The organism is Demequina gelatinilytica (genome assembly GCF_000971115.1).
Classification (GTDB): domain Bacteria; phylum Actinomycetota; class Actinomycetes; order Actinomycetales; family Demequinaceae; genus Demequina; species Demequina gelatinilytica.
The window spans coordinates 1-57,031 of sequence record NZ_BBLV01000018.1 but is presented as its reverse complement, the minus strand read 5'-3'; the positions used below and the strand labels follow the sequence as shown (position 1 = coordinate 57,031).

At 72.4% G+C, this 57,031-nt stretch carries 48 protein-coding genes and 1 tRNA gene (1 of these 49 cut by a window edge); 34 read left to right on the top strand and 15 right to left on the bottom strand.

Annotated elements, in window-relative coordinates; translation table 11 throughout:
* Positions 1-514 carry the 5' portion of a CPBP family intramembrane glutamic endopeptidase gene (locus AOM00_RS13405; protein ID WP_082097078.1) on the bottom strand. The gene continues 323 nt to the left of window position 1, outside the view, so 514 of the gene's 837 nt are visible here — the first part of the coding sequence; its start codon is at positions 512-514; its stop codon lies beyond the left edge, outside the window.
* 47 nt (positions 515-561) lie between these two features.
* On the opposite strand from AOM00_RS13405, the gene AOM00_RS13400 reads away from it, so the two are divergent.
* On the top strand, positions 562-1,251 hold the full coding sequence (locus tag AOM00_RS13400; protein WP_062518270.1) for an MOSC domain-containing protein: 690 nt from the start codon (positions 562-564) through the stop codon (positions 1,249-1,251).
* Between the two features lie 173 nt (positions 1,252-1,424).
* Here the strand turns inward: AOM00_RS13400 and purB are convergent, their stop codons facing one another.
* Entirely contained in the window at positions 1,425-2,843 is a 1,419-nt protein-coding gene (purB, locus tag AOM00_RS13395; protein ID WP_062518269.1) for an adenylosuccinate lyase, read from the bottom strand.
* Positions 2,844-2,968: 125 nt separating this feature from the next.
* Here purB and AOM00_RS13390 point away from each other — a divergent pair, with 125 nt between their 5' ends.
* Together AOM00_RS13390 and AOM00_RS13385 are read left to right on the top strand one after the other, a co-directional pair.
* Complete coding sequence (locus AOM00_RS13390) at positions 2,969-3,172, top strand: hypothetical protein (protein WP_062518268.1); 204 nt, start codon at positions 2,969-2,971, stop codon at positions 3,170-3,172.
* Positions 3,169-4,458 (top strand): PGAP1-like alpha/beta domain-containing protein, encoded by a 1,290-nt coding sequence (locus AOM00_RS13385; protein ID WP_062518267.1) that lies wholly within the window; start codon positions 3,169-3,171, stop codon positions 4,456-4,458. The genes AOM00_RS13390 and AOM00_RS13385 overlap by 4 nt, the downstream gene beginning before the upstream one ends.
* A 9-nt stretch (positions 4,459-4,467) precedes the next feature.
* Here the strand turns inward: AOM00_RS13385 and AOM00_RS13380 are convergent, their stop codons facing one another.
* Positions 4,468-4,854: a phage holin family protein gene (locus AOM00_RS13380; RefSeq protein WP_062518289.1), complete on the bottom strand. Its 387-nt coding sequence runs from the start codon at positions 4,852-4,854 to the stop codon at positions 4,468-4,470.
* A 38-nt stretch (positions 4,855-4,892) separates the two neighbouring features.
* On the opposite strand from AOM00_RS13380, the gene hisC reads away from it, so the two are divergent.
* Positions 4,893-5,990, top strand: coding sequence for a histidinol-phosphate transaminase (gene hisC / locus AOM00_RS13375; RefSeq protein WP_062518266.1), 1,098 nt, complete (start codon positions 4,893-4,895; stop codon positions 5,988-5,990).
* A complete protein-coding gene (locus AOM00_RS13370) occupies positions 5,987-8,068 on the top strand; it encodes an acyltransferase family protein (RefSeq protein WP_062518265.1) in 2,082 nt (693 codons plus the stop codon). Before hisC ends, AOM00_RS13370 begins: the two co-directional genes overlap by 4 nt.
* On the opposite strand, the gene AOM00_RS13365 is transcribed toward AOM00_RS13370, so the two are convergent.
* On the bottom strand, positions 8,065-10,041 hold the full coding sequence (locus AOM00_RS13365) for a glycosyltransferase family protein (protein ID WP_062518264.1): 1,977 nt from the start codon (positions 10,039-10,041) through the stop codon (positions 8,065-8,067). The two genes, AOM00_RS13370 and AOM00_RS13365, sit on opposite strands and share 4 nt — an antisense overlap.
* Before the next feature lie 183 nt (positions 10,042-10,224).
* On the opposite strand from AOM00_RS13365, the gene AOM00_RS13360 reads away from it, so the two are divergent.
* The 12 genes from AOM00_RS13360 (at position 10,225) to AOM00_RS13305 (ending at position 24,257) form a co-directional block, all read left to right on the top strand.
* Complete coding sequence (locus tag AOM00_RS13360; protein ID WP_062518263.1) at positions 10,225-11,415, top strand: hypothetical protein; 1,191 nt, start codon at positions 10,225-10,227, stop codon at positions 11,413-11,415.
* Complete coding sequence (locus AOM00_RS13355) at positions 11,412-12,062, top strand: hypothetical protein (protein ID WP_062518262.1); 651 nt, start codon at positions 11,412-11,414, stop codon at positions 12,060-12,062. The genes AOM00_RS13360 and AOM00_RS13355 overlap by 4 nt, the downstream gene beginning before the upstream one ends.
* Positions 12,059-13,084 (top strand): glycosyltransferase family 2 protein, encoded by a 1,026-nt coding sequence (locus tag AOM00_RS13350; RefSeq protein WP_228373509.1) that lies wholly within the window; start codon positions 12,059-12,061, stop codon positions 13,082-13,084. The genes AOM00_RS13355 and AOM00_RS13350 overlap by 4 nt, the downstream gene beginning before the upstream one ends.
* A gap of 22 nt (positions 13,085-13,106) precedes the next feature.
* Positions 13,107-13,970: an ABC transporter permease gene (locus AOM00_RS13345; RefSeq protein ID WP_062518261.1), complete on the top strand. Its 864-nt coding sequence runs from the start codon at positions 13,107-13,109 to the stop codon at positions 13,968-13,970.
* Complete coding sequence (locus AOM00_RS13340) at positions 13,963-14,697, top strand: ABC transporter ATP-binding protein (RefSeq protein WP_062518260.1); 735 nt, start codon at positions 13,963-13,965, stop codon at positions 14,695-14,697. The genes AOM00_RS13345 and AOM00_RS13340 overlap by 8 nt, the downstream gene beginning before the upstream one ends.
* A complete protein-coding gene (locus AOM00_RS13335) occupies positions 14,694-15,662 on the top strand; it encodes a hypothetical protein (protein WP_062518259.1) in 969 nt (322 codons plus the stop codon). The genes AOM00_RS13340 and AOM00_RS13335 overlap by 4 nt, the downstream gene beginning before the upstream one ends.
* 1 nt (position 15,663) lies before the next feature.
* Positions 15,664-16,830: an acylneuraminate cytidylyltransferase gene (locus AOM00_RS13330; RefSeq protein ID WP_062518258.1), complete on the top strand. Its 1,167-nt coding sequence runs from the start codon at positions 15,664-15,666 to the stop codon at positions 16,828-16,830.
* A complete protein-coding gene (locus AOM00_RS13325; protein ID WP_062518257.1) occupies positions 16,827-18,041 on the top strand; it encodes a DUF6716 putative glycosyltransferase in 1,215 nt (404 codons plus the stop codon). The genes AOM00_RS13330 and AOM00_RS13325 overlap by 4 nt, the downstream gene beginning before the upstream one ends.
* 5 nt (positions 18,042-18,046) lie before the next feature.
* Positions 18,047-20,203 (top strand): hypothetical protein, encoded by a 2,157-nt coding sequence (locus tag AOM00_RS13320; RefSeq protein ID WP_062518256.1) that lies wholly within the window; start codon positions 18,047-18,049, stop codon positions 20,201-20,203.
* Positions 20,204-20,373: 170 nt separating this feature from the next.
* Positions 20,374-21,249 carry an N-acetylneuraminate synthase family protein gene (locus AOM00_RS13315; RefSeq protein WP_062518255.1) on the top strand — a complete coding sequence of 292 codons (876 nt, stop codon included), beginning with the start codon at positions 20,374-20,376 and terminating at the stop codon, positions 21,247-21,249.
* Between the two features lie 156 nt (positions 21,250-21,405).
* Positions 21,406-21,981, top strand: coding sequence for a hypothetical protein (locus tag AOM00_RS13310; RefSeq protein ID WP_062518254.1), 576 nt, complete (start codon positions 21,406-21,408; stop codon positions 21,979-21,981).
* Positions 21,978-24,257 (top strand): hypothetical protein, encoded by a 2,280-nt coding sequence (locus AOM00_RS13305; protein ID WP_062518253.1) that lies wholly within the window; start codon positions 21,978-21,980, stop codon positions 24,255-24,257. The genes AOM00_RS13310 and AOM00_RS13305 overlap by 4 nt, the downstream gene beginning before the upstream one ends.
* 59 nt (positions 24,258-24,316) lie before the next feature.
* On the opposite strand, the gene AOM00_RS13300 is transcribed toward AOM00_RS13305, so the two are convergent.
* Genes AOM00_RS13300 through AOM00_RS13290 form a run of 3 tightly spaced genes read right to left on the bottom strand, consistent with a single transcriptional unit; the run spans position 24,317 to position 28,679 of the window.
* Positions 24,317-26,338 (bottom strand): hypothetical protein, encoded by a 2,022-nt coding sequence (locus tag AOM00_RS13300; protein WP_062518252.1) that lies wholly within the window; start codon positions 26,336-26,338, stop codon positions 24,317-24,319.
* Positions 26,335-27,684, bottom strand: coding sequence for a polysialyltransferase family glycosyltransferase (locus tag AOM00_RS13295; protein WP_062518251.1), 1,350 nt, complete (start codon positions 27,682-27,684; stop codon positions 26,335-26,337). The genes AOM00_RS13300 and AOM00_RS13295 overlap by 4 nt, the downstream gene beginning before the upstream one ends.
* Positions 27,681-28,679 carry a glycosyltransferase family 2 protein gene (locus tag AOM00_RS13290; RefSeq protein WP_062518250.1) on the bottom strand — a complete coding sequence of 333 codons (999 nt, stop codon included), beginning with the start codon at positions 28,677-28,679 and terminating at the stop codon, positions 27,681-27,683. The genes AOM00_RS13295 and AOM00_RS13290 overlap by 4 nt, the downstream gene beginning before the upstream one ends.
* Positions 28,680-28,863: 184 nt before the next feature.
* On the opposite strand from AOM00_RS13290, the gene AOM00_RS13285 reads away from it, so the two are divergent.
* Positions 28,864-31,005, top strand: a complete 2,142-nt coding sequence (locus AOM00_RS13285; RefSeq protein ID WP_062518249.1) for an acyltransferase family protein — start codon at positions 28,864-28,866, stop codon at positions 31,003-31,005.
* Between the two features lie 20 nt (positions 31,006-31,025).
* Here AOM00_RS13285 and cysC read toward each other — a convergent pair whose 3' ends face one another.
* Genes cysC through AOM00_RS13260 form a run of 5 tightly spaced genes read right to left on the bottom strand, consistent with a single transcriptional unit; the run spans position 31,026 to position 36,027 of the window.
* Positions 31,026-32,135, bottom strand: a complete 1,110-nt coding sequence (cysC, locus tag AOM00_RS13280; protein WP_062518248.1) for an adenylyl-sulfate kinase — start codon at positions 32,133-32,135, stop codon at positions 31,026-31,028.
* Between the two features lies 1 nt (position 32,136).
* The gene (locus AOM00_RS13275; RefSeq protein WP_082097069.1) at positions 32,137-33,117 is read right to left on the bottom strand and encodes a sulfite exporter TauE/SafE family protein; all 981 of its coding nucleotides are present in this window, start codon (positions 33,115-33,117) and stop codon (positions 32,137-32,139) included.
* Positions 33,117-34,364: a sulfate adenylyltransferase subunit 1 gene (locus AOM00_RS13270; protein WP_062518247.1), complete on the bottom strand. Its 1,248-nt coding sequence runs from the start codon at positions 34,362-34,364 to the stop codon at positions 33,117-33,119. The genes AOM00_RS13275 and AOM00_RS13270 overlap by 1 nt, the downstream gene beginning before the upstream one ends.
* A complete protein-coding gene (cysD, locus tag AOM00_RS13265) occupies positions 34,364-35,266 on the bottom strand; it encodes a sulfate adenylyltransferase subunit CysD (RefSeq protein ID WP_062518246.1) in 903 nt (300 codons plus the stop codon). The genes AOM00_RS13270 and cysD overlap by 1 nt, the downstream gene beginning before the upstream one ends.
* Positions 35,266-36,027 carry a 3'(2'),5'-bisphosphate nucleotidase CysQ gene (locus AOM00_RS13260; protein ID WP_062518245.1) on the bottom strand — a complete coding sequence of 254 codons (762 nt, stop codon included), beginning with the start codon at positions 36,025-36,027 and terminating at the stop codon, positions 35,266-35,268. The genes cysD and AOM00_RS13260 overlap by 1 nt, the downstream gene beginning before the upstream one ends.
* A gap of 180 nt (positions 36,028-36,207) precedes the next feature.
* Between AOM00_RS13260 and pdhA the strand changes: the two genes are divergently transcribed.
* From pdhA to AOM00_RS13240, 4 genes are all read left to right on the top strand, one after another.
* The gene (gene pdhA, locus AOM00_RS13255) at positions 36,208-37,335 is read left to right on the top strand and encodes a pyruvate dehydrogenase (acetyl-transferring) E1 component subunit alpha (RefSeq protein ID WP_062518244.1); all 1,128 of its coding nucleotides are present in this window, start codon (positions 36,208-36,210) and stop codon (positions 37,333-37,335) included.
* The gene (locus tag AOM00_RS13250; protein ID WP_082097068.1) at positions 37,332-38,345 is read left to right on the top strand and encodes an alpha-ketoacid dehydrogenase subunit beta; all 1,014 of its coding nucleotides are present in this window, start codon (positions 37,332-37,334) and stop codon (positions 38,343-38,345) included. The genes pdhA and AOM00_RS13250 overlap by 4 nt, the downstream gene beginning before the upstream one ends.
* A gap of 10 nt (positions 38,346-38,355) precedes the next feature.
* The gene (locus AOM00_RS13245) at positions 38,356-39,735 is read left to right on the top strand and encodes a dihydrolipoamide acetyltransferase family protein (protein WP_062518243.1); all 1,380 of its coding nucleotides are present in this window, start codon (positions 38,356-38,358) and stop codon (positions 39,733-39,735) included.
* Positions 39,736-39,800: 65 nt separating this feature from the next.
* The gene (locus tag AOM00_RS13240; protein ID WP_062518242.1) at positions 39,801-40,904 is read left to right on the top strand and encodes a hypothetical protein; all 1,104 of its coding nucleotides are present in this window, start codon (positions 39,801-39,803) and stop codon (positions 40,902-40,904) included.
* Between the two features lie 6 nt (positions 40,905-40,910).
* Here the strand turns inward: AOM00_RS13240 and AOM00_RS13235 are convergent, their stop codons facing one another.
* Positions 40,911-42,026 (bottom strand): winged helix DNA-binding domain-containing protein, encoded by a 1,116-nt coding sequence (locus AOM00_RS13235; protein ID WP_062518241.1) that lies wholly within the window; start codon positions 42,024-42,026, stop codon positions 40,911-40,913.
* Positions 42,027-42,098: 72 nt separating this feature from the next.
* Between AOM00_RS13235 and AOM00_RS13230 the strand changes: the two genes are divergently transcribed.
* From AOM00_RS13230 to AOM00_RS13220, 3 genes are all read left to right on the top strand, one after another.
* Complete coding sequence (locus AOM00_RS13230; protein ID WP_062518240.1) at positions 42,099-43,121, top strand: DUF2332 domain-containing protein; 1,023 nt, start codon at positions 42,099-42,101, stop codon at positions 43,119-43,121.
* Between the two features lie 76 nt (positions 43,122-43,197).
* Positions 43,198-43,710 carry a hypothetical protein gene (locus AOM00_RS13225; RefSeq protein WP_062518239.1) on the top strand — a complete coding sequence of 171 codons (513 nt, stop codon included), beginning with the start codon at positions 43,198-43,200 and terminating at the stop codon, positions 43,708-43,710.
* Between the two features lie 48 nt (positions 43,711-43,758).
* A complete protein-coding gene (locus AOM00_RS13220; RefSeq protein ID WP_062518238.1) occupies positions 43,759-45,609 on the top strand; it encodes a bifunctional copper resistance protein CopD/cytochrome c oxidase assembly protein in 1,851 nt (616 codons plus the stop codon).
* Between the two features lie 9 nt (positions 45,610-45,618).
* On the opposite strand, the gene AOM00_RS13215 is transcribed toward AOM00_RS13220, so the two are convergent.
* The gene (locus tag AOM00_RS13215; RefSeq protein ID WP_062518237.1) at positions 45,619-47,004 is read right to left on the bottom strand and encodes a UTP--glucose-1-phosphate uridylyltransferase; all 1,386 of its coding nucleotides are present in this window, start codon (positions 47,002-47,004) and stop codon (positions 45,619-45,621) included.
* A gap of 588 nt (positions 47,005-47,592) precedes the next feature.
* On the opposite strand from AOM00_RS13215, the gene AOM00_RS15675 reads away from it, so the two are divergent.
* From AOM00_RS15675 to AOM00_RS13190, 5 genes are all read left to right on the top strand, one after another.
* The gene (locus AOM00_RS15675; protein ID WP_062518236.1) at positions 47,593-48,156 is read left to right on the top strand and encodes a DUF4190 domain-containing protein; all 564 of its coding nucleotides are present in this window, start codon (positions 47,593-47,595) and stop codon (positions 48,154-48,156) included.
* A gap of 149 nt (positions 48,157-48,305) precedes the next feature.
* Complete coding sequence (locus AOM00_RS13205) at positions 48,306-50,330, top strand: putative bifunctional diguanylate cyclase/phosphodiesterase (protein ID WP_156159179.1); 2,025 nt, start codon at positions 48,306-48,308, stop codon at positions 50,328-50,330.
* Between the two features lie 322 nt (positions 50,331-50,652).
* Entirely contained in the window at positions 50,653-52,725 is a 2,073-nt protein-coding gene (locus AOM00_RS13200) for a putative bifunctional diguanylate cyclase/phosphodiesterase (protein WP_062518234.1), read from the top strand.
* A gap of 10 nt (positions 52,726-52,735) precedes the next feature.
* A complete protein-coding gene (locus tag AOM00_RS13195; RefSeq protein ID WP_228373511.1) occupies positions 52,736-53,296 on the top strand; it encodes a DUF5317 family protein in 561 nt (186 codons plus the stop codon).
* Positions 53,293-54,507: an MFS transporter gene (locus tag AOM00_RS13190; RefSeq protein ID WP_062518285.1), complete on the top strand. Its 1,215-nt coding sequence runs from the start codon at positions 53,293-53,295 to the stop codon at positions 54,505-54,507. Before AOM00_RS13195 ends, AOM00_RS13190 begins: the two co-directional genes overlap by 4 nt.
* 18 nt (positions 54,508-54,525) lie before the next feature.
* Here the strand turns inward: AOM00_RS13190 and AOM00_RS13185 are convergent.
* Positions 54,526-54,596, bottom strand: a tRNA-Gly gene (locus AOM00_RS13185).
* 118 nt (positions 54,597-54,714) lie between these two features.
* Between AOM00_RS13185 and AOM00_RS13180 the strand changes: the two genes are divergently transcribed.
* From AOM00_RS13180 to AOM00_RS13165, 4 genes are all read left to right on the top strand, one after another.
* Positions 54,715-55,167, top strand: coding sequence for a hypothetical protein (locus tag AOM00_RS13180; protein WP_156159177.1), 453 nt, complete (start codon positions 54,715-54,717; stop codon positions 55,165-55,167).
* 193 nt (positions 55,168-55,360) lie between these two features.
* Positions 55,361-55,585, top strand: a complete 225-nt coding sequence (locus AOM00_RS13175; protein ID WP_062518231.1) for a DUF6458 family protein — start codon at positions 55,361-55,363, stop codon at positions 55,583-55,585.
* 50 nt (positions 55,586-55,635) lie between these two features.
* On the top strand, positions 55,636-56,484 hold the full coding sequence (locus AOM00_RS13170) for a MerR family transcriptional regulator (protein ID WP_062518230.1): 849 nt from the start codon (positions 55,636-55,638) through the stop codon (positions 56,482-56,484).
* A 98-nt stretch (positions 56,485-56,582) separates the two neighbouring features.
* Positions 56,583-57,031, top strand: a 449-nt coding sequence (locus AOM00_RS13165; RefSeq protein WP_156159176.1) for a VOC family protein, incomplete at its 3' end; no start/stop codon positions are given.

The window sequence follows — 57,031 nt, the reverse complement described above, 5'->3', positions numbered from 1 at the left end:
TGGTCGCGGACCACCACATGTCCGGCAGCCCCGACGTGTCGACGGTCACCGTCTGCCCGAGCGCGCGCGAGATCGCGTACAGCGCGAGGCCGGGCAGGCCGATGCTCGCGGCGAGGATCGCGCCCCACCCGAGGTCGCGCCACCAGGCTCGCGCGGGCCCCACGAGGCCCAGACGCGCGCGCCACGAGGCGCCGTGCTGGCTCAGGAGGTAGAGCGCGAGCGCCACCGGCACCAGCGCGAAGCCGATGCTCAGCACCTGTCGGATGAGGTCGATCACGTCGATGCTCGAGCGGCTGGGGTTGAGCGTGGTCGTCTGCCCCGAGATGGGCGTGGTGTCCATGTACCGCTCGATGAGCCGCACCGCGGCATAGACGGCGGTCTGCCCGAGCGACAGCCCGAGCACGATCCACACCTCGGCGCGCATCCGGCCCTTGCTCGGCAGGACCAGCGCCGGCTCGCGTGCGGGCGGCTCCACCGGGGGAGCGGCGGTCTCGGTGCGGGGCGCGGTGTCCATCGTCACGACACTCTAACGAGCGGGGGTTCCCGGCCTACGCTGGCGGCATGCGCATCGTCTCGCTGCACCGCTTCCCCGTGAAGGCCCTGGGCGGGGAGTCGCCGTCCTCCGTCGAGGTCGATGCGCGCGGGCTCGTCGGGGACCGCGCGCTCGCGGTGGTCGATGCCCAGGGGCTGTACGCGGCCGGCAAGCGTGGCAGCCGCTGGCGTCCCATCGAGCCGGTCCTCGCCTACGCCGCATCGATGACGGACGATGCGGTGGTGGTGTCGCACGGGGAGCGGACCTGGGTGGCGGGAGGCGCGGCGCTCGATGCGGAGCTGAGCGGGCTCGCCGGGGAGCCTTTGCGCATCGTCCCCGAGGCCCCGGGCGAGCGCCCGCACTTCGACTCGTCGCCCGTGTCCCTGGTGGGCACCGCGACCCTCGACTGGTGCCGCGCCGAGCTGGGCGCGGACGCGGACCCCCGGCGCCTGCGCGTCAACATCGTGGTCGAGACCGAGGAGCCGTTCGTCGAGGAGACCTGGTTGGGTGCGCAGGTCCGTCTGGGCGGCGTGGTGCTCGAGCTCACCAAGCGCAACGAGCGCTGCCGCGTGATCGACCTCGCCCAGAACGGGGTCGAGCAGACCACGCGATGGCTCAAGCCGTTGGGGGACCGGCGCGACGCGTGCGTGGCGGTCTACGCCCGGGTGGTCGAGCCGGGACGGATCGCTGTGGGCGATCCCGTGCGCCCCGCCCCCTGAGACTCCGACCGGGCCCCTGAGGCTCCGACCGGGCCCGTGACACTCCGAACGGAGTTGAACACGACACGCCGGGCCGACCGGCGCATCGTGCCCTGACACGCGGCGTGTCGCCGCGAACTCCGTTGCCAGTGTCAGGCGGGGGCGGTCAGGCGGGGGCGGTCAGGCGGGGGAGGTCAGGCGAGGAAGCCGTCGACCAGCTTCTCCGCGAGGCCCACATAGGTGCCGGGGGTGAGCTCCGACAGGCGCGCGGCGGTCTCCTCGGGCAGCCCCAGGCCGCCCACGAACTCACGGATCGCCTCGGCATCGATCTGCTGACCGCGCGTGAGCTCCTTGAGGCGCTCGTACGGGTCCTCCATGCCGGCCACACCCGCGACGGCGGCGGCGCGCATCGCCGACTGGATCGGCTCCGCGAGCACCTCCCACGAGGCGTCGAGGTCCGCGGCCAGCGCGCCCTCGTTCACGGACAGCGTCCCGAGCCCGCGGCGCACGTTGTCGATCGCGAGCATCGAGTGGCCGAAGGCGACGCCGATGTTGCGCTGCGAGCTCGAGTCCGTGAGGTCGCGCTGGAGGCGCGAGGTCACGAGCGTCGCGCCGAGCGTGTCGAACAGCGCCGCGGAGATCTCGAGGTTCGCCTCGGCGTTCTCGAAGCGGATCGGGTTGATCTTGTGAGGCATCGCGGAGGAGCCGATCGAGCCCTTGGTGGTCGCCTGCGCGAAGTAGCCGAGCGAGACGTACGTCCACACGTCGGTCGCGAGGTTGTGCAGGATCCGCCCGAAGCGCGCGACGTCCGCGTAGAGCTCGGCCTGCCAGTCGTGCGACTCGATCTGCGTGGTGAGCGGGTTCCAGGTCAGCCCCAGCCCCTCGACGAAGGTCCGCGAGACCTCGATCCAGTCGGTGCCGGGCACCGCCGCGGTGTGGGCGCCGAACGTGCCGGTCGCGCCGTTGATCTTGCCCAGGTACTCCTGCGCCTCGACGCGGCGCAGCTGGCGGCCCAGGCGGTGCGCGAGCACCGCGAACTCCTTGCCCAGCGTGGTGGGCGTCGCGGTCTGGCCGTGCGTGCGCGACAGCATCGGGACGGCCTTGGCGGCGCGCGCGAGGTCCGCGACCTGGGAGACCAGCGACGATGCGGCGGGCAGCCACACGTCGCGCACGGCCCCCTGGACCATGAGCGCGTAGGAGAGGTTGTTGATGTCCTCCGACGTGCACGCGAAGTGGACCAGCTCGCGCAGCGGGTCCAGGGACGTGCCCTCGATGCGGCGCTTGATGTAGTACTCGACGGCCTTGACGTCGTGGACCGTGACCTTCTCGATCTCGGCGTGCTCGGCGATGCCGGCGGCGTCGAAGCCCGCGGGGATCGCACGCAGCAGCGCGACCTCGTCGTCCGTGAGCGGGCGCGCGCCCGGCACGGCGTCCGAGGCGCACAGGTGGATGAACCACTCGACCTCGACGTGGAGGCGCATGCGGTTGAGCGCGGGCTCGGAGAGGTGGTCGACGAGCCCCGCGACGGCGCCGCGGTACCGGCCGTCCAGGGGTCCGAGGGCGATGGCGGGCTCGAGCGCGGCGAGGGAGGTCCAGTCGTTCACGCCGCACATTCTTCCACGCACGCGTGGCGGCGGCTCCGGCGGCGGTGTCCACGGCCCTGGGGACGATGCGCGGGCTCCCCAGCCCGTGCCGCGTCCCCCTGGGCCGCGTCGGGCGTCGCGCCTAGCGTCGCGCCATGGATGACGTCCCGACGCTCGTCGCGCAGGCCCGGCTCGCGATCGACATCGCGCATGCGCGTCTCATCGCCGCGCGGCGTGCCCGGTGGCAGGGGATCCACGGCGAGACGTACCGCGGCGAGCTGTCGGAGGCCGCCGCGCGCGTGACCGCGGTGAGCGAGGCGGTCCGGATCGCGGCGCTCGCGGGGGAGGGCCGGGAGTGAGCGAGCCCGCGTGGACGCGGGGCGGACGCGGCGGGAGCGCCGCCGTGCTCGGCGACCTCGAGGTGGCGGTCGGCGCGCTGCGCGAGGCGGCCGATGGGCTGGGCGAGGCCGCGCTCGCGCTCGCGACCGCGGCGCTCGTGGCCCCGCAGCGCGCGCCCGGGCTCCAGGGTCCGGCGATCGCGTGCTCGCGCGAGGCCGAGGAGCTGCGGGAGCTCTCCCGGAGGCTCCGCGCCGCGGTGGACGCCTACCGCGCGGCGGAGTCCGACGCGCACCACGGCGTGAGCGCGGCGACCTACGCGCTCGATGTGCTCGGCGACCAGCTGGGACGCCTCTGGCTGGGGACGCGCGAGGCGGTCCTCCGCGGGCCCGCGGGGCTGATCGGCGCGCTGCCCCGCATGCCGACCACGGGAACGGTCAACGAGGCGACCGCGACCATCGGCCTGGGCCTCACGGGCGATGCCTACGGCACGGTGGTCGCGCACCTGCGGGCCGCCGTGCGCGCGGCCGAGCGATCGCTCGAGCCCGCGCTGACCGGCGTGCAGGTCGACGGCCCGGGATTCTCCGCCGGCGCGCCCCGCACGGTCGAGGAGCTCATGGGAAGGCTCGAGTGGCTCGGGGACCAGGGCGACGGCAGGGTCGCGATCGAGACGGTGACGGATGCGGCAGGCCCGCATCACCTGGTCTACATCCCTGGGACCCAGGATCCGACGCTGTGGGACGCGAGCCCCGCGGACGTCGAGGCGGACCTCGCCGCGGTCACCGGGGAGTGGTGCGACGCCGCCCAGGTGGTCGTCGAGGCGATGCGTGCCCACGGCATCGGCGCCGATGAGCCCGTGATGCTCGTGGGTCACAGCCAGGGCGGGATGATCGCCGCGGTGGTGAGCGCCACGCTCTCGAGCACCTACCGCATCACGCAGATCGTGACCGCGGGGTCGCCCACGGGCCGGATCGCGCTGCCGTCGAGCGTCGATGCGCTCCAGCTCGAGAACCTGCGCGACGTGGTGCCGGGCCTGGACGGTCGTCCCAACCCGGCGACCCCCACACGCACCACGGTCACGCACGATCGCCGCCACTCGGCGCAGGACGATGCGCCCGACGCCTCGCACACGGTGCTGCAGGCGCACGGGATCCCGGGCTACGCGCAGACGGCGCGGCTGGTGGACGGGGGTCTCGACCCGTCGACACGTGCGTGGGTCGAGGGCGCGGCGCCGATGCTCGCGGGCGGGCGCTCGCAGATACGGCTCTACGCCCCGGTCACCGGGGCCTCCGCGGGCGCGTCGCGGTGAGGGTGGGGCTCAGCGGCGTGCGCCGGGGACCACCGCGGACAGGACCGAGGAGATGATGCTGATGAGCAGGGCCGCGCCCAGGGTCTCCCAGAACGCGCCGATGGTGAGCTCGCCCCAGGGCACGAGCGTGGTGAGCCACGCGGTCACCCAGAGCATGAACCAGCTCACCACCAGGGCGAACAGTCCGAGCGTGAGGATCTTGAACGGCAGCGCGAGCGCGTCGACGATGGGCCGGATGAAGGCGTTCGCCGCGGCCATGACGGCACCGATGAGCAGGAACACGCCCACCCGCGCCCACGGTCCGGCATCGCCGCCCGAGACCTCGACATCGAGGGGGAGGAAGGTGACCAGCCAGACGGCGACGGCGGAGATCGCGGACGTGAGGACGAAGCGCATGGCCGTCATTGTTCCACGGGGGTGCCATCCTGGTTCCCATGCTCGATGCGCACCGTCCCGAACTTCCCGCAGCCCGCCCGGCGATCGCCGCCCTTCCCGCCTACGTGCCGGGCGCACGCGGAGCCGCAGACGCCGCCCCGCCCGTGAAGCTGTCCTCCAACGAGAGCCCCGACGCGCCCCTGCCCTCGGTGGTCGAGGTGCTCGAGGGTGCGGCGCACGGGATCAACCGGTACCCGGACATGGGCGCGACGGATCTCACGGCGCGCATCGCGCGCGAGGTGGGCCGCGACGCGTCCGAGGTGGTCGTGGGAGCCGGCTCCGTCGCGGTGCTCGCGCACATCCTCCAGGCGTACACCGGGCCGGGCGACGAGGTCATGTTCGCGTGGCGCTCGTTCGAGGCCTACCCGATCCTCGCGCGCATCGCCGGCGCGGAGCCGGTCATGGTGCCGCTCACCTCCCAGGCTCGCCACGACCTCGGGGCGATGGCCGCGGCCGTCACGTCGCGCACGCGCGTCATCATGCTGTGCTCGCCGAACAACCCGACCGGCCCGACGCTGTCGCAGGCCGAGCTCGACTCGTTCATGGCCTCGGTGCCCTCGCGGGTGCTCGTGGTGCTCGACGAGGCCTACCTCGAGTACGTGCGCGACCCCGAGGTCGCGGATGGTCCGGCATCGCTCGAGCGCTACCCGAACCTGGTGCTGCTGCGCACCTTCTCGAAGGCGTACGGCCTCGCGGGCCTGCGCGTCGGCTACGCGGTGGGCCCCGCGGCGCTCATCGCGCCCGTGCGTGCCTGCGTCACCCCGTTCTCCGTGTCCGGCCCCGCCCAGCTCGCTGCGATCGCGTCGCTCGATGCCCGCGACGAGCTCGAGGAGCGCGCCGCGCGCGTGGTCGCCGAGCGCACGCGGGTGCTCGAGGCGCTGCGCGCCGCGGGCTGGGACGTGCCCGACGCGCAGGGCAACTTCGTCTGGCTCGCGGTGGGCGACGCCACCGCCGACCTCGCGGCCCACATGGGCGGCGCGGATCCGTCCGTGCTGGTGCGCCCGTTCATGGGCGAGGGGGTGCGCGTCACCATCGGTGCACCTGCCGAGAACGACGCGTTCCTCGCGCGCCTCGCCACCTGGTCGCGACCGGCGTGACGGCTCGCACGACGGTCGTGGCGCCCCCGGGCGTCGAGGCGCGGCCGTCGATCCGTCTGGACATCCAGGCGTTGCGCGCGCTCGCGGTCGCGAGCGTCCTGCTGTTCCATCTCTGGCCGGCGAGGGTGCCGGGCGGCTTCGTCGGCGTCGACGTGTTCTTCGTGGTCTCCGGCTTCCTCATCACGGCGCTGATCCTCCGGGAGGTCGAGGGCACCGGGCGCATCTCGCTCACGCGGTTCTGGGCCCGACGCATGCGGCGGCTCCTTCCGGCGTCGCTCCTGGTCCTCGGCGCCACCCTGGTCCTGGTCGTGGCGCTCGTGCCGCAGACCCAGTGGGGGAGCTCCGCGCGCCACGTCATCGCCTCGGCCGTCTACGTCGAGAACTGGCTCCTTGCCGCGCAGTCGGTCGACTACCTGGCTGCCGAAGGTGCGTCGACTGCCGTCCAGCACTACTGGTCGCTCTCCGTCGAGGAGCAGTTCTACGTGGTGTGGCCGGTCATGATCCTCGTGATCGCGGTCCTCGCGCGAGGGCGGTGGAGGGCGGCCGTCGTCCCCGCCATCGCCGCGGTCACCGCCGTGTCGTTGGCGTACTCGGTCCAGCTCACGGCGGCGGACCCCGCCTCGGCGTACTTCGTGACCCCGACGCGTGCGTGGGAGTTCGGCATCGGCGCCCTCGTCGCGGCGCTCCCGGCGGTGCGCTGGGGCGATCGCGCTCGCGCGGTCCTCTCCTGGCTGGGGGTCGCGCTCATCGTCGCCGCCTCGCTGCTGATGACGGGTGCCACCCCCTTCCCCGGGTGGATCGCGCTGGTGCCGGTGCTCGGCGCCGTTGCGGTGCTGCTCGCGCGCACCGAGTCGCGCATGTCCCCGATGGTCGTCGGCCGGCTCAGCCCCGTGCAGCGCCTCGGAGACCTCTCGTACTCGCTCTACCTCTGGCACTGGCCCCTCATCGTGGTCGGGACGGCTGCGCTCGGGCGCGACCTGGGGACTGTCGAGAAGCTCGTCATCCTCGCGCTCACGTGGCTCCTCGCGGAGGGCACCTACCGGTGGGTCGAGCAGCCTGTGCGGAACCTTCCCGCGCTCGCGAGGCGCACGCCGTGGTGGTCGCTCGCCGCAGGGACCGCCCTCTCGCTCGCGGTGGTGCTAGGCGCGCTCGCGGTGATCCGTGCGGTCGACGTCGCCGAGCAGGAGCAGCAGCAGCAGCTTGCGCTGGTGGACGAGCTGGCCTCCGCGGACGGCTGCTTCGCGGCGGCTGCGCTCGCGAACGGCCCCACGTGCGACGACGCCGCACTCGAGGGGGTGCTCGCACCGTCACCCCTGGTGGCGCACGACGACGCGGTCCGGCACACCTGCATGCAGGGGCAGACCGTGCCCGCGCTGAAGGTCTGCGAGTCGGGCGTCGCCACGGACGATGCGGTGGCGACCGTCGCGGTCATCGGCGACTCCCATGCGATGCACTGGATCCCTGCCGTGCGGCAGATCGCCGAGGATCAAGGCTGGCACGTGCTCGAGCTCACCAAGGGCTCCTGCCCTTTCACGGCGGCGACGCGTGAGTCTTCTCCGGACATGCGGACGAGCTGCGACGCCTGGAACGACGCTGCGATCGACTACCTGGCATCGCATCCCGAGGTCAGCCGGATCTTCACGTCCGGATCCTCGCAGAACACCTTCATCGTCGAAGGTTCGCTCACGAGCGTCGAGACGGGCGTCGCGGGCTACGCGGAGACCTGGGCGGCGCTTCCTGCCTCGGTGACGGACATCTACGCCATCCGAGACATCCCGCGTCCGTTGCCGGATGTGCTCGACTGCCTGGTCGCGCTGCCGACGGTCGAGGCGCAGCTCGACGCGACCGGGTGCTCACGCACGCGTGACGAGGCTCTCCTTGTCGATCCGCTGGCGATCGCCGCCGATCAGGTGGGCGGTCGGGTCCACCTGATCGACCTGTCCGATCTGTTCTGCGGACCCGACCTCTGCCGGCCGGTCGTCGGGCACGCGACGGTCTACCGCGATGGGCACCACATGACACGTACGTACGCGCGCTCGCTCACCCCGTATCTGGCCGAGGCGATCGGGGCGGGCTAGCTCGTGGCCCGAGGTCGCATCGCGCCGGCGGTCCCGAGCGCGCGCGCCTCCTCGAGGCCGATGCGCTCGAGCATGTCGAGGTTCCCGTCGAGCGTCGTATCGAGGAACGGCACGCCGCGCCGGTCGAGCTCGCGCCGGACCACCGAGTAGCCGAACGGACCGGCGCCGCCCTTCTTCCACGTGGTGACCAGCTGCCGCGGGGCTGTCGTCGCCGAGGCGTGCTGGTCCTCGGCGTAGAAGTAGCTGCCGGCGGCGCTCGCGTAGTTGGAGTCGCAGCCGACCAGGACGATGGCGCTCGCGCCGAGGTGGAGCGCCATCGGCACGCCCGCGGTCAGCACGCCCGTGTTGGAGTCCACGAGCGGCGACATGAGGTCCAGCGGCGCCCATCCGGTCTTGCCGATGCGCCGCTTGAAAGGCTTCTCGAAGAGGAAGTACCGCAGCGTGTAGCCGCGCAGCTCCTCGAGCGTCTCGAGGTACGGCTTGAAGTAGAACGAGGCCCACAGCGTCGGCTTGTGCTCGCGTGCGGTGAGCGCGTCGAGGAACTCGCGCGGCAGCTGCGGGTGCGGCGTGTGCCAGCCACCGAAGAGCATGTGCGAGGGGAGCACCAGGTGGTCGGGCCGGATGGTGTCGAAGTCCTCGTGGTTGACGAACCAGTTGAACGCGATCTTCTCGTAGCCGACGAACGCGCTCATGTCGGTGTCGCGCAGCGACGGCCCGTTGCCGATGAGCACGGCCGGGCGGCCCGCGGCGGAGCCCCGGAGGGCGTCGAGCGCCGCCCCCTCCTCGGAGCGGAACTGCGAGGTCCGCAGCGCGGTGATCGCGGAGACGTACGACTGGTTCCACAGCGCGAAGGACGTGCGGAAGCGTTCGGTGGCGCCTCGGTACCGCTTGCGGTCGTCGCCGCGCAGCAACGCGTCGTACACGAATGCGTACCAGGGCTTGGGTCCGGTGAGGTGCAGGATGCGCACCGAGCCGATCTCCTCGGGATAGTCCAGCTCGAGGAGCATCTTGTTCATGTTGTAGGCCTGCGGGAGCAGCTCGACGTCACGTCGCGCGAGATACAGGTTCCAGAACTTCTGGTCGGCGAACCAGCTGAGCGCCGGATCCTCCTCGGCGTCGACGGTCGCGAGCACCTCCTTCATGCGCAGCGTCGCCTCGGGCCCACGCTCGGACCGCGGGAGCGACAGCACGCCGCTGTTGATGACAAGCCTTCCGGTCGCGGGCGTCTCGATCGCGTAGGGACGGTGCCCGATGTCCGGCACCGCCTTGATCGCGTCCCCGCGCCACAGGGCCGAGATGTCCCCGAGGATCAGCAGGTCGGCGTCGAGGACCACGATCCACGACGGCTCCTCCATGGTCAGCACCTCGACGGTGAGGTAGCCCAGCTGTCCCACGCGCACGTGGTTGTACTGGTCGCCCATGGTGACGTCGTAGGACGCCGGGTCGCGGTGCTGGAAGTCGAATGCCGGGTAGACCTGCGAGAGCCGGGTCCGGGTGAACTCGGACAGCGAGTCGTCGTGGAACACCAGGAAGCGGTTGGACAGCCCGGGGTACTGGCGGATGAGGCTGAGCACGAGCGCCTCGAGCCCCGGTGCGTACTTGTCGTTGCACACGGCCGCGAAGACCAGGTCCGCCGGGGGGGCCGCGGTCTCCGGGTCGTCCACCAGGTGCGCGTACTCGTAGGTGCCACCCAGCAGCGCGGCAAGGTCCTCCGGGTGGTCCGTCTGGCGGATCGCTCCCGGGTAGGGGCCGCCGCGCGCGCGAAGGCGCTCGGCAGCGCGGGCCGTGAACGGCGCGGGCTCGGGTTCGGGCTCGGGAGCCGGCGCCGCCGCGGGCGCAGGCTCAGGTGTCGGCACGGTCGCGTGGGAGGCCTCGACGGCAGCGGCCGATGCGGGCTGGGCGGGCTCCGTGGCCGCCGCGCCGCGCACCAGGCGGCGGGCAGCCTTCCACGTCCGCGAGATTCCGTCGGTCATCGAGCCTCCAGGATGAGGGCATCGCGGGCCGTCGCTCGGCCCGCGTCGCGGGATCAGGCTCCCGCAGCGCCGGGCCGCACGATTGTCCCACGTCCGCGCTCCGTCCGCGGTCCGCCCGCGAACCGTGGTCGCTTACCATTCAGTGGTTCCCCACCGGCCGATCAGGAGAGGCGCAGCGTCGTCATGACCCACGTCGAAGCGCGACCGCTGCCCGCGGGCGCGAGCCTCCTGCACATCGGCCTCCCCAAGACGGGCACCACGGCGGTGCAGGCCTCCGCCTCCCGCCTGCGCGCCGAGCTCCTCGCGCAGGGTGTCTGCTATCCGGGCGCCGCGCTCAACCACGGGCGCGCCTCGAACGCGCTCATGGGACGCTCGACTGCCGTGTTCGAGGCCGGTGACCTGTCGCGCTGGAAGCGCATCGCGCGCGAGCGCTGGCGCCACCCCGAGGCGATCGGCTGGCTCAGCTACGAGCAGATCGTCCAGGCGGAGACGGATGTCGCGCGCCGCTTCCTCGAGGAGCTGGGGCCCGAGCTCCATGTCGCGATCACGGTGCGCGCGTACGTGCCCATGTTCGCCTCCGCGTGGCAGCAGTGGGTCAAGGACGCAGGCGACGTCGACTTCGGCGCCTGGCTCGCCGCGGTCACCGCGGTCCGCACGGGTCGCGCGAGCGCGGACGGCCCCGAGTGGGCCGAGGCGTTCTGGCGCCGCCATGACCTCGCCGCGATCGCGGCGAGGTGGGCCGCGCTCGTGGGACCGGAGCGCGTGCATGTGGTGGTGCTCGACAAGGCGCGACCTGCGCTGCTCTTCGACGCGTTCGAGGGGCTGCTCGGCCTGACGCCGGGCACTCTTGCTTCCGTCCCGCGCGATCCCTTGCTGGACAACCGCAGCCTCTCCCGTGCCGAGGCCGAGCTGGTGCAGGAGGTCAACAGGCGCGCGCTCGGCGCCCCGACGCTCGACCGCGCGCTCTACTACCGCGTGATGCGCAACGGAGCGGTCGCGACGATGCTGCGCCATCGCAAGCCGAGCGCCGACGAGGGCACGATGGCGGTGCCGCGCGCCGCCGCCGAGGTGATCGCGGCCGAGGGGGCAGCGGCCGCGCGTCGGCTCGCCGACCTGGGCGTCGACGTGCTCGGCGACGCAGCGATGCTCGCCGATGCGCCCGCATCGCCTCCCGCCACCGTGCCGTCGCCCCACACCGCGGTGGACCCGGACCTCGCCGCGCACGCGGTGGTCGGAGCGATCTCCTCGGCGCTCGGCGCCGGGGTGAGCTTCGCCGGCGGGCGTCCGGGCATCGACTCGCCGCACGTGCCCCCCTCCCGCCGCGCGGTGGTCGCGGAGCTGCGCCGGCGTGCGCTTCCGGGAGGCGCACGATGATCGCCGCGGCCCTGTGCCGCGCCGATCTGCGCGCCTTGCGGGCCGGCGGTGTCCAGACGGGCAGCCCCGCGCAGGCGGACGTGCTGGTGCTGAGGGAGCCGACGCTGGCGGCTGCGCTGGACCGCCAGGACTCGCTCGCGGCGGGTTCCCGTGTCGATCCGGGCCCGGTCGCGGCGCTGCGTGCGCGCTGGAGGGCACGGCGCCTGAGCGCGGCAGCGGCGCCTGCCGCGCGCATCGTGCGTCCCGGCGCCGGTCGGCTCGGCGAGGCGGTCGACGCCGCCGTCGCGGAGCCGCGCCCCCTCGCGTCGGCCGAGCTCCACATGCTCGCGACCATCGACGCTGCGCTGGCGGGGACGGCGACGCCGGCCGCGGTCCGCGCGTCGGTGGTGCGCGACGCGGTCCTGAACGCGCTGTACTCGTCCGCGGCCGCCGAAGCGCCCGAGGACGGCCTTCCGGCTGGTGCGGCGCACGCCGTGGTCGCCGGCGCCGTGTCCGCGTTGCTGGGTCACGGGCTCGCATTCGCGGGGCCCGACACGGAGCCGCTCGTGCGTGCCCCGGGCGACGGCATCGCGGTCGTCGCAGACCCCACCACCATGAGCACCAGGGCGCTGCTGAGGATGCTCGCGCCCGCAGGAGGGAAACCGTGAGCCAGGTCGACATGAGGGCGAGCTTCGTCATGCCCGTGCTGAACGAGGAGGACTACGTCGCGACCGCCGTCGCGAGCGTGCTCGCGCAGGACGGCCTCGACGAGCGCGAGCTGCTGCTGGTGCTGGGCGCCTCGACGGACCGGACGGACGAGGTGGTCGCGGGCCTCGCCGCCGCGCATCCCGAGATCCGGGTGCTGCACAACCCGCGCAACGCGATCTCGATGTCGATGAACATCGGCATCACGGAGGCGCGCTTCCCCGTGGTGGTCCGCGTCGACGCGCACTCGGTGCTCCCGCCCGGCTACGCGGTCACGGCGCTGCGCTCGCTGCGCGCCTCGGGCGCGGTCAACCTGGGCGGGCGCATGCACGCCGAGGGCCTCACCCGGTACGAGCAGGCCGTCGCGTGGGGCTACAACTCGCCCGGCGGACTCGGTGGTGCGGTCTATCACACGGGCGGGGAGGCGGGGCCCGCGGAGTCCGCCTACCTGGGGGTCTTCGACCGCGCGGCCGTGCTGGGCATCGGCGGCTTCGACGAGTCGCTGTCCCGCGGCGAGGACTGGGACCTCAACCGCCGCCTCATCGCGCGCGGCGGGCTCGTGTGGTTCGAGCCGGCGCTCGACGTCATCTACCGCCCGCGCTCGTCGGTGCGCGCCCTCGCCAAGCAGTTCCACGCCTCCGGACGCTGGCGCGGCGAGATCATCCGCCGGCTCAAGGGCCGCGTCCCCGTCCGCTACTACGTGCCGCCGGTGCTGGTCGCGGGCCTCGGGTTCGGCGCCGCGCTGGTCCTGGCGGGTGCGATCACAGGCGGGACGGCAGGCATCGTCCTGGCCGGGGTCGGGCTGCTCCCGGCGCTCGTCTACGGCGCCTGGGTGGCGCTCACCGCGCTGCGCGCGCACGTGCCCGGAGCGGTCCGGATGCGCCTGCTCGGCGTGCTTCCCACGATGCACCTGTCTTGGGGTGTCGGATGCCTCTTGGGTATCCTCATGCCGAGCAGGGGGCACAACGCCTTCGCAGGACGTTGAGGCATCCACCCCGAGGAGACGTGTGACCGACATCGACTACCCCGCGCTGGCGCGGGAGGCGGGGCTGCCGCGCGTCGGCGCCCGACAGCCGCTGCCGGCGTACCTCAAGGAGACGTGGGAACGCCGTCACTTCGCGATGCGCCTCGCGCGCTACCGCATCGAGGCGCAGCTGTCGCAGAACCGCCTGGGGCTGTTCTGGGTGGTGCTCAACCCGCTGCTGCAGGCGGCGGTCTACGGGTTCGTGTTCGGCCTCATCATGGACCGCGGCTCGCGCGCAGGCCTGAACTTCATCCCGTTCCTGGTGACGGGCTTCTTCTGCTTCCAGTTCTTCTCCAACAGCTTCAACCAGGGCGCCAAGTCGATCACCGGCAACGCGTCGCTGGTGCGGAGCCTGGGCTTCCCGCGCATCCTGCTGCCGCTGTCCGCGGTGTTCCGCAACGTGTACGAGCTGGTGCCCATGATGGTGGTGCTCTCGTTCATCCTCGTGGGATTCGGCGAGCGGCCGTCGTGGACATGGCTGCTGGTGCCGCCCATCCTCTTCCTCTTCGGGATGTTCAACGTCGGCGTCGCGCTCATCGCCGCGCGCCTCACGGTGCACCTGCGCGACGTCACCCAGATGGTCCCGATCATCACCCGCCTGGTCCTCTACATGACCGGGATCTTCTACTCGCTCGAGCAGGTGCTCGCGGACAACCCGCCGTGGATGCTGACGCTCGCGCAGCTCAACCCCGTGCACGACTACATCCAGCTGGTGCGCACGATGGTGCTCGAGGGCCAGGAGGTCAACACGCTCATCGTCGTGATGGCGTTCGTGGGCGCGATCGGGTTCTTCATCGCCGGCATCGTCTTCTTCTGGAGCGCCGAGGAGCGTTACGGCCGTGACTGAGACGAACCACCCCACGATCGTGGTCGACAACCTCCACGTCGACTACAAGACCTTCGCCTCGGGCAAGGCCGCCAAGGACCGCCGCTCGCTCATGAGCCGCCAGCGCGGCGTGCGCGTGGTGCATGCGCTCAAGGGCGTGTCCTTCGTCGCGCACGAGGGCGAGTCCATCGGCGTGATCGGGCACAACGGCTCCGGCAAGTCGACGCTCATGCGCGCCATCGCCGGCCTTCAGCAGCCCGTGAAGGGCGCCGTCTATGCGGCGTCGAGGCCCGCGCTGCTGGGCGTCAACGCGGCGCTCCTGGGCGACCTCACGGGCGAGAAGAACGTGGTGCTGGGCGGGCTTGCGCTCGGCATGTCGCCCGAGGAGGTCGCGGAGCGCTACGACGACATCGTCGAGTTCTCCGGGATCCGCGAGTTCATGGACATGCCGATGCAGACGTACTCGTCCGGCATGGCGGCGCGCCTGCGGTTCTCGATCGCGATCTCGCGCGACCACCAGATCCTCCTGGTCGACGAGGCTCTTGCGGTGGGCGACAAGGCCTTCCGTGAGAAGAGCGAGCAGCGCATCCGCGACATGCGCGAGCAGGCCGGCACGGTGTTCCTGGTGAGCCACTCGATGCGATCGATCATGGAGACCTGCACGCGGGTCATCTGGATCGACCACGGCACGCTGAAGATGGACGGCGATCCCAAGGAGGTCGTCCGCGCGTACAAGAAGTCCACGTGACCTCTGACGCGGTACGCGTGGGGTGGGTCGAGTCCCCGCTCCAGCTCATCAACGCCGTCGAGGCGGCGGCGGAGTCCGGCGAGCGGACGCTCGTGCTGCTCCGCCGCGGCGTCGCGCAGCTCTCGGACACCGCCGCATGGCTCTCACCGCTGCTGCCGGCGTCGGTCACGCTCGAGGAGGCCGCTGCCGCGACGGACCCGCGCTTCGCACGCTCGCGACGCCGCCTGGTGGGCGATGCCTTCTCGGGACAGGTGCGGGCCGTGCTCGCGGCGGGCGCCGTAGGCGACCTCGTGGTGGTCGACGACGGCTCGGCCGCGCTCCACCTGGCCGCCGTCCTCGCCGGAAGCCACGCGTTCTCGCGCATGGGGCAGCGCGAGCCGATGCGCCAACGCATGCTGGGGCGCGTCGTGGGCTCCCGCCTGCGGGCCGCCGCGCGTGCGGGCCAGGTCACGCTCATGACCGCGTACGCCGACCACCCCGCGATGCCCGCCGTGCCCGGCGCGCGCATCGTCGCCAACCGCTATCCCTGGCTGCGTTCGCTGTCCGCGGAGGCGCCCGTCTCGCTTCCCCGGGTGGTGGTGCTCGGCTCGGCGCTCGCGGTCGACGGCTACATCGACCCGGAGGCCTACGAGCGCTGGGTGGTCGCGCACGGTGCCGGCGCCGCGTACCTCCCGCATCGCCGCGAGCCGCAGGACTGGCTTGCGCGCGTGAGCGCTGCCGGCCTGGACGTGGTGCAGCCCGGCCTGCCCGCCGAGATCGTGCTGGGCACCGCTCCCGATGTCGCGGAGGTGCGATCGCTGCCGTCGAGCACCGGGGCCACCCTGGCCCAGGTGCTGCCCGACGGCGTCCGCATGTCCGTCACCGCCGTGCCCGACCACTGGTGGACGGACCGTGCCGACGCGCCGTTCCGTTCCACCCTGACGTACCTTGCCCATGCCGACCATGAGCCGACCGAGGAGTCCTGACATGAGCGCAGTCGCCATCATCCCCGCCCGTGGAGGGTCCAAGGGGGTGCCCGGGAAGAACGTCGCGCGCGTGGGCGGCGTCCCCCTCATCGGCCGCGCGATCCGGGCCGCGCTCGCAGCGCCGAGCATCACCGCCGCGTACGTATCGACGGACGATGCGGAGATCGCCGCCGTGGCGCGCGAGCACGGCGCCACGGTGATCGACCGCCCCGCGGAGCTCGCCTCGGACACGGCCTCCTCGGAGGACGCGCTGCTGCACGCGATCGCCGAGATCGAGCGCGTCGCCGGGCGGCCCGAGGCCATCGCCTTCCTGCAGGCGACCAGCCCGTTCATCGACAGCGGGGCGCTCGAGCGCGCGACCGCACGCGTGCTCGGGGACCAGGACGACGTGGTCTTCTCCGCCTTCGAGACGTACGCCTTCCTGTGGCGCCGCGGCGAGCAGGGCGCCGAGGGCGTCAACCACGACCACTCGTTCCGCCCCCGCCGCCAGGACCGGGAGCCGCACTACCAGGAGACCGGCGCGTTCTACGTGATGCGCACCTCCGGCTTCCTCGAGCGGCGCTTCCGGTTCTTCGGCCGTGTCGGGATCGAGGAGGTCCCCGAGTCGAGCGCGGTCGAGATCGACAACCCTGCGGAGCTCGCCTTCGCGCGCTCGCTCGCGGCGGCAGGCTCCGAAGGGCTCGACGCCGTCGATGTCGACGCGCTCGTGATGGACTTCGACGGCGTCCACACGGACGATCACGTGACGGTGAACCAGGAGGGCATCGAGTCGGTGCGCGTGAGCCGCTCCGACGGCATGGGCATCGGCCGTCTGCGCCAGGCCGGCGTACCCATGCTGATCCTGTCGAAGGAGCAGAACCCCGTGGTCGCCGCTCGCGCCCGCAAGCTCGGCGTCGAGGTCATGCACGGCATCGACGCGAAGGCCCCGGCGCTCACGGGGTGGTGCGCGGAGAAGGGGCTCGACCCGGCGCGCGTCGCGTACGTGGGCAACGACATCAACGACATCGAATGCCTCGACCTGGTCGGCTGGCCCGTGGTGGTGCCGGAGGCGAGCCCCGAGGTGCGCTCCCACGCCCGCCTCACGCTGACCGCGCCGGGTGGCAGCGGCGCGCTGCGCGAGCTCGCCGAGGCGATCCTGCGCGCTCCGCGCTGGAACGCGGGCGCGTGACCCAGCCCCAGCATCGTCCGTCCGCGCTGTTCGTCGCGGACTCCGACTCGTACCTCAAGTGGGGTGTGGGCCGCCTCCTCGAGGCGAGCGACCGCTGGGACTGCGAGCTCGTGGTCGTCGCATCCGCGGTGACGCCGAGCGCCTCCCAGGTGGAGGCCGCCGTCGCCGGGCGCATCGAGACGCCCGCGACCGTATCGATCGTCGACCTCGAGCGGCGTCTGCGCGCCGATCCGCCGGAGATCCTTGTCCTGGCGTGCCGCGGCGACCTCATCGCGCTGCTCCTCGAGGACCGGCTGCGGGGCACGTGCGCTGCGCGGGTCATCGTGGCGGGCATCCCGGGCGTCTGGCTGCCGCCCACGGAGCTGGGGCTCACGTTGCGGCGCAGCGTGGACCTCATGGTGGTGCACTCGCACGTGGAGCGCGACGCGGTCGACGCGCTGCTGCCGCGCACCGAGCTCCGCGCGACCGGGCTCGCGTCGCTCGCGATCCCCGACATCGTCCGGGCGGAGGGCGCGAACGCCGTGGTGTTCGCGCCGCAGGCCCTGGTGCCGGCCGCGCGCGAGGACAGGCGTCGCCTGCTCGCGGCGTTGGTGGACCTCGCCCGTTCCCGCCCCGACCTCTCCGTGGTGGTGAAGACGCGTGGCGCCGTCGGCGAGGCGCAGACGCATCGCGACGACCAGCCCTACGAGGAGCTCCTCGCGGAGGCGGGCGACGTGCCCACGAACCTCGCCGTGGAGACCGGACCCATGACCGAGCACCTCGCGCGTGCGGTCGGCTTCGTCACGGTGAGCTCGACGGCCGCGCTCGAGGCGGTGGCCGCGGGTGTGCCGTCGCTGTGCATCGCCGACTTCGGCGTGGGGCCGGCGACCCTCACCACGGCCTTCGAGGGCTCGGGGCTGCTCGGCTCCCTCGAGGATCTGAGGGCGGGGGCCTTCCGCGAGCCCGACGCCGCGTGGCTCGCCCGCTCCTACTTCCATCCGGTCGACGACAATGACTGGATGAACCAGGTGGATGCGCTCGCACAGGAGCCGCGCGCCGGCGCGGCGCGCGAGCTCCCGCGCGCAGGGCTGAGGACGCGCGTCCGCCGTCGCTGGGTGGCGCTCGGTGACGGGGACCCCACCCCCGCTCGCCACCTGTCGCACCTCATCGGGCTCGCGCGCTCCGCCTCGGCCGGGGTCGCGAGGCTTCGCAGAACCCCGGAGAACGGATGACCCCCATGTTCCGTCGCAGCAAGGCCAAGCAGGACGCGGCTGGTGCCGCGCCCGCCGCGCAGGTGCTCGAGGAGCCGTCTGCGCCGGAGCCCGCGGCCGCGCCATGGCCCGACTCCGTCCCCAAGGTGCTGGTCCACATCGGGATGCACAAGTCTGCGACCACCGTGATCCAGCGTGCCGCGGCGGCCTCGCGCGCCGAGCTCGAGGCCCAGGGCGTGACGTACGCGGGCACGGTGGGCAACCACGACGGCGGCACGCAGGCGATCTGGCAACCCGTGACCCCGCGCGACCCCGACAGCCCGCAGGAGCGCAAGTGGCGCCGCCTGTGCCAGCAGATCGGCGACGCACCGGGGCAGGTGCTCATCAGCGCCGAGCACCTCGCGGGCTCGGGTCCCAAGTCGATCGCACGCATGGCGCAGGACCTCGACACGTCCGCGCAGGTGGTGCTCACGGTGCGGCCGCTCATCGACATGGTGCCGTCGATCTGGCAGCAGTACGTCAAGGAGCGGCGCACCGTCGCGTTCCCCGACTGGCTCGAGGACGTCTTCCTCGGGGAGCGCACCTCCAGGACCACGCCCAACTTCTGGCGCCGGCACGATCTGGGTGACCTGGTGGAGCGTTGGCAGGCGGGCTTCCCCGATCACCCCATGGCCGTGCTGACGCTCGACAAGAGCCGGCCCAGCCTCCTGTTCGACGGCTTCCAGGAGCTGCTCGGGCTCGAGGACGGCACCCTGCACGACCCTTCGGGTGACGGCTACGCGGCGAACCGCGGGCTGTCCGCCGAGGAGGTGGAGCTGGTGCGCTCGGTCAACGCCATCTCGCACAAGTACCACGACGGCTACTACCCGATGATCCGCAACGGCATGGTCGCGAGCCTCCAGCGCGGCCGCCGCCCGGAGCGCGACGAGGGCTCGATCCGCGTCCCCTCCGAGTGGCGGGACGCCATCCGCGAGGTCGCGCTCGAGGGCATCGCCCGCGCACGCGCGCTGGGGGTGCGCGAGATCGGCGACCTCGATCGCTACGCGGACCTGGGGAACGAGCCCACGCCGGCTCCCGGTCATCGGACCGTGCGTCGCGACACGGTCGCGATCGCGGTCGCGGGGATCGCGTCGCGCGCGACGGCCAGCGGGGTCCTCTTCGGTGATGCCGAACCCGCCGCGTCCCCCGTGGTCGCGCCGCGCCAGGAGCAGGACACGGTGGTCCCGGTCGGGCCCCGCGCCGCGTCGACGCGGCTCACGGTGCTCGCGGCGCACGACCTCTACCACCGGCTCCGCGCGGAAGGCGTCGACATCGACTCCGCATGGCGTGCAGCGCGCGCGACGCGGTGGCGCGAGCTGCACGCCGGCTCGGCGCCGGCCGGTCCCGCTCCGTTGTGCTGGACCGGCGGGGCGCACGCCGATGCCGTCGGTCCCGCATGGGGGACGGCCTGGAGCGCCGCCGAGTCCATCGCGGCGCTCGACGGCCACGCCGGCCCCATCGACGTGGTGATCGAGCTGCCGACGCTGTCCGCCCAGGTCTCGCGTGCGTGGGAGCGCGCGCTCGTCCTCGGTCTCGAGGACGGCTTCCCCGAGTGGCTCGCGGCGGCAGCCGTCGGGACCGCCGGTGTGCACGGCGGCCTTCCGGCCCCCGACGACCTGGTCGCGCTCGCCGCGGCGCTGCAGGAGCACCCCGCCGTCGCGACGGTGGGCGTGCGCCTGGCCGAGGCCGCGCCGTCGACGCGTCGCCTCACGGTCGCGGAGTCCGAGGTCCTGCGCATCGCCGGACGCCAGCACCAGGGCACCGATGCGGACGCGTTCGGCATCGCCCACGTCCTGCTCGACGGCTCCGCGGCCGCGCTGCGCCGTTGGGAGCCATGCGCCACGGGTGCGCCGACGGCCGCCCTCGACGCGCTCGCGCCTTACCGTGCCGCGCGCGCCCAGGCGCTCGACGGCCTCGCCGCTCTGGGGATCGAGGTCGACGCTGCCCGGGCGTGGGCCGAGGAGGCGGACCACGGCGCCGAGGCGGCGGACGATGCCGGCGCGCCCCTCGCGCTCGGGGCGGCCGTCGCGGCCTGCGCCGGCGCCTACGCGGTGGCCGCGGGCCTGGACGACGAGTTCACGCCGGGCGTCTCCGTGGGACCGATGCGCCGATGGGCCTGGCGGGCCGCCCCGCAGGGCGGGTGAGCATGCGTGCTCACGCCGTATTACAGTAGGGCCAGTCAGATGCGGGCCGACACGCCTCCCGGGGTGTGATTCTTCGAGCCCGCCAGGTAGGCGTGCGCCCACCTCCGTCTGGGGCGAACCGCGCCCGGACCGGAGCGGCGTTCGAAGCAGACAAGCAAAGAGGAGCAGTCATGACGGATGCGGTGCGGATCGGCGAGGACCTGGTGGGCGATGGCCAGCCGGTGTACGTGATCGCCGAGATCGGCCTGAACCACAACGGTTCGGTCGAGAACGCGAAGAAGCTCATCGACGTCGCGGTCGAGGCGGGCGCGCAGGCGGTGAAGTTCCAGAAGCGGACGCCGGACATCGCGACGCCTGAGCACATGAAGGCGACGCCCCGCGAGACGCCTTGGGGCACGATGACGTACCTCGAGTACCGCTACAAGGTGGAGTTCGAGCAGGCCGAGTACGCGGAGATCGACGCGTACTGCAAGGAGAAGGGCGTCGTCTGGTTCGCCTCCCCGTGGGACGAGCCGAGCGTGGACTTCCTGGAGTCGATGGACGCGGTCGCGTACAAGATCGCCTCGGCCTCGGTCACCGACCTGGGCATGCTGCGCAAGATCAAGGAGACCGGCAAGCCGGTCATCCTGTCGACGGGTATGTCGACGATCGAGCAGATCGACACCGCGGTGGAGACGCTGGGCAAGGAGAACCTCATCATCCTCCACGCCACGTCGACCTACCCGCTGCCCCCGGAGGAGGCCAACCTCCTCATGATCCCGACGCTCAAGGAGCGCTACGGCGTGCCGGTGGGCTACTCGGGTCACGAGCCGGGCCTGCAGATCTCGATCGCCGCGGTCGCGCTGGGCGCCGTCGCCGTCGAGCGTCACATCACGCTCGACCGCACCATGTGGGGCTCGGACCACGCCGCGTCGCTGGAGCCCAAGGGCTTCATCTCGCTGTGCCGCGACATCCGCATCATCGAGAAGGCTCTTGGCGACGGCGTCAAGAAGGTCTTCCCCGGCGAGCTCGCCCCGCTGAGCAAGCTCCGCCGCGTCGACGGCTGATCACAGCCTCGCGCATCTGAGCACGGACGGCGCGACGGGAGCCTCGCTCCCGTCGCGCCGTCGTCGTCTCCGCGAGTCGCGCTCGGTGGAGTGACCTTCCCGACACTCCGCCCCCGGGGTGCTGGGCTACCCCGACGGGCCACCTACAGTTGTCCAATGCCGAACCATCCCTCGTTCCGTGCTGCCTGGGCCGTGCTGCCGCTCGTGCTCGTGGCCACGCTCGCTGCGTGCACCTCGCCCGATGACGACGCGCAGGTGAGCGCGACGCCCACCGCGACGACCGCCGAGCCCGCGCCGTCCGCCACGGCGACCACGGCGAGCCCGTCCTCGGAGGCCTCGGCCACGGCTTCGGCGACCGCGGCTCCTGAGCCGACGGCCACCGCATCGTCCACCGTGGACGACGGCTCCGATGCGGTCACGCCTACCCAGGGCTCCGTCGCCAACTCGTTCGGCACCACGGACCCCGAGGAGGTGTTCGCGATGACCTTCGGTTCGCTCACCGAGGCCGACGGCGTCGTCGTCGAGCACCAGTCGACCACGACCGACAGCGGTGCGCCGCTGCTCATCGTGGACATGCGCCCGGTCGAGGGCTTCGGCGGCGACTCGACGCTGACCTACTACGCGCTGTCCGAGGACCGTGTGGTGCAGGGCGTCATCACGTCGCCCGACGGCTTCACGGACGCGCAGCGCAAGGCATTCGAGGCCGAGGCGCGTGCGGCGGTGGTCTCATGACCGCACGCCTCACCACGCGGTTGCTGCTCGCGCTGCTGCTCGCCTCCGTCACCACGGTGGTCGGGGTCGCGCAGGCGCCTGTTGCCCAGGCGCTCGACGGCGACGACTTCCGCGCCGGCATGATCATCACGGACTCGCTCTTCTTCGATGGCACCGCGATGACGGCGTCGGAGATCGACTCCTTCATCGCAGCGAAGAACCCCGGCTGCGCCGCGGGCGCGGTGTGCCTCGAGAACTACCGCGAGGATGTCGAGGCGCGGGCCGCGACCACGCGCTGCAAGGCGATCTCGGCGAGCACCGACCGCAGCGCGGGCCAGATCATCGCGACCGTCTCGAAGGCCTGCGGCATCTCTCCCAAGGCGATCCTGGTGATCCTCCAGAAGGAGCAGTCGCTCGTGACGGCGATCGCGCCGTCCTCCCGTGCCTTCGCCTACGCCATGGGCGCGGGTTGCCCCGACGACGGCGGCTGCAACACCCCGAACCAGGGTCTCTACAAGCAGGTGTACTACGGCGCCTCGCTCCTCAAGGGCTACACGATCCCGGGTTCGACCCACTACAGCCGCTACGCCGCCGGTGCGACCTCCGCCATCCAGTACGACGTCCCCATCAGCTGCGGCACCAAGTCGGTGCACGTCGAGAACCAGGCGACTCACGCGCTGTACGTCTACACGCCGTACACCCCGAACCAGGCAGCGCTGGACAACCTCTACGGGACCGGCGACTCGTGCTCGGCCTACGGCAACCGCAACTTCTGGCGGCTCTACAACGACTGGTTCGGCTCGACCACCGCCGGCCAGTCGCTCGTCAAGGTGTCGGGCAGCTCCACGGTCTCCCTGCTCACGCCCGCTGGACGATGGGCGCTGAACGGGAGGCTCAAGGCGAGCGAGCTCACCGCGGACCTGGGCAAGGTCGCGACCGTGAGCCAGCAGTACCTCGACACCTACCCGCTCCAGGGCACTGCGGGCCGGTACGTCAAGGACGCGAGCGCCAACAAGGTGTGGGCTCTCTACGACGGCCAGCGCCACGCGGTGGGAGGCTGCGCGAGCAAGCTCGTCGTGGGCCTGGGCGTGGACTGCGACGCGATCCCGGCCCTCGCGACGGACATCCTCGAGCAGCTCGCGCTCGGAGACGCTCTCAGCCCCGTCATGACCACGCCGTCCGGGGCGTACTACCTGGTGGATCGCGACGGACGCCACGCGCTCTCCAGCCCGGCGGCCGCCACCGATGCAGGCATCGTCCTCGAGGGCGAGCCCAGCGCCGTGCGCTGGGTCATGCTGCAGGACTCCAGCCCCGCCATCGCGATGCTGGGCGACGGCGACGCCGTCACGGTCTCGGGCCCCGTGCTGTACCGCCTGGGCGACAGCGTCGGCAAGGTCGGGACGAGCCTGTGGGACGAGGCGCACCTGTCGACCTACGTCTCGACCCCGGTGACCATCGCCGCGAACGACTGGGTCGAGCCCGCGTCGACGTGGCTCTCCGGCTTCGTGCGCGACACGGACACCGGCACGGTGTACATGTTCCGCGCGTGGGGCCTCACCGCCGTGGGCGATGCGGCGCCGACGGACACGATCAACGACATCCCGGGCGAGCTGCTCCCCGCGACCATGCCCGTGGTCGAGTCGGGCGCGATGCCGCCCTTCGCCACCAACGCTGCCACCGGCGCGACCTTCCGCATCGACGCCTCGGGCGCGCGGTCGATGCCCGGGAACGTCACCACGACCCAGGTCGCCAACACGCTCGGCATCGCCGTCGACAACCCGAAGGTCCCCGCGGTGGTGCTCCAGCACCTCACCAAGGGCCCGGCGATGTTCGACTTCGGCTCGGTCGTCGCGAAGGGGACCACCACCTGGTTCATCGACGGCGCGGGCGTGCGCTGGCGCATCTACAGCCGTCATGCGAACGAGGTCTCCGGGCTCAGCGTCGGCAACGCGAGCCGGTGGCGTCTCCAGGCCTATGAGCAGGCACCCGGCTACGCCACCATGGCCGTGAGCTGCCTCAAGTCGACGTGGCTCGTCGCGGGAGGGGAGCGCTACGCGCTCACCGATGAGGAGGCGGCGCACATCGCCGCGGCCTTCCCCGTCACGGACCTCGAGTGGGCGACGTGCCGTGCGATCCCCGAGGCCCCGCAGGAGGGCGGTCGCCTGCTGGTGGCGCCCAACGGCCAGCACCACCTGGTGACGGACGGCGTCGCGAGCAAGGTGAAGGCGTCTGCCGCCGACACGTACGGCGCCCCGGTGCCCGTGCTCGCCGCGACCGTCAAGCTCTTCCAGGGCTGAGACGGACCGAGGGCGCCCGCGAGCACTCGCGGGCCCCCTCGGCCATGCTTGGGTCGGGCTCAGGCCTCGTTCTCGCGGGCGCGGCGTGCCGCCACGCGAGCGATGCCCACCATCCCGCGCGCCGCGGCGACCGCATCGGTCATCGGCACGTCCGCTACGTTGTCCGGCGAGGACGCGGACGATGCGGGCGAGGCGGGAGGCAGGTCGACGCCCGCCGCGGAGAGCGCCTCCGCGACGCGAGCGTCGAAGCCGGCCGCAGCGTCGGCGAGCTCGCCGACGAGCTGCAGCGGGGTGTCGTCGGAGAGCCCCGTCGCGAGCAGCGACGGCACCATGCCGTGGGTCGCGAGGCGGACGTAGTGGACACCGCGCTGCTCGCGCCAGGTGCGCTCGTTGAAGGCGCGCAGCAGCGCGAGCTGCGGTGCGGACAGCAACGCCGCCTCGGGGGACGTGCGCACGGCGCGGACCAGCGCATCGGCGGGAAGGCCGGTCGCGGCCTCGAGATCGCCGGCGAGCGTCACGAGCGCGGCCGTGCCGTCGGCGCGGACCACCGACACCTGACCGCGCGCGCCCAGAGCCCGAAGCTGCGAGGTCACGGCCTCCCAGTCCCGCTCGGCGAGCAGGGTGCGCGCGTCGAAGGCCCCGGTGAAGGACTCCCACGAGTCGCGTCCGCCACGCAGGAGGTGCGCCTGGTACGCGCGACGGACCGTCACGGTCGCGGGTTCGACGGGTACCCAGGTGCGCGCCTGCTCGCCGGGCTCGACCGGGGTGGCGGTCTCGGGCATCGGCGGAAGGACCTCGAGCCGCGTGCGTCGGGCCGCTCCCGTACGGGTGGCGACCGCGGTGCGTACGCCCGCCTTCTGCAGCCGGCGTCGTGAGGCGAGCAGCGCCTCGCCCAGGCCGGCGGACCCCGCCGCGCAGAGCGGCGCCACCGTGAACGTACCCACCGCGAGCTCCAGGTCCGGCGCGATCCGCCGGGGCCGGTCCACGGGACGCAGCGCGTCGTCGATGACGAACGGCGCCTGCCGCGCACGTGAGAACAGGCCTTCGAGCCCGTCCGTCACCACGGTGAGCGGCAGCGACGTCGGCTGCTCATAGCGGGTGTCGCTGGTCTTGCCCGCGAGCTCGAGGTCGGCAAGATCGCCGACCACCGTGACCTTGGCGGAGCGGGCGGCGTCCGCGAGGCGGCGAGCCGCGGCCTGGGCGCGATCGAGCGCCCAGTCGGGGAGCGCGGTCCGGGCGCCGCCGTCACCCGCGCCCTTCTTCATGCCGTTGCCCAGGCCCTGCTGGATCAGCTGGACGCGCTCGAAGCTGCTGAGCCCGCGGCGTGCGGCCTGGCCCGTGAGACGCGCGAACTCGCTCTGCGAGAACGTGAGCGACGTGTTGCTCGAGTACGTGGGAAGGAAGCTCTCGGGGAGCGACAGCAGCTGCTCGGCCTGGTGGAAGACGCTCGAGCGGTCCTCCGGGTCCGGGATCAGGAGCGTGACGCGGCGCGCTCCCACGAGCGACGCCCAGCGGGAGATGAGCGTGTGGCCGTCGTCGCCGCGCATCGACATGAGCGGGCGCAGGTCGAGCCTCTCCGGATCGCGGAGCACCTCCTCGAGCCACTGCTCGAACGGCACCTGGTGCCCCGCGGAGGCGCCCTGCTGCCACGACGAGGGCAGCAGCTGCGGGAGCGAGCGCAGGGTGACGAGCACCTCGACGTGCTTGCCGAGCTGCTGGATCACCCGCTTCGCCTCCGCATGGTCGACCTCGGCGAGCAGCTCCGAGCTCAGCACCACGCGCTCGATCCCCTCGGCGGCCGCGAGCTCGCGCAGTTGGTCGAGCTGCGCGGTGGAGTCGCCCGAAGGGTTCCACGCGGCGTGCTTGCGGCCCAGCAGCTGCGTCGCGAGCTGGTGGTGGTTGATCCTGCCGTCGAGGTCCGGGTACAGGATCCCGTGCCGGGCCAGATCGTCGCGCGCGGCCGCCAGGCTGCTCTGCAGCGCGGTGGTCGCCGACTTCGGGATGCCGATGTGCAGCAGGACCGGCGCGTCGAGCGCGCCTGGAGCGACCTTGGGCCCGCGCCGCAGCCCGAGGAAGCTCATGCTCGCTGCTGGCGCGCGTTGGCCAGCTTGCGCCATGAGCCGTACACCGACTTCGACAGCCCCGGGGGGACGCGCTCCATCGCATCGTGCGCTGCCTTCGACACCTGCGGGGGGAGCACGGGCCGCCTGCCGCCGGGCAGACCCAGCTTGGTGAGGCGTGCCTGCGTGATGTAGCGCGTCCGCTCGGCCTCGGGGAGGCCCTCGAGGTACGCGACGGCCTCGTCGCGGCGGTCCGCGAGGGAGTCCGGCTGCATCGTGTAGGCGACCGCGACCGTGAGCCGGCGCAGCTCGTCGATCGCGTCCTCCCGGTCGGCGTTGCGGTGCAGGAAGTCGATGATGGTCACGGGGATGCGGTTGCTGTTCTGGTACGGATCGAGCGCATCGAACATCACCCGCGTCCCGATGCAGCGGGTCGGAAGGCCGAACACGCGCTGAGCGGTGGCGAGCGCGGTCGAGAAGCCCGCGACCACGCCCACCAGGCGATGGGTCGCCATGACGGCCTCGGCGGAGAGCTCGGCGTTCACCAGCTCGATCGCGAGGCCCTCCTTGCCGGCCGCGGCGACGAGCGCCGCGGTGTTGGTCGCCGGCGCCGAGGGATGCGGCTTGAACAGGACCCGCTCGGCGCCCATGCTCTTCGCAGCCTTGAGCATGTCGACCTGCATCCGGGTCTCCTGCTGCGGCGTGATGAGCCGTAGCGCGGACAGGTACTGGCCCAGCACCAGCGCGGTCGGCGCCGGGTCCTCGACCGCGGGGACCTGCGCGGCGACGCAGATCTCCTCGATGAGCCGGCGGAAGTGCTCGGGCGCGATGGCGTGCGACTCGATCCCGTGCTCCGACAGGAGCAGGGGGTCGAGGCCCTCGACGAGGTCGAGGTACACCATGCCGTCGAGGCGCTGGCCGAACGTGTGGCTCTGCGGGTTGCGCGTGGGTCCGAAGCTCATGAGGCCCTCGGACAGGATGGTGATCCGCGCCTCGTTGAACACCTTGGTGAGCGTCTCCGCGGGCGGCACGTGGACCGACTCGACCACCAGCTCGACGGGGGAGTCGCCCAGCTCGAAGTAGGTGCGCAGCAGCCGCTCCTGCGCGGGCAGGTCGATCGCGAAGACCTTCCAGCGCGACGGAGTCTGGGGGTGGAGCAGCGCGCCCAGGTCGACGACGCGGTCGAAGCGCGACAGCACGGCCTCCGCTCCCGGGGTGTCCGCGAGCGAGCGCACCACCTCCGGGATCGGCGCGTTGTTGGAGATCACCAGGACGCGCTCGTCGGGGTCGCCGAGCAGCCCCGCGTCGATCGCAGCGGCGGCGGAGGCCGCGCCGAACAGGGTCGTGACGGCGGTGAGCTGGATCATGCGGTGGCCTTCTCCTTGAGGACGGGCGCGATGGCGGAGCGCAGCAGCATGCGTCGGCGGGGGCCGATGGCCTCCCACTCCGCGCGCAGAGGCTCGGCATCGAACGTGCGGGCGAGGTCGGTGATCGCGCGACGCATCTTCGCGCGCAGCGCCCCGCTCATGCCGCTCTGACGGTCGACGTGGTGCGCGGAGATCGCGAGGAACTGGCGCACCACCTTGGCCTCGAACGCGCGATCCTCGTCGTTGGCCATCACCAGGTCGCGCACCAGCTCGAAGCCTCGGATGAACGCGAGCTGGCGCTCGTCGAACACCTGGGTGAGCGAGGTCGCGACCGAGCGACGGTAGAAGATCCACGGGGCGTCGACCACGGCGAACGTCGCGTCCGTGAGCGCGAGGCGCCAGATCGCGACGCGGTCCTCGAAGCTGTGGAGGCCCTCGTCGTACGCGAGCCTGCCGTCCTCGGCGAGCGAGCGGCGGAAGATGCCCGCCCACGGGAACGGGTAGTCGACCATGGAGGACGAGTGCACCGGCATGATCGCGTCGCGCGCGGCGACCTTCATGCCGCGCCGCCCGTCGGGTGCGCGGTGCAGCTCACGCGGGCTGCCGTCCTCGAACGCGCGGATGTGATCGGTGCGTACGAAGTCGACGTCGAGCTCGTCGCACCGGCGCATGAGGACCTCCAGGCGGCCCGGCGCCATCCAGTCGTCGGCGTCGAGGAACGCGATGAAGTCGCGGTCGGCGGCCTCGAGGCCCTGCACGCGGCCCGTGCCGACGCTGAGCGGCGACTCGTTGCGGACGACGGTGAGCTCGCCGATGCGGCCCTCGAACGTGCGCGCGATGTCGGCGGTGCCGTCGGTCGAGCCGTCGTCGACCAGGACGACCTGCATGCGGGACGGGTCGTCGAGCTGGCGTTCGAGGGACTGGAGCGCGGTCCCGATGAAGGCGGCACCGTTGTGCACGGGGATGATGACCGAGACGGATCGGTCGGGCGACATGCGGCCTCCTGCATGTGGATGTCGTAGCGCGGGCACGCGCCGGGCGTTGCCGGGTGCGAGTTTGCGGGAGGCGCGAGCGCCTCCGCACATCGCGATCCGGATGCCGCGGGCGCGCGCGAGTCGCCCCAACTCTACTCCACGGCCGATGCGCGATGCCCTTCACGGGCCCGCCTACCATGAACCAATGACGTCGACCTTGGTCCCCCGGCACGTGGCGCCGCCGAGCGCCGTCGGGAGCGACCGCGTCCGCCTCGACATCCAGGGCCTGCGCGCCCTCGCGGTCGCGCTGGTGGTGGTCTTCCACCTGTTCCCCGGCACCGTCACCGGAGGCTACGTCGGCGTCGACGTGTTCTTCGTCATCTCCGGCTTCCTCATCACGTCGCACCTGATGCGCGAGGTCGCGGCCACGGGTCGCGTGAGCCTGCCGCGCTTCTGGGCACGCCGCGCACGGAGGCTGCTGCCCGCCTCGCTCGCGGTGCTCGGCGCGGTCCTCATCGGCATCGCGTGGTGGGTGCCCAAGGCGCTGTGGGACCAGTTCATCCGTGAGGTCATCGCCTCCGCGGCGTACGTCGAGAACCTCGCTCTCGCGGCGGACTCCGTGGACTACCTCGCCTCGGACAACGCCGCGTCGCCCGTGCAGCACTACTGGTCGCTCGCGGCGGAGGAGCAGTTCTACCTCGTGTGGCCGCTGCTCATCGTGCTTGCGGTCGCGCTCGGCGCGCGTGCCGGCTGGCGCCGCAGGACCGCCGCCGTCCTGCTCGTGGTGACGGTCGCATCGTTCGCCTCGTCGCTGTGGTGGACCGCCGCGCAGCCGGCTCAGGCGTACTTCGTGACCCCCACGCGCGCGTGGGAGTTCGGCGCCGGCGCGCTCCTCGCGCTGGTGCCCGTCGCGGTGGGGCATGCCTACGTGAGGGCGTTCGCCGCATGGACCGGCGTCGCCCTCATCGGTGCCTCCGCGGTGCTGCTCGACGCTGCCACGCCGTTCCCCGGCGCATGGGCCCTGCTGCCCGTCGCGGGCACGGTCGCCGTGCTGTGGGCGGATGCCGACGGGGTCCCGGGATCGCCCACGAGCATCGCGCGGGTGCGTCCGGTCCAGACCGTGGGCGAGCTCTCCTACTCGATCTACCTGTGGCATTGGCCCTTGATCGTCCTCGCGCCGTTCGTGCTGGGGCATGACCTCGGCCGGTTCGACAAGCTTGCGCTGGTGCCGCTCATCGGCGCGCTGGCCTATGCGAGCTGGAGGTGGATCGAGAACCCCGCCCGGCGCTCGCGCCTCCTCACCACGCGCCGTCCGCGCCTCACGTTCGTCCTCACCGTGGCGGGCATGGCGGCGGTGATCGGTGCCGGGGTCGCGATGACCGCGGTGGTCGATCGGGAGGTCGATGCGAGCCTTGCCGAGGCCGAGCGTCTCGCCGCCGTCAGCTCCGTCGAGGACGCGAGCGGGGACGATGCCGGGGCCGTCGCGCCGGTGGAGCCGCCCGTGTGCATCGGCGCCGCGACGCGCGACCCCGACAGGCCGTGCGAGCCGACGCTCGCGCCCGGGGAGGTGGTGCCGGTCCCCGCCGCCGCGCGGCTCGACTCCCCCGAGGACTGCCTGGGAGACAAGGGCACGCGCCAGTTCGAGCCGTGCGAGTTCGGGGTCCCGCTCGAGTCCGCACGCGGGACGGTCGCGCTCATCGGCGACTCCCACGCCTACCACTGGCTTCCCGCGATCGAGGACCTGGCGAACGCTCACGGCTGGCACGGCATCGTGATGACGCGGGCGTCGTGCCCGTTCACCGAGGCGCAGCGCAACCTCGAGGCGCGCCTCACGGAGACGTGCGCCTGGCACAACGCGCAGGTCTCGGCCACGCTCGAGGAACGCCAGGACATCACGCTCGTGGTGATGGCGGAGATGCACTGGACCCGCTTCGCGGCACCCGACGGCGTCGATGAGCGCACCTTCGCCCAGGACTCGTTCCGGGACGCGATCGACTCGGTCCCCGACCGGGTCACCGACGTCTACGTCATCCGCGATGCGCCGCGGCCGCTGCCCGACAACGTCGAGTGCGTCGAGCAGGAGCTCTCCGACGGGTCGACCACGCCGGGCGACGCCTGCGCGGTCCCGCGCGCGGACGCGCTTGGGGACGATGCCCTGGCCCGGGCCGCCGCGACCTCGCCTCGCGGTGCCGTCGTGGACCTCTCCGACGTCTACTGCGAGGACGGCATGTGCCCGCCCGTGGTCGGCAACGTCATGGTCTTCGCCGACCAGGGCCACCTCACCCGCACGTGGGTGCACAGCACGGTGCCGCAGCTCGAGCGCGCCATGACGGGATTCGCCCGGTAGCGACCGGACGGATCCCGCGCTCAGATCATGTAGCTGGGCTCGGCGTGGAGCACCGCGCGCAGCACGGCCTCCGCGGCCTCGTCGACGCTCTCGTCGTGGTCGCCGACCACCACGTCCGCATCGGCAGGAGCCTCGTAGGGGTCCGAGATCCCCGTGAACTCCTTGATCTCGCCCGCTCGCGCCTTCGCGTAGAGCCCCTTGCGGTCCCGCGCCTCGCACACCTCGAGCGGCGTGGCGACGTGGACGAGCACGAAGCGCCCGTGCTCCTCGGCCATGGCCCGCATCTCGGCGCGCATGGTCTCGTACGGCGCGATGGGCGCGCACACGGCGATGCCGCCGTGAGCCGCGAGCTGGGCCGCGACCCAGCCGATGCGCCGCACGTTGAGCTCGCGGTCGGCGCGCGAGAAGCCCAGGCCGGAGGAGAGCATGGCGCGCACCTCGTCCCCGTCCAGCAGGGTCACGCGCTGATGGCTCTCGGCGCGCAGGCGGCGCGTCAGCTGACGCGCGATGGTCGACTTGCCCGAACCCGACAGGCCCGTGAGCAGGATCACCATGCCGGTGCCGCGCGAGCGGCCCGCGCCACGCCGGGTGGCGACGGACGAGGCGAAGAGCACCTCGGCGAGGTGCGTGAGCAGCGCATCGGCATCGTCGCCGGTCAGGTGCGCCGCCGCGGGGCGCGGCAGCACGCGGACCTCGCGCGCGGTGCGCGTGGCGGCGCCGATGGCGCGCGACAGCGACTCGGCGTCGCCGGAGTCGACAAGCACCAGGTCGCCGTCGCGATCGCTCACATCGTTGCCGAGCGACAGCGTGACGTGGTCGAGCAGCGGCAGCCCCGCGGAGGGACGGTGCTCGGCGAAGGGTGCCGCCGCGGGCTCCCGCAGCATGGTCACCTCGCCGGCCACCCAGGTTCCCGCCGAGGTGGTGGAGGACTCGCGGACGTCGACGCGCGCGATGGGCGTCGCCTCCGTGTCGAGCAGCTCGATGCTGGCCGGCACCGCGATGTCGGACACCCGCAGGGTCGCGACGTGGGCGTCCCGGGTGGGGAGCTGGTAGCGGACGTCGGCGCCGTAGGCGCCCGCGCGCATGAGCTCGAGCTCGTTGAGCTGGGGTCGTGTGAGTCGGAGCTGCACGTCAGCCTTCCTTGCCGCCGGGCTCCGCCGCCTCGGCACGCTTCGCCAGCTCTGCCGCCTTGGCTCGCTTGGCCTGCCAGATGAACAGGGGGAAGCCCATCTGGCGACGGATGAGCGCCCACGCGAGCGTGCCGCCCACGAGCGCGAGCGCCAGGGCCGCGAGCGTGGCCTCGTTGGAGACCCCGAGCATCTTGAGGCCCGAGATGAGCAGCACCATCGCGAGGGCGCGGCGCACGAGGCCGCCGCCCACGCGGGAGGACAGCTGCGCGCCCAGGTAGGTGCCGGGGATCGAGCCGAGGATCACCGGGATGGTGACCTCCCAGTCGACGTCGCCGAACATGAGGTGCGCGATCGCGGCCGAGACCACGAGCGGCACCGCCTGGACCAGGTCCGTGCCCACCAGCTGGGACGCCTTGAGGGCGGGGTACAGCGCCATGAGCGCGATGATGATGAGCGAGCCCGATCCCACCGAGGTGAGGCCGACCATGACGCCGCCGACGACGCCGACGATGACGGTCGGGATCGGGCGCGGCACCACGTCGGGGCGCTCCTTGGGCAGCGGGGCCGCGGAGCCGTCGCGCGCCCGCGCGCGCTCCCGCAGGCGCATGTACGCGCGCAGGAGCAGGCCGGCCGAGGCGACGATCAGCGCGATGCCGAGCGCCTTCTTGGTGAAGGACTCGACGGCCTCCTGGTTGCCCACGGCGTGCTGGAGCAGCACGCCCAGGAAGGCCGCGGGAACCGAGCCGTAGACGAGCAGCCTCACGAGCTGCCAGTTGACGGTCTTGTTGCGGATGTGGACCCACGAGCCGAAGGGCTTCATCGCCGCCGCCGCCACGATGTCCGAGGACACCGCGGTCGGGGCGGGGATGCCGAAGAACAGCACGAGCGTGGGCGTCATCAGGGCGCCCCCGCCCATGCCGGTGAGACCGACCACGACGCCGATGGCGGCCGCGGCCGCCATCAGGCCGAAGCTGAAGTCCATCAGTTGTCGCGGACGAAGCCCGCGCCGACGGTGCGGTTCGTCGCCTCATCGATCAGGATGAACGAGCCCGTGGTCCGGTTCTCCGCGTAGTCGTCGACCAGCAGCGGGCTGGTGACCCGGAGCTTGACCCGACCGATGGAGTTGAGGCCCAGCTCGTGGACCTCGGCGTTGCGGTGCAGGGTGTTGACGTCGAGCTCGTACACCACGTCCTTGACCATGGCGCGAGCCATGCGGGTCGTGTGGAGGATGCCGAGCTTGCGGCCCACCATGAGCGCGTCCTGGTCCATCCAGCAGATGGTCGCGTCGACGTCCTGCGTCGGCTCCGGGTGGTTGCCGGCGCGGCAGATGACGTCGCCGCGCGACACGTCGATCTCGTCCTCGAGGCGCAGCGTCACCGACATCGGCGGCGCGGCCTGCTCGAGCGGGCCGCTCGGCCCGTCGATCGCGGCGATGCGCGACGTCATGCCCGAGGGCAGCGCCATGACCTCGTCGCCGACCTTGAGGATGCCGGAGGCGACCTGGCCCGCGAAGCCGCGGTAGTCGTGGACCTCGTTGCGCATGGGCCGGATGACGTACTGCACCGGGAAGCGCGGGTCCTGCAGGTTGCGGTCGGACGCGATGTGCACGTGCTCCAGGTGGTGCATGAGCGAGGCGCCGCCGTACCAGGGCGTGTTCACGGAACGCTCGACCACGTTGTCGCCGAGCAGCGCCGAGAGCGGGATCGCGGTGAGGTCGGAGATGTCGAGCTTCGCCGAGAACTCCGTGAACTCCTGGTAGATCTCGTTGAAGCGCTCCTCGGACCAGCCCACGAGGTCCATCTTGTTGACCGCGAGCACGATGTGCGGCACGCGCAGCAGCGACGCGATGGTCGCGTGGCGACGCGACTGCTCCGTGAGGCCCTTGCGGGCGTCCACGAGGATGATCGCAAGGTCCGCGGTCGAGGCGCCGGTCACCATGTTGCGCGTGTACTGCTGGTGACCGGGGGTGTCCGCGATGATGAACTTGCGCTTGGGCGTCGCGAAGTAGCGGTACGCCACATCGATGGTGATGCCCTGCTCGCGCTCGGCGCGAAGCCCGTCCGTGAGGAGCGCGAGGTCCGTGTACTCGGTGCCACGCGCCTTCGAGGCGGCCTCGACCGACTCGAGCTGGTCCTCGAAGATCGACTTGCTGTCGTAGAGCAGACGGCCGATGAGGGTGGACTTGCCGTCGTCGACCGAACCGGCGGTCGCGAAACGGAGAAGATCCATCAGAAGTACCCTTCCTTCTTGCGGTCCTCCATCGCGGCCTCCGACACTCGGTCGTCGCCGCGGGTGGCACCGCGCTCGGTCAGCCGCGTCGCGGCGGTCTCGGCGATGATCTGGTCGATCGTGGCCGCGTCGGACAGCACCGCCGCGGTCAGCGTCGCGTCGCCGACGGTGCGGTAGCGCACCGTGCGACGCTCGATCATCTCGCCCTCACGGGGGCTGCAGAACTCGTTCGCGGCCATCCACATGCCGTCGCGGTGGAACACGTCGCGCTCATGCGCGAGGTAGATCGAGGGGACCTCGATGCCGCGCGAGTTGATGTAGTCCCAGATGTCCAGCTCGGTCCAGTTGCTGAGCGGGAACACGCGGATGGACTCGCCCATGTGGACGCGGCCGTTGTAGAGGTTCCACAGCTCGGGGCGCTGGTTGCGCGGGTCCCACTGGCCGAACTCGTCGCGGAAGGAGAACACGCGCTCCTTGGCGCGCGCCTTCTCCTCGTCGCGGCGGGCGCCGCCCATGCACGCGTCGAACTTGTTCTTCTCGATGGTGTCGAGAAGAACGGGGGTCTGGATGCGGTTGCGCGAGCCGTTGGGCTCCTCACGCACGAACCCGCGGTCGATCGCCTCCTGGACGGAGCCGACCACCAGGTTGAGGCCGTACTGCTCGACCACGCGGTCGCGGTACTCGATGACCTCGGGGAAGTTGTGGCCGGTGTCCACGTGGACGAGCGGCATGGGGAGCCGCGCCGGCGCGAACGCCTTGAGCGCGATGTGCAGCAGCACGATCGAGTCCTTGCCGCCCGAGAACAGGAGGGCAGGGCGCTCCATCTGCGCGACTACCTCGCGCACGATGTGAATGGCCTCTGCCTCCAGCGCGTCGAGCTGGCTGAACGAGGTTGCCGTCATCAAGAGTCTCCGTCGGTGTTCTCGGCGATCGCCGCGAGGATGCGCGGCGCCAGGCCCGGACGGCACGCGACCAGGTCCGGGAGGTACGGGTCCGGGCCATTGTAGAGGAGTGGCGAGCCGTCGATGCGGGACGTGAACAGTCCCGCGGCCCGGGCAAGCGCGATGGGAGCGGCCGAGTCCCACTGGTACTGGCCGCCTGCGTGGACGTACGCGTCGACCTGCCCGCGGACCACCGCGGCGATCTTGACGCCCGCGGATCCCATGGGCAGCAGCTCGGCATCGAGCGCGGCACGCACCGGCTCGGTGACCGCCGGCGGGCGCGAGCGCGACACCGCGAGGCGGACCGGCGCATCCTCGGACGCCGCGGGGGCGGGTGCGACGGTCGCCGAGGAGAGCACCAGGTCCTCGCCGGGGATGCCGACGACGCCGAGCGTGAGCTCGCCCTGCTCCCACAGCGCGATGTGGACGGCCCAGTCGGCGCGTCCCTCGGAGTACTCACGGGTGCCGTCGAGCGGGTCGATGATCCAGACGCGGTCGGCGCTGAGGCGGGCCTCGGAGTCCTTGGCCTCCTCGCTCAGCACAGCGTCGTCGGGCCGGTGCTCGGTGAGCAGGCCCGCGAGCAGCGCCTGAGCGGCGGCGTCTCCGGCGTTGCCGAGCTCCTTGCCCTCGAGCCCGGACTCCTGCCGGACGCGGAGCAGCTCGGCCCCCGCGGCGCGCGCGAGCAGCTCGCCAAGAGCCGCATCGGTGAGCGCGTCAGTCATCTGTCCTCCAGTCCTCGTGCCCCGTGGAGCGGGCACGCGTGAGGCCAACGGTACAGGCTCGACCCCAGGGGGTCACGAGCCCGATTCGCTCCGATTGCTAACCTACGGTTCCGTAGCCTACGCTGGCGTAGGTTTCTCAGGGGCCCCCTCGCCCCGCACGCAGGACGGAAGGAGGACCGCATGAGCACTCACGGTCCGCTCTCGGAGGAAGGCCTGGTAAGGCTGCTCAGCCACACCGGGGAGCGCCTCGATCATCCCGACTTCGGACGCTATGCCGCCGACCTCGACCCGGTCCGGCTGCGACGCATGTGGCACGACATGACGGTGGTCCGCGCGTTCGATCAGGAGGCGACCAGCCTCCAGCGGCAGGGCGAGCTGGGCCTGTGGGTCCAGGCGGTCGGGCAGGAGGCCGCGCAGATCGGCTCCGGGCACGCGCTGCGCCCGTCCGACTTCGTCTTCCCGTCCTACCGCGAGCATGCCGTCGCCCACACCCGCGGCGTCGACCTGCCCGAGATCCTGCGGATCTTCCGCGGGCTCCAGCACGGCGCGTGGGACCCCGCGGCGCACGGCTTCCACCTCTACACGCTGGTGATCGGCGCGCACGCGCTGCACGCGACCGGCTACGCCATGGCGATGGCGCGCGACGGCCTGGTCGGCACGGGGCAGGACAGCGACGGCGCGGTGGTCTGCTACTTCGGCGACGGCGCGACCAGCCAGGGCGACGTCAACGAGGCGCTCACGTTCGCGGCCGTCAACGATGCCCCCATCGTCTTCTTCGTGCAGAACAACCAGTTCGCGATCTCGGAGTCGACCACGCGTCAGAGCCGCGTCCCGCTCGCGCAGCGCGGCGCGGGCTTCGGGGTGCCGTCCGTGCGCGTCGACGGCAACGACGTGATCGCGTCCTACGCCGTCACGCAATGGGCGCTCCAGCACGCGCGCTCCGGGGCGGGGCCCGTGCTCATCGAGGCGTTCACCTACCGGATGGGCGCGCACACCACGTCGGACGACCCGACCCGCTACCGCTCGCACGCGGACGAGGCCTACTGGGCCGAGCGCGACCCGATCGCGCGTCTCGAGGCCTATCTGCGGAGCATCGGCGAGCTGTCCGATGAGGCCGTCGAGGCCGCGCGCGCCGAGGCCAAGGAGCTGGGCCGTCGCACGCGCGAGACCGTCAAGGCGTGGAGCCGGCCCGAGACCGCGACGATGTTCGACCACGTCTACGCGGAGCCGCACGCCACCGTCGCCGCCGAGCGCGCGTGGTTCTCGCGGTACGAGAGGTCCTTCGCCGATCAGGGGGCGCACGCATGACCACCATGACCATGGCAGGTGCGATCAACCGCGGGCTGCGCGCCGCGATGGAGCGCGACCCCAAGGTGCTGCTCATGGGCGAGGACATCGGCCAGCTGGGCGGGGTCTTCCGCGTCACCGACGGGCTGTGGAAGGACTTCGGCGGCGATCGCGTCATGGACACGCCGCTCGCGGAGTCCGGGATCGTGGGCACCGCGATCGGGATGGCGATGCGCGGCTACCGCCCCGTGATCGAGATCCAGTTCGACGGATTCATCTTCCCCGCCTACAACCAGATCACCACACAGCTCGCGAAGATGCACTACCGCTCGCAGGGCATGATCACGCTGCCGGTGGTCATCCGCGTGCCGTTCGCGGGCGGCATCGGCGCGGTCGAGCACCACTCCGAGAGCCCGGAGGCGCTGTTCGCGCACACCGCCGGGCTCCGCGTCATCTCCCCGGCGACGCCGCAGGACGCGTTCGACATGATCCAGCAGGCGATCGCGTCGCCCGACCCCGTGCTGTTCCTCGAGCCCAAGGCCCGCTACTGGGACAAGGGCGAGGTGGAGGAGTCGCGCATCGCCGCGCAGCTCGAGGGCGAGCACGCCGCCGCCGCCGCCACCGCGGAGATGTCGCGCGGCCGCGTCGCGCGCGAGGGCTCGGACGTCACCCTGGTGGCCTACGGCCCGACGATGCGCCTGGCGCTGCAGGCGGCCGAGGTCGCCGGCGCGGACGGGACCAGCGTCGAGGTGATCGACCTGCGCTCGGTGTCCCCGCTCGACTCCGACACCGTGCTCCGGTCCGCCAAGCGCACCGGGCGCGTGGTCATCGTCCACGAGGCCCCGACGGCCTTCGGCCCCGGTGCCGAGCTCTCCGCCCGGATCACGGAGCAGGCCTTCTTCCACCTGCACGCGCCCGTGCTCCGCGTGGGAGGCTTCCATGCGCCCTACCCTGGGTCGAAGCTCGAGCACGACTACCTGCCCAGCCTGGACCGCGTGCTCGACGCCGTCGACCGCGTGATGACGCACTGAGAGGGCCCGCATGCCTACCTTCGAGACCTTCCACATGCCCGATGCGGGCGAGGGCCTGACCGAGGCCGACGTGGTCACGTGGCGCGTCGCCGTGGGCGACACCGTCGAGGTGAACCAGCCGCTGGTCGAGATCGAGACCGCGAAGTCGCTGGTCGAGCTCCCGTGCCCCGTGGACGGCGTGGTGACCGAGCTGCTGGTCGCCGAGGGCGACACCGTCGAGGTGGGCGCCCCGATCGCCCGGTTCGACACGGATCCCGGGGGTGAGCCGGCCATGGAGGTCCCGGGAGGGGTGTCCGAGGCCGACGAGGCGGTACCGAGCGTCCCGACCGCGGAGGCGGCGGAGCAGGAGGCGCCTGCACCGGAGGCCGAGTCCTCCGGTGCCGTGCTCGTGGGCTACGGCGTCTCCGCCGGGTCCGCGCGGCGTCGGCCGCGCAAGGAAGGCGCGCTCGAGCCCGTCGGCGGCGCCGGCGAGAGCTCCGAGTACCCCGTGCTCGCGAAGCCTCCCGTGCGCAAGCTCGCGCGCGAGCTCGGCGTCGAGATCACCACGGTCACGCCGTCGGGGCCCGGGGGCCTGGTCACGCGTGAGGACGTCGAGCAGGCGGCCAAGGCGCGCTCGACGCGCGCGCTCACCACCTACGACACCAACGACGACCAGCCGTGGCTCGAGTCGGGCTACTCGTCCGACGGCGGCCGCTCGACCCGCGTGCCGGTCAGGAGCGTGCGCAAGCGCACCGCCGAGGCGATGGTGAAGTCGGCGTTCACGGCGCCGCACGTCACCGTGTTCCACACGGCGGACGTGACGGCCACGATGGACCTGGTCAAGCGCCTCAAGGCGGACCGCGACTTCCAGGACGTGCGCGTGACGCCGCTGCTGATCGTCGCGAAGGCGCTGCTGCTCGCGGTGCGCCGCCATCCCGAGATCAACGCGAGCTGGGACGACGAGGCGCGGGAGATCGTCTACAAGCACTACGTCAACCTGGGCATCGCGGCCTCGACGCCGCGGGGGCTCCTGGTGCCGAACATCAAGGACGCCCACCGCCTGCCGCTGCACGAGCTCGCGGTGGAGATCGGCGAGCTCACGTCGCTCGCGCGCGAGAACCGCACGCCGCCCGGCGCGCTCGCGGGCGGCACCATCTCGATCACCAACGTGGGTCCGCTCGGCATCGACACCGGCACGCCGATCCTCAACCCCGGCGAGTCGGCGATCCTGGCCTTCGGCGCGATCCGCGAGCAGCCGTGGGTCCACGAGGGCGAGATCAAGATCCGCTGGGTCACGCAGCTCGCGCTGAGCTTCGACCACCGCCTGGTGGACGGCGAGCTCGGCGCGCGCGTGCTCGCCGACGTGGGCCGCGTCATGAGCGACCCGGCGCAGGGGCTCGTCTGGGGCTAGCGGGGACCGGACCGTCTGCCACCCGCTCCGGGGCGGCGACGCTCCGGCGGCTATGCTCGGGGACCATGCCGAACGACGCCGCGCTGCCGCTCGTCGCGATCCCTGAGGGCGCGACCCTGCTCCACATCGGGGCGCCGAAGACCGGCACCTCCGCCCTCCAGTTCGCCGCGTCGCAGCGCCGCGAGGAGCTCGCTGCGAAGGGCGTGATCTATCCGCGCCCCGACGCCGAGGCGGTGTTCCAGCTCAAGCACAAGCATGCGGTGCGGTCGCTCATGGCCTACGGCCGCGGCGAGGTCGCCGAGCCCACCGCGTGGCTCGCGCTGCTCGAGCAGCGCGAGGCGGATCCGCGGGCGCGCACGCTCGTGACCGAGGAGCTCGGGCTCCTGCTCAACCGCAAGGCGATCGACTTCGCGCGCGAGTCGCTCGGGTCGTCGGCGTCGGTGGTGCTCACCACGCGCAACCTCGAGGCGTTCATCGTCTCGCTGTGGCAGCAGAACGTCCGCAACGGGCGGATCACCGCCGATGTGGGCACCTGGCTCTCCGCCTTCCTCGGCCCCGACGCGACCGAGCGGGTGCCCAAGGCCTGGCGCCACGCGGGTGCGCTGCGCCCATGGGTCGAGGCCTTCGGTGCGGAGAACGTCACCGCCGTGGTGGTCGACAAGGCGGACCCGGACCGCGTCTTCCGCAGCTTCGCCGCGCTGCTCGGGCTCGACGTCGAGGACCTGCGGCCCGCGGGCGAGGCCCAGGACCAGGGCCGCGCCAACCGCGGCTTCACCGCGGTCGAGACCGAGTTCGCGCTGCGGCTGGGCGCGCTCGCCCGCGAGGAGGGGCTGAGCAGCGACGAGTACTTCCGTCTGCTGCATCGCGGGGCCTACTTCCGCATCCAGAGCCGGCGCACCCCCGGTCCCGATGAGGCGAGGGTCGGCGTGCCTGCGGCGATGCAGGGGTTCGTGCGCGAGCTGGCCGAGCAGCAGTGGTCCGTGCTCGAGCGCCTCGGCGTGACCGTGATCGGCGAGAAGGACGAGCTGGTGCGCTCGGGCGCCCCCGCTCCGGAGTCGCCGGTGAAGGACGGCATGATCCCGATCGACCTGGCCTTCGCGGCCGTGATGGGCGTCCTCGAGCAGGCGAGCCCCGAGCTCGCGCAGCGGCTGGACCTGCCGCTCGACTGACAGGGCTCAGGCCCACCCCAGCGTGACCGGCAGGCCCACGAACGCGCCGAACGGCTCGAGCGCGCGCTCGCATCGCTCCCTCTCGGACGCGCCGAGCCCGACGATGTCGTGGGCCTCCACGGATACCGAGCGCGCCCGCAGCGTGCGCCTCCAGGTGCCGACCACGCGCCCGCCGAGCACGAAGGTCGAGCGGAAGACGCCGTTGCCGCCGGGCACCACCGCGGCCTCGTGCTCCTTGTCGAGCTGGGCGGTCCGGTCGCCGTAGCCCAGCACCAGCTCGTCGAAGCCGGGCAGCGCGAGGTCGTCGAGGTCGACGGCCTCGGCGGCGAGCGCGTCCGGTGCCACGAGCATCGTCCCCGCCTCGGTCTCCACCCGCGTCACGGCGTCGCCCGCCACCGCGATCCCTGCCCGGCAGTCGCGCAGCGGCAGCCCGGTCCACCGGGCCAGGTCCCGCTCGGTCACGGGTCCGTGCGAGCGCACGTAGCGTGCGGCGAGGATGCCGAGGCCCTCGTCGCGCGTGGGCCGATGCGGATCGGGTGCCCACTCGTCCAGCAGGGCGAACAGCTGCTCCTTGCCCTGCTCCCCGGCGACGCACACCACGCCCGCCTGCGCCGCGTCGACCATGACGTGGTAGCCGCGCTGGCCTGCAGGTGGGATCCCGGCCGCATCGAGCGCCTCCAGGCACGCGGACCGCGTGAGGCGCCGGCCGGCGAGGGCGTCGCGGAGCGCCTCGGCGCCGCGCGCGACATCGCTGTCGGTGAGCCCGAGCCCGGCGCGGCGAGCGGCCGCGGCGGCGCGGGGCCGCGAGCTCATGAGCGCCGTCATCCACGCCGCATCCCGAGGCGGCACCAGGTGCATGGTGCCGCGCATCGGCCACGTCCGCAGGACCTCCCCGCTGTCGATCGCGGCGTCGACGTCCGCCGCGGTGAGGCCCGGGAGCCGGACGCCGAGCGACCAGCGTCCCGACGCGACGTCCTGCGCCTGCATGGCGCCCATGTGCTCGACGACGCGGCCGACGCCGCCTGGTCCCTCGCCCAGCGCGTGGCCGCGCTCGCCCGTGAGCAGCAGCGCGCGCATGCGCATCCCACGGATCCGGGCGAGGCTGAGGGTGGGCGCGCTCATGCCGCCACGGTAGTGCGTGCGCTACGCTCGCCATTCATCAAGGTTTGGCAAAGTAACTTGCAAGGAGTCCCCATGAGCGCCTGGCTGGCAGACGACCCCGAGGACCTCGAGGCGGTCGCGGAGGCGGTGCGCGCGTGGGCCCCGTACGCGGTCGACTCGCCGCTGTACTCGCTGTACGCGACGCGCATCGCGGAGGACCCCGAGCTGGTCGAGGTGGTCGCCGGCATCCGTGCCGCACCGCCGCTCAACATCCTCTTCGCGGCGGTGCAGCTGCTCCTCGCCCCGGACGAGGCGCTCGCGGCGTGGTACCCCCGCCTCGTCGGTGTCGCCCGCACTCCGGACGATGCGGCGTACGAGGCCTTCCGGGACTTCGTGCTGGGCCGGCGTGACGACATCGCGCGTCTCGCGGCCACGCGCCGCACCCAGACCAACGAGGTCCGCCGCTGCGCGGTGCTCATGCCCGCGCTCGCCCACGTGGCGGCGACGGAGCGGTGGGAGGGGCCCGTCCACGCGATCGACATCGGGGCCTCCGCCGGCCTGTGCCTCCTGCTCGACCGGCTCGCATACCGCTACGGCGACGCCGTCATGGGCGAGGGTCCGCTGACGGTCGAGGCGGAGCTGCGGGGAGGGCTGCCGCTCCCGAGAGCGGTCCCGCGGCTCGCGACCCGCACCGGGCTCGACCTGTCGCCCGTCGACGTGGAGGACCCGGACCAGGCGGCGTGGCTCGAGGCGCTCGTCTGGCCCGAGCAGGGGGCGCGGCTCGCGCGGCTGCGCGCAGCGATCGCGCTCCACCGCGAGACGGCCGTGACCATGGTCGCGGGGGATGCGACCCGGACGCTCCTCGGCATCGCGGCGGCACTCCCCGAGGGCCCGCTGGTGCTCTGGCACTCGATCGCCGTCTACCAGCTGACCTCGGAGCAGCAGGACGCGCTCGACGACGCCGTGGCGCAGGTCGCGCGGCTGCGGCCCACCGCCCGCATCGCCTTCGAGCCCTCCGCGCACGGCGGCTCGGACGTGCGCCTGGGCCTGCGCCCGCGCGAGGTCGCCCCCGTCGCGTCCGCCCACCACCACGGCGAGTGGATCGCCGAGCCGTGAGCATCGTCCCTGGCACAATCCTTGAGGACGCGCGTCGTTCTCGTTAGTCTGGCGCCACCATCACCGGGGGGTGCCGATGCCGCACGAGGACACGTTCTATCCGGATCCGGACGACTCGTTCGCGTCCCTGCCGGCGACGGCCGAGCCGGAGCACGTCGCGGAGCCCGCGCCGGCCGCGATCTGGGCGCCGCAGCCGGCGGCGGCGTGGGACGAGCAGCCGGCGTACGAGCCCTACGAGCCGCCCGTGCGCAAGGAGAGCGCTCAGGACCAGGTCCGCGGGCGCGGGATCAGCATGGAGCACAACTACTACGGGCACATCTCCGTCGGGGTCGGTGGTGCCGCGCTGCTGGCGACGGTGATCATGTTCTTCGCCGGCGGCGTGCTGTGGGTCTACGTCGGCGCGGGCCTCGCATCGGTCTACTACGGCGTGCGCGGCTGGAACGCCGCCGCGAGGCGCTTCGCCACGAACGGCCGGACCGCCGCCGTGGGCATCGCGCTGGGCTGCCTCACCCTCCTCGGCGCGGTCGCGTACGTGGTCTTCTTCGTCCTGCAGGCCGCGGCCATCGTGGGGGAGGCGACCGGCGCGTAGCCCCCGACGCGGACCGGCACGGCGGCACCGCGCTCTACGCTGGTCGGCATGACGGTCGAGACGCTCGTGACGCTCAGCGCCGCGGCGAGGGACCTGTCCATCGCCGCGACCGCGGGCGCGCTGCTGGTGATCGCGGGCGTGCTGCCTGCGGGGCATCGCGCGGTCGCGCGCGCCTCGCTGATCGCCAGGCTCGGATCGATCGGGTGGGTGCTCGGCGCGTTCTCGCACTCGATGGCCACGTACGCGAGCATCCGCGGCACCCTGCCCGACGCGTCGCGGTTCGTCGAGGAGTGGTGGAGCTACTCGATGTCCGTCGACCTGCTCCAGGCCTACCTGCAGGTCCTCGCCGCGGGCCTGGTGGCCTCGGTGCTGTGCACCCTGGTGCGCACGCCCGCGCTCGCCGCCTGGTCCCTGGTCCCCGTCGCATGGGCGCTCGCGTGGCTCGCGCAGACCGGTCACGCCGCGGGCGCCGCGGACCACCACCTCGCGACCTCCGCGATGTTCCTCCACCTGGTCGGCGCGACCGTCTGGACGGGCGTGATCGGGGTGATGCTCGCGCTCCGCGGCGTGCTCGGCGCCCTCGCCAAGGACGCGATGGTGCGCGCATCGCGGATCGCGATCTGGGCCGCGGCGGCCGTGGTCGTCTCGGGTCTCGCGAACGGCTGGATCCGGCTGTCGGAGCCGTCGGAGCTGTGGACCACCCAGTACGGCCGCCTGCTGCTGCTCAAGACCGGGCTCATGGTGGTCGCGATCACCCTCGCGGTGGTGCACCGCCGCATCGCGCTGCCGCGGCTGTCCGAGAGGCAGGTCGCGGCCCGCTTCTGGCGCCTCATGATGGTCGACGTCGGCGCGCTCGTCGCGGTCATGGGGGTCGCGGCGGTGCTCGCGTCCACGGCGCCGCCCATCCCCATCGTCCCCGTCGAGGAGCCGAGCCCGGCCTACCAGCTGACCGGCTACGAGCTCCCGCCCGCGCCCACCCTCGCGACCTGGGTCGGGCTGTGGCGGCTCGAGATCATCGCGGCCTTCGTGCTCGTGGCGCTCGCGGTGGTCTACGCGATCGGTGTGAGGCGCCTGCGCCGCCGCGGGGACGCGTGGCCATGGCACCGCACCGCGAGCTGGATGGCGGGCATCGTGCTCATGGTCTGGATCACGCAGGGCGGTCCCACCGTCTACGGCATGACCACCTTCTCGGGGCACATGCTCGAGCACATGCTCCTGGTGATGGTCGCGCCGGTGCCGCTCACGTTCGGCGCCCCCATCACGCTCGCTCTCCGAGCGCTCCCGCCGCGCGCCGACGGATCGATGGGGCCGCGCGAGTGGATCCGCACGGTGGTCGAGTCGCGCTGGATGCGCTTCTGGGCCCACCCGATCGTGGCCGCCGTCTCCTTCGCGGGCTTCCTCATCGTCTTCTACTACTCGCCGCTGTTCGAGCTCGCGCTGCGCAACCACGCGGGGCACTTGTGGATGACGCTGCACTTCACGGTCGTGGGGTACCTGTTCGTCAACGCGCTCGTCGGGATCGACCCCGGGCCCACGCGGCCCGGCTACCCGCTGCGCATCGTGCTGCTGTTCGCCACGATGGCGTTCCACGCCTTCTTCGGCGTCGCGATCATGATGTCGACCGTGCTGCTCGCGCCGACGTACTTCGGGCTCATGGGGCGCACGTGGGGCCCCGACGCGATCACCGACCAGCAGTACGGCGGGGGCGTCGCGTGGGGGATCGGCGAGCTGCCGGTGGTGGCGCTCGCGATCGGGATCATCGTCGCCTGGAGGCGCGCCGATGCGAAGGAGACCCGCAGGCGCGACCGCAAGGCCGACCGGGACGACGATGCCGAGCTGAAGGCCTACAACGCGATGCTCGCGGCGACGGCCGAGGAGGACGCGCGCACGGAGCGCTGAGCGCGCGCCTCAGCCCTCGAGCACCGTCCCGTCGGGGATGGTCTCCGGCTTGCCGGTGTCCTCGAGCGTGACCTCGCCGCGGCACACGACGCCTGCGCCGAACGTCCAGTCGCCGCGCACCGTCAGCGCCGTCGCGTCGCGCAGCGACGGGGCGCCCTGCGGGAAGCGCGCCTCGAACGCGGACATGGTCTTGTAGTGCTTCGAGTCGAGGTCGACCAACGGGGCCGCGGGCAGCGCCAGCCGCAGGCCGCCGTCCTCGCCCAGGTCGTACGCGTCGGAGCGCAGCAGCAGCAGGTCGTTGGTGGTCTTGACCGGGAGGAACCGGTCGCGTCCCACCACGATGGACGTCGCGCCCTCGAATACCTCGATCGCGGCACCCATGGCCGTCTCGATCTGGAACACCTCGGGGCTCGACGGGTCGGTGGGGTCCACGTTCTTCACGTTGCGGATGAGGGGCAGCCCCAGCACGGCACCGCGCTCCGTGAGCGCGGCATACAGCTTCTCGAGGTCGAACCACAGGTTGTTCGTGTGGAAGAACGGGTGGTGATGCTCGTCCGTGAAGTAGTGCATCTCCTCGGGGGCCGTCTGCGCGGTGTCGCGCAGGATGAGACGGCTGTCGGCCTTGCGGATCGCAAGGTGCCCGCCCTTGCGGTCGGCAGCCGTGCGGCGGCACAGCTCGGCGGCGTACGGGGCGCCCGAGGCTGCGAACCAGCCGGCGATGCGTGCGCTGGGGACGGCGCCCAGGTTGTCCGAGTTGCCTGTGGACGCGTAACGGTAGCCCGCATCGAGCAGCGCCTTGAGGATCCCCGAGCCCAGGAGCGCCGTGTAGATGTCGCCGTGACCCGGCGGGCACCACTCGAGCGTCGGGTCCTGGGGCCACTCGACCGGCAGGAGGCCGTCGACCAGCAGCTTGGGCTCGGCGTTCTGCAGGAAGTCGAGGGGCAGGCCGTCCACGGCGAGGTCCGCGTACGGCGCGAGGGCCTCGAGCGAGTCCTCCTGCGTCCGGAAGCTGTTCATCAGCACCAGCGGCAGCGATGCCCCGGTAACGGCGCGTGCCTGCTGCACCTGCGCGACGATCAGGTCCAGGAAGGACCTCCCGTCGCGCACGGGTAGCAGGGACTTCGCCTTGTCCATGCCCATCGAGGTGCCCAGCCCGCCGTTGAGCCGGATGATCGCGGTCCTGGCGAGGGCGTCGCGCGCCTGCGCGTCGGAGACCTCCACGCCCTCGAGGAACGGTGGATCGAGCAGCGGCTCGATCGTGTCCTCGCGGATGAGCCCGGTGGCGCCCGCCTCGAGCTCCCCGAAGTAGTGCGAGAACACGTCGATGGCGGTCTGGTCGACCCCGGCAGCGGCCATCTTGGCCTGGGCGGCGATGAGTCCAGGAGCGGTCGTCATGCCCCCGAGCGTACGGGTGGGTCGGCCCTCCCCGCCAGGGTTCGGCGCGAGGTTCGCATGATGCAGGCATCACGTCGTTTCCACAGATTTCATCCACAGGTGTGGGTAAAACCCCGAGTCTCCGCACGATTCATGTGGATGAACATGTGGGCGCGCGGTGGACAGGAGAAGCCTGTCCGGTACCCCTTGCAGTGCCCGCCCGACGCGAGTAGAAACGCCGTTAGCGAGAAGGTGCGACGCGCGCCGACGGGGGACGTGAGAGCGCTCCCCGAGGCCGTCGGACCCACCGGACGACGGCGACGGCGTGCGGCGGGGGCGAGGGTGAGGCGCACGAGATCCTGATCGGACTCCTCGGACAACGGCGGTCCATGTCCGCAGCCTCGACGCGGCTGCGCGACCTGTGGGTGACGGCACAGGGCAGACGGGCCCGGGGAGTCGGCCGAGAGGTCGTCGCCGCGATGCGGGTGCCCCCCTGCCGTGGTCTCTCGTGCTTCAGGCAAGGCCCCCCGGACCCGAATTCCGGGGGGCCTTCGCCGTCCTCCGCGCCCGCGCATCGTCGCCCCGCGCCGCCGTGCGAGACTGTGCCGGATGCGAGGCGAGAGCGAGGACGGGATGGTCGACACGATCGAGCGCGAGGTCGAGGACGGCGCGCCTGTCGCACGGGGCGACGGGATCGGTGTCGCGGCCTTCGTGACCGGCTGCCTGGGGCTCGGACCTGTGGCGATCGGGCTCGGTGCGATCGGGCTGCGGCGCTGGAGCACGGGCGCGGCGAGCCGCCGGTCCTGGCCGCTCGCGGGCCTGGTGCTCGGGGTGGTCGGCTCGCTCCTGTGGCTCGCGGGCTGGCTGATCCACACCGGCACCGAGGGGTCGGATGCCGCGGCGGTCGCGCACGCCCAGGTCGACGCCATCACCGTGGGCAACGCCGTGGTCGCGCGCTTCGTCGAGGACCCGACGGCCGCCGCGGTGACGGTCGAGCTCGCCGACGACTCCTACCGGGTCGACGGCGTGGCCGTCGACCGGACCTCGCCCGACGTGACCGCGGTGACCTACACCGGCTCCTCCGCGGCCGACTGGTGCATCACGCTCGACACGGACCGTGAGCAGTCCGTCGCCTACGCGGCGACCGAGGGCCTGGTCGACTCCTGCTCCTGAGCCGGCTTGTCCGGATCATCCGCCTCGGAATCCTCACCGACCGCCGCACGCTGCCGATAAGGCGGTCGGAGGGCCTCCACCTGGGACGCTCGCGCACCGAGGGCCGCACAGCGGTCCGGCCGCCTCACGATGACGGACCCGGAGGGACGATGAGCACACGTCAGCCGCGACCCCGGTTGCTGGCGCTGTACATCGCTGCGATCACGGTGCTCGGGTTCGCCGGCACCATCGCGACCGCGCTGACGCGCGAGGTCCCGCCGGAGCTCAACGGCACCAGGATCACCTCGATCGTCTTCCTCGCGGTGTTCGCGATCGTGGGCGAGATCCGCCCGATCGTGATCGTGCGCAACGGCGAGGAGACGCGCAAGCTCTCGCTCGCGACGCCCGCCGTGCTGGCGGTGCTCGCGGTGAGCGGCCCCGTGATCGCCGTGACGGTCCAGGTGCTCAGCACCGTCATCGACGACGTGCGGACCCGCCGACCGTTGTACAAGATCCTCTTCAACGCCGCGCAGTACGCGGTGTGCGTGCTCATCGCGAGCGCGGTCTACCAGGGCCTCGCGGGCGACCTCGCGGGGGAGAGGAGCGCCGGCGCGCACGCGATCCGGATGGGCGCGCTCATGCTCGCAGGGCTCATCATGATCGTGCTCAACTGGGTGATCGTCGGCCTCGCGATCGCGCTCGCCACCGGCCAGGAGGTGCGTGCGCCCCTGCGCACCGACGCCGGCGAGTTCATCGCGACCCACGCCGTGCTGATGGCCCTCGGCTGCATCGCCGCGGACATCGCCCCGCACGGCATCGGCGTCCTCGCGCTGCTGGTCCCGCCCGCCATCGCGGCGCGGCGCTTCGCGTCGGCGGGGGCGCGGCACGCGCATGAGGCGGCGCATGACCCGCTCACGGGCCTGCGCAACCGCACCCGGCTCAACCAGACGCTCGAGGAGGCGCTGGCCGACGGACCGCGGCATGCGGGCCAGGGGCCGGGCCTGATCCTGCTCGACCTCGACCTGTTCAAGGTCTTCAACGACACGCTCGGCCACCCCGTCGGCGATCAGATCCTGTGCGTGGTCGCCCAGCGGCTCGCCTCCGCGGTGCCCGAGGACGCGCCTGTCCACCGCCTCGGTGGCGACGAGTTCGCGGTGGTGATCGCCGGCACCGTCGAGGACGCGCGTGCGCTGTCCGCGCGCATGCTCGCCTCGCTCGAGGAGCCCGTCCGCATCGACGATCTCGAGCTGCTGGTGCGCGCGAGCGCCGGCATCGCCGTGGCGCCCATGCACGGCGAGGACGTCTCGGGGCTCATGAAGAACGCCGACATCGCGCTCTACCACGCCAAGCTCGAGCGCGACCGGATCAGCGTCTACTCGCCCGAGTACGACGCGAACACCGTCGAGCGCCTGCGCCTGCTGGCCGACCTGCGAGCCGCGATCGACGCACGCTCGCTCGACGTGGTCTACCAGCCGCAGCTCGACATCGCCGGCCGGCGGCTGGTCGCGGTCGAGGCGCTCGCACGATGGAACCACCCCGTACGCGGCCCCATCGGCCCCGATGTGTTCATCCCGCTCGCCGAGGACTCGGGCCTGATCTTCCGGCTCACCACCGTGGTGCTCGATACCGCGCTCGCGCAGCTCGCGCAGTGGCGCATCAAGGGTCATGACGTGCGGATGTCCGTCAACCTCTCGGCCCGGCACCTGTCGGACCTGGCCGCGCCGCAGCAGATCGCGCTCGCCCTCCAGCGCCATGGCGTGCCCGCATCGTCGCTGGTGCTCGAGGTGACGGAGACGGCCATCCTCTCCGATCCGGCCCGCGCGAACCTGGTCATCCGAGGGCTGCGCGCGCTCGGCGTCACCATCGCCATCGACGACTACGGGACGGGCAACGCCTCCCTCAGCTACCTGCGCCGCCTCGAGGTCGACGAGCTCAAGATCGACCGGCTGTTCGTGAGCAACATCCGCGCCGAGGGGCACGACATGATCATCGTGCGCTCGACCATCGCGCTCGCCCTCGAGCTGGGGCTCCGCGTGGTCGCCGAGGGGGTCGAGGACGAGCTCACCATCGAGGCGTTGCGCGGGTTCGGGGATGTGGTCGCGCAGGGCTATCACGTGGGGCGCCCGGGACCGGCCGATGTGGTCGAGGAGATGCTGATCCGTGCCAACGGTCTGCCGGCCCAGGCACGCGCGTGAGGACCGGGTGGCTGTGCTTCGTTTAAGGTGTCGTCACCCGCATGACCCTGGCGGGCCTGGCGGTGATGGGACAGAATGACCATCGACCGGGGCCTATCCGGTCGACAACCAGGCAGGACGATGTCGTGTGTGGTGATAATCGGACATTTCGGACACCTCAGCCGTTCGAACGGTCCGTCTCTGCCAACGGCGTCGTCGACACAAGGGAGAGAATCATGAACAAGTGGACCAAGATGAAGAACAGCGCGATCGTCAAGGCCTCCGCGGGCGCCGGCACCCTGATCGCGGTCGCCGTGGTGGCGGGCGCCGGATGGAAGTGGGCGTGACCCTAGACGGTCCAGACAGCGGCGCCGGGACGCATGTCCCGGCGCCGCCGTCGTCGCGCCTGACGGCCTACATCATCGCCGTCTGCGTGCTCGGCTACGCGGGTGTGCTCACCATGCTCGTGGCGACCCCGTGGACGCATGCGGTGCATGCCGGTGCGGTGTGGCCCACCGTGTTCCTCGTCGTGGCGGCGATCACCGGCGAGGTGAAGCCGATCCGTCTGCTGCACGGCGCGGGCGACGCGCGCACCCTGTCGACGTCCGCGCCCTTCGTGCTGGCGCTCGTTCCCGTCGCCGGCGTCGTCGTCGCGGTCCTCACCCAGGTGGCGGCCAGCCTGCTCGACGACGCGGTGCACCGACGCGACCCCCGGAAGTCGATCTTCAACACCGCGCAGTACGCGGTGAGCGTGCTCGTGGCCGCCGTCGTGTACGCGGCCCTGTCCGGCACGGCCCTGCTCGGCGCGCCCGACCCGGCGCATCCCGCGCACATCCCGTCGCTGCTCGCCGCGGGCCTGTGCATGATCGGGACCAACTGGGTCCTCGTGGCGGGCGTGATCTCGCTGTCGTCGGGGCTGCCCATCGGCCGGGTGCTCCGTGAGGACCTGCGCGACTTCCTCCTGATGAACATGGTCCTGCTCTGCGTCGGCGGCGTGGCGGCGGACGTCGCCGCGGACGGCGTCGCCGCGCTCGTGCTGCTGGGAGCGCCCGTCGTCGCGGCGCACATGTTCGCCGCCGCGGCCGCGCGTCATGCGCATGACGCCACCCACGACTCGCTGACCGGGCTGCGGAACCGCGGCCAGCTGTACTACGAGCTCGACCGCGCGCTCGAGGCGCGCGGCGCCGTCGTCGCCAAGGGTCCGGGCCTCGTCCTGCTCGACCTCGACCACTTCAAGGACTTCAACGACACCCTGGGCCATCCCGTGGGGGACGAGATCCTGCGGCAGGTCGCCGCGCGCCTCGTCGACGTCGCGCCCGAGTCGGCCTCGGTCCATCGCCTCGGCGGGGACGAGTTCGCGGTCGCGGTCCACGGCTCCGTCGTCGAGGCGCGCCAGGTCGCCGCCGATCTGCTGGCCGCGCTCGACAAGCCGCTCCGCATCGACGGCCTCGAGCTGCTCGTGCGAGCCAGCGCGGGCGTCGCGGCCGCCCCGGTGCACGGCGACGACAGCGAGGCGCTCATGAAGAACGCGGACATCGCGCTCTACCACGCGAAGCTCGAGCGCGACCGCATCAGCACGTTCTCCCCGGAGTTCGACATCAACACGGTCGAGCGGCTGCGCCTGCTCGCCGACCTCCGTGGAGCGCTCGACTCCGGCCAGCTCCACCTGGTCTACCAGCCGCAGGTCGCGCTGGCCGAGGGTCGCGTCGTGGGCGTCGAGGCGCTCATCCGTTGGCGGCACCCCGAGCGCGGGCTCGTGCGTGCCGACGAGTTCATCCCCCTTGCCGAGAACTCGGGGCTCATCTTCCCGCTCACCGCCTTCGTGCTGGAGGAGTCGCTCGCCCAGGTCGCGCGGTGGCGCGCCGCGGGCCACGACTTCCGCATCGCGGTGAACCTGTCGGCGCGCCACCTCTCGGACCAGGGCCTGCCGCAGCAGGTCGCGCTCGTCCTCGCGCGTCACGGGGTGCCCGCCTCGTCGCTCGTGCTCGAGGTGACCGAGACGGCGATCCTGTCGGATCCCGCCCGTGCCGACCTTGTGCTGAGGGCCCTGCGCCACCTCGGCGTGTCGATCGCGATCGACGACTACGGCACCGGCAACGCCTCGCTCAGCTACCTCAAGCGCCTCGAGATCGACGAGCTCAAGATCGACCGCTCCTTCGTCAGCAACATCGGTGCCGACCACCACGACCTCATCATCGTGCGCTCGACCATCGCGCTCGCCCTCGAGCTCGATCTGCGCGTGGTCGCGGAGGGCATCGAGGATGCCGCCACCGTGGACGAGCTCCGGGGCCTGGGCGAGGTCATCGGCCAGGGCTACCACCTGGGCATGCCGGTCGTGGCCGCCGAGCTCGACGCCTACCTTGCCGCGGTCGCACCCGCGCGCGCCGACGCCGGCGGGCCAGGCGAGGGGGCCTGACGTGCTCGTCATGGCGGCGTGCCTCCTCGCGGTGCTGTCGCCCCTTGTCGCGCTGCGGTGGCCCGCGGGCCTGCTGCTGGGAAGCTGGCGCCTCCCCATCCTCATCTGGGCGGCGCTCGGCGCGCAGATCGTCCTCATCGACGTTCCCCTCCCCGACGGCTTCGCCCCGGCCCTGCACCTCGCGACGTACGTCGCCGCCCTGGCCTTCCTGTGGCTCAACCGCTCCGTGCCCGGCGTGCTGGTCGTCGCCGCGGGCGCGGTCTCGAACGGCGTGACCATCGCGCTCAACGGCGGCGTGCTGCCGGCGAGCGCGGCGGCGACCGCCGCCGCCGGCATCGACCCCGACCACGCCTTCGCCAACACCGCCGTGATGGACAGCCCCGTCCTGCCCTGGCTGGGCGACGTGTTCGCGTGGCCCGAGCCGCTTCCCCTCGCCAACACGTTCAGCGTCGGCGACGTGCTCATCGTCGTCGGCGTCGCGATGGTGGCGTGGGCGGGCGCCCGGCCCCTGCGCGCCGGTCGTCCGACGCCGTCCGAGGACGAGGCGGCGCCGGTCCCGTCGGACCGATGACCGCGCGCTCGCGGGGCAGCCTCGCGGCCGCGCTCGCGGTCTACGTGGTCGCGCTCGCGCTGCGTCCCGCGCAGACCGCCGTCGGCCCCGTGCTCGGCGACATCGGCGCCGATCTCGGCCTGGGCGAGGGCGCTCTGGGGCTGCTCGGCGCGCTGCCGCTGCTGGGCTTCGCGGCCGTCTCGCCCCTGGTCCACCGCCTGTCGCGTCGGTGGGGGGCGGAAGGGACGCTGCTGGCGGCGCTCGCGGGGCTCGTGATCGGCGTCGTGGTGCGGTCGTGGACCGGTGCGCCAGGCCTGTGGCTCGGCACCGCGGTGATCGGCGCGACCGTCGCGATCGGCAACGTGCTGGTGCCCGTCATCGTGAAGCGCGACCTCCCCGACAGGATCGCGGTCGCGACGGGCGCCTACTCGGCCGTGATCGCGGGTGCGGCGGCCATCGGTGCGGCGGTCGCGGTGCCCCTCGCGGAGATCGGCACCTGGAGGCTCTCGCTGGGCGTGTGGGCTGCGCCCTTCGCCGTCATCGTCGTCGTGTGGTGGCTCCGGACGCGCGTCGCGCATGACCCCGCCGCGACGGTGGCCGAGGCGCACCTCGCCCATGCGAGCACGTGGCGGTCGGGGACGGCGTGGCTGGTCACGGCCTTCATGGGCCTGCAGGCGACCAGCTTCTACGTCTTGGTGACGTGGCTCCCGACCATCGAGGCCTCGCTCGGCGTCTCGGCCCACACGGCGGGCATCCACCTGTTCGTCTACCAGATCGTCGGGATCGGCGGCGGCCTGCTGATCCCCTTCGCGATGCGCCCGAGCAGCCAGGTCGGCGCGGCGGTGACCGCCACGGTGCCGCTGGGCATCGGCATGGCGGGTCTGCTGGCCGCGCCCGGCGCCCCGCTGGTCTGGATCACGATCGCGGGAGTGGGCTCCGGCGCCTCGCTCGTCATGTCGCTGTCGCTCATGAGCCTGCGCGGGCGGACCTCGGCGGAGACCACCCAGCTGTCCGGCATGGCGCAGTCGGTCGGCTACCTGCTCGCCGCCGCCGGTCCCGTGGTCGCGGGCGTGCTCGCTCAGTCGACCGGGTCATGGACGCCCACCCTGGTGCTGCTGCTCGCGTTCGCCGCGGGGCAGCTCGCGGTGGGGGTCGCGGTCGGCGTCGATCGCCGGACCGGTGCCGCCGGGTCCGCGGCGACCGCCTCCGAGAATGCGGAAGGCCCCTCGTAGGAGGGGCCTTCGCCAGCGAGCGGGTGACGGGAATCGAACCCGCGCTATCAGCTTGGGAAGCTGAAGTTCTACCATTGAACTACACCCGCGTGAACGGCCCGGAGGCCGTGCGTCACCCATTGTAGGGGGTCCCGCGAGGGCCGGGCGCAGCGGCGCGACGGCGCTCGCCGGTATCGGGGCGGGGCCCGACGGTCCAGAATGGCTCCCATGCCGCCTCGTCCCCTGCGCCGTGCCGCCCTGATCGTCGCGGCGGCCGTGCCGGTCCTCGCCGGCTGCTCCGGAGCGCCGACCTACCCGATCCTCGCGACCGCCGCACCCGCCCAGGTGCCCGAGCATGTCTACGCGACGCGCGCGCTCGAGGTCACGCTGAGCAACCCGTCGAGCGAGCCGGTGAAGGTCTCGGGCGGCACCGTCTTCTCGCCGTACTTCGAGCGCGTCGACGCCGTCGGCATCGACGTCGTGCTCACGCCGGGGGACGATGCGGTGGTCACCCTCCCGCTCGGGGTGGTGACCTGCCCGGCGGGGGGCGGCGAGACCAGCGCTCAGGTGGTCCTCGAGGTGGGCGGCGAGGAGCTGCTCCAGAGCGTGGTCCTCGAGGCGAAGGGCCTCAAGGCGCTGAACCGCGAGGCGTGCGCGATCATCGCCGACGACGAGGGCTGATCCCGGCCCCCTATTCCCACCTCCGAGCGATTTCATCGTGCCTGGTAGATCGGCTTGATGAACGGGTGCTCCGCGAGGCCTCCGGGCATCGTCCCTGGCACACGTGCGTTGTCGATCCTGGCGGGTCCGCGCTGAGGCGCCCCGCCGCCGGACGGTCCGGCGGCGCGGAAAGGGCTCGTGGGAGGAACGCATCATGGCTCTGGGTACCGGAATCTTCCTCATCGTGGTCGGCGCGATCGCGGCGTTCGCGATCAACGACTCCGTCGACGCGGTGGACCTCGTGATGATCGGCTGGATCTGCATGGGCGCGGGCGTGGTCGCGATCATCGTGTCGCTCATCGCGAACCAGCAGCGCAGCAACACCACCCACCGCGAGATCCGCGACGAGCACGTGGACCAGCACCGCGTCGAGGGCTGACCGCACCCTGCCCTTGACCCTCCCATGGGGGGAGGGTCCAGGGTGAGGGCATGCACTCGGATGAGCTTCTCAGCATCGGCGAGCTCGCCGCTCTGAGCCGCCTGACCGTCAAGGCGCTGCGGCACTACGACGAGCAGGGCATCCTCGCCCCCGTGCGGGTCGATCCCGTCACCTCGTACCGCTGGTACGCGCCGGACCAGGTCCGGCGTGCCACGCTCATCGGCACGATGCGTCGCATGGACGTCCCGCTCCCCGTCATCCGCGAGGTCCTCGACCACGCGACGGGGCCCGAGGAGGCCGTGGAGGCGTTCACCGGCTGGTGGGCCGCGCAGGAGAGGCGCCATGACGAGCGTCGGGGGATCGGCCGCTACCTCACCCGACAACTGCGACAGCAGGGAGCAGCCATGGACATCTCGACCCGCACCGTCCCGGAGCGGACGCTCGCCGTCATCGGCCGCGAGCTCTACCAGCCCGAGCTGGAGGCCTTCATCATGGAGGCGTTCTCCACGCTCTTCCAGCATGCCGAGGCCCATCCCGGCCTCCGCGCGCTCACGACCACCGTCGACGAGCCGACCTACGTGCTCTACCACGGCAGCGTCACGCCCGACTCGAGCGCGCTCGTCGAGGCCTGCATCGTCGTCTCCCCCGACGCCAGGCCCGCGGACGGGATCTCCATCCGCCTCGAGCCCGCGCACCAGGAGGCCTTCACCACCCTCGCCGCGGCGGAGGTCGAGTTCCCCGACATCCTCGACGCCTACGACGCGGTCGCCGAATGGGTGCTGGCTCACGGCTCGATGCGCGAGGACCTCCCGTCCCGCGAGGTCTACTTCGCCGACGTGATGGCGGCGGCGCCCACCGACCCGGTGTGCGACATCGCGTTCCCGTTCACGGCCCGCTGACGCGGACCTGGGGACGATGCGCGGGCGGCCTCGCGCATCGTCCCCGCCGGACGTAGCCTGGCCGGTGGCATCGTCGCCGTACCCGCCCGGGAGGAATCATGGCCAGCGTCTCGACGTACCTCAACTTCGACGGCACCTGCGAGGAGGCCTTCGCGTTCTACCGGGACGTGTTCGGGGGCGACTACTCCGCGCCGCTGCAGCGGATGCGGGACATCCCGCCGGGTCCGGGTGCGCCCGAGCTGCCGGAGGAGGAGGGCGTACGGGTCATGCATGTCGCCCTCCCGACCGTGGGGGGCCACCAGATCCACGGCACGGACATCCTGCCGTCGATGGGGCACACGCTCGTCGCGGGCAACGCGATGTCGATCAACCTCGAGCTCGACGACGAGGACGCGCTGCGCGAGCTCCACGGCCGGCTGTCGGAGGGGGCGCTCGAGACCTTCGGGCCGATCGCGCAGTTCTGGGGGCAGCTGTTCGCGACCTGCGTGGACCGCTACGGCATCCGGTGGATGCTGGTGTCGCCGCTGACCGAGGGCACCGGGCTCGC

Bases quoted from the DNA above. Each gene is read 5' to 3' on its own strand.
- AOM00_RS13290 (WP_062518250.1), bottom strand. From the start codon at position 28,679: ATGTCGCCCGACCGATCCGTCTCGGTCATCATCCCCGTGCACAACGGT.
- AOM00_RS13400 (WP_062518270.1), top strand. From the start codon at position 562: ATGCGCATCGTCTCGCTGCACCGCTTCCCCGTGAAGGCCCTGGGCGGG.
- AOM00_RS13380 (WP_062518289.1), bottom strand. From the start codon at position 4,854: ATGCGCTTCGTCCTCACGTCCGCGATCTCCGCCGTCGCCGTCTGGCTG.
- AOM00_RS13235 (WP_062518241.1), bottom strand. From the start codon at position 42,026: ATGAGCGCGCCCACCCTCAGCCTCGCCCGGATCCGTGGGATGCGCATG.
- AOM00_RS13260 (WP_062518245.1), bottom strand. From the start codon at position 36,027: ATGACTGACGCGCTCACCGATGCGGCTCTTGGCGAGCTGCTCGCGCGC.
- AOM00_RS13365 (WP_062518264.1), bottom strand. From the start codon at position 10,041: ATGACCGACGGAATCTCGCGGACGTGGAAGGCTGCCCGCCGCCTGGTG.
- AOM00_RS13360 (WP_062518263.1), top strand. From the start codon at position 10,225: ATGACCCACGTCGAAGCGCGACCGCTGCCCGCGGGCGCGAGCCTCCTG.
- AOM00_RS13295 (WP_062518251.1), bottom strand. From the start codon at position 27,684: ATGATCCAGCTCACCGCCGTCACGACCCTGTTCGGCGCGGCCTCCGCC.
- AOM00_RS13355 (WP_062518262.1), top strand. From the start codon at position 11,412: ATGATCGCCGCGGCCCTGTGCCGCGCCGATCTGCGCGCCTTGCGGGCC.
- AOM00_RS13310 (WP_062518254.1), top strand. From the start codon at position 21,406: ATGCCGAACCATCCCTCGTTCCGTGCTGCCTGGGCCGTGCTGCCGCTC.
- AOM00_RS13205 (WP_156159179.1), top strand. From the start codon at position 48,306: ATGAGCACACGTCAGCCGCGACCCCGGTTGCTGGCGCTGTACATCGCT.
- AOM00_RS13285 (WP_062518249.1), top strand. From the start codon at position 28,864: ATGACGTCGACCTTGGTCCCCCGGCACGTGGCGCCGCCGAGCGCCGTC.
- AOM00_RS13170 (WP_062518230.1), top strand. From the start codon at position 55,636: ATGCACTCGGATGAGCTTCTCAGCATCGGCGAGCTCGCCGCTCTGAGC.
- AOM00_RS13195 (WP_228373511.1), top strand. From the start codon at position 52,736: ATGGCGGCGTGCCTCCTCGCGGTGCTGTCGCCCCTTGTCGCGCTGCGG.
- AOM00_RS13180 (WP_156159177.1), top strand. From the start codon at position 54,715: ATGCCGCCTCGTCCCCTGCGCCGTGCCGCCCTGATCGTCGCGGCGGCC.
- AOM00_RS15675 (WP_062518236.1), top strand. From the start codon at position 47,593: ATGCGAGGCGAGAGCGAGGACGGGATGGTCGACACGATCGAGCGCGAG.
- AOM00_RS13245 (WP_062518243.1), top strand. From the start codon at position 38,356: ATGCCTACCTTCGAGACCTTCCACATGCCCGATGCGGGCGAGGGCCTG.
- AOM00_RS13190 (WP_062518285.1), top strand. From the start codon at position 53,293: ATGACCGCGCGCTCGCGGGGCAGCCTCGCGGCCGCGCTCGCGGTCTAC.
- AOM00_RS13305 (WP_062518253.1), top strand. From the start codon at position 21,978: ATGACCGCACGCCTCACCACGCGGTTGCTGCTCGCGCTGCTGCTCGCC.
- AOM00_RS13175 (WP_062518231.1), top strand. From the start codon at position 55,361: ATGGCTCTGGGTACCGGAATCTTCCTCATCGTGGTCGGCGCGATCGCG.
- AOM00_RS13300 (WP_062518252.1), bottom strand. From the start codon at position 26,338: ATGAGCTTCCTCGGGCTGCGGCGCGGGCCCAAGGTCGCTCCAGGCGCG.
- AOM00_RS13275 (WP_082097069.1), bottom strand. From the start codon at position 33,117: ATGGACTTCAGCTTCGGCCTGATGGCGGCCGCGGCCGCCATCGGCGTC.
- AOM00_RS13240 (WP_062518242.1), top strand. From the start codon at position 39,801: ATGCCGAACGACGCCGCGCTGCCGCTCGTCGCGATCCCTGAGGGCGCG.
- AOM00_RS13230 (WP_062518240.1), top strand. From the start codon at position 42,099: ATGAGCGCCTGGCTGGCAGACGACCCCGAGGACCTCGAGGCGGTCGCG.
- AOM00_RS13315 (WP_062518255.1), top strand. From the start codon at position 20,374: ATGACGGATGCGGTGCGGATCGGCGAGGACCTGGTGGGCGATGGCCAG.
- hisC (WP_062518266.1), top strand. From the start codon at position 4,893: ATGCTCGATGCGCACCGTCCCGAACTTCCCGCAGCCCGCCCGGCGATC.
- AOM00_RS13250 (WP_082097068.1), top strand. From the start codon at position 37,332: ATGACCACCATGACCATGGCAGGTGCGATCAACCGCGGGCTGCGCGCC.
- AOM00_RS13270 (WP_062518247.1), bottom strand. From the start codon at position 34,364: ATGGATCTTCTCCGTTTCGCGACCGCCGGTTCGGTCGACGACGGCAAG.
- AOM00_RS13215 (WP_062518237.1), bottom strand. From the start codon at position 47,004: ATGACGACCGCTCCTGGACTCATCGCCGCCCAGGCCAAGATGGCCGCT.
- purB (WP_062518269.1), bottom strand. From the start codon at position 2,843: ATGTGCGGCGTGAACGACTGGACCTCCCTCGCCGCGCTCGAGCCCGCC.
- pdhA (WP_062518244.1), top strand. From the start codon at position 36,208: ATGAGCACTCACGGTCCGCTCTCGGAGGAAGGCCTGGTAAGGCTGCTC.
- AOM00_RS13330 (WP_062518258.1), top strand. From the start codon at position 15,664: ATGAGCGCAGTCGCCATCATCCCCGCCCGTGGAGGGTCCAAGGGGGTG.
- cysD (WP_062518246.1), bottom strand. From the start codon at position 35,266: ATGACGGCAACCTCGTTCAGCCAGCTCGACGCGCTGGAGGCAGAGGCC.
- AOM00_RS13390 (WP_062518268.1), top strand. From the start codon at position 2,969: ATGGATGACGTCCCGACGCTCGTCGCGCAGGCCCGGCTCGCGATCGAC.
- AOM00_RS13320 (WP_062518256.1), top strand. From the start codon at position 18,047: ATGTTCCGTCGCAGCAAGGCCAAGCAGGACGCGGCTGGTGCCGCGCCC.
- AOM00_RS13220 (WP_062518238.1), top strand. From the start codon at position 43,759: ATGACGGTCGAGACGCTCGTGACGCTCAGCGCCGCGGCGAGGGACCTG.
- AOM00_RS13225 (WP_062518239.1), top strand. From the start codon at position 43,198: ATGCCGCACGAGGACACGTTCTATCCGGATCCGGACGACTCGTTCGCG.